Source organism: Amycolatopsis heterodermiae (assembly GCF_034929455.1).
Lineage (GTDB): Bacteria > Actinomycetota > Actinomycetes > Mycobacteriales > Pseudonocardiaceae > Amycolatopsis > Amycolatopsis heterodermiae.
In genome coordinates this window covers 1-57671 of sequence record NZ_JAYFSI010000014.1, presented here as the reverse complement: position 1 = coordinate 57671, position 57671 = coordinate 1, and the positions used below count along the sequence as shown (strand labels likewise).

Annotated in this window: 48 protein-coding genes (1 of these 48 running past the window's edge); 18 read left to right on the top strand and 30 right to left on the bottom strand. The window is 71.3% G+C overall.

Features of this window, described 5'->3' with window-relative positions; all coding sequences use genetic code 11:
* Positions 1-63, top strand: the final stretch of a protein-coding gene (locus tag VA596_RS41105) for an RNA polymerase sigma factor (protein ID WP_323334921.1). It extends 1341 nt beyond the left edge of the window; only the last 63 of its 1404 coding nucleotides appear in the window; the start codon falls outside the window, past its left edge; the stop codon is at positions 61-63.
* 87 nt (positions 64-150) lie between these two features.
* Positions 151-1002 (top strand): LLM class flavin-dependent oxidoreductase, encoded by an 852-nt coding sequence (locus tag VA596_RS41100; RefSeq protein ID WP_323334919.1) that lies wholly within the window; start codon positions 151-153, stop codon positions 1000-1002.
* Positions 1003-1009: 7 nt separating this feature from the next.
* Here the strand turns inward: VA596_RS41100 and VA596_RS41095 are convergent, their stop codons facing one another.
* The 14 genes from VA596_RS41095 to VA596_RS41030 form a co-directional block, all read right to left on the bottom strand.
* Positions 1010-1522: a hypothetical protein gene (locus VA596_RS41095; protein ID WP_323334918.1), complete on the bottom strand. Its 513-nt coding sequence runs from the start codon at positions 1520-1522 to the stop codon at positions 1010-1012.
* Between the two features lie 428 nt (positions 1523-1950).
* Positions 1951-2139, bottom strand: a complete 189-nt coding sequence (locus VA596_RS41090; RefSeq protein ID WP_323334917.1) for a hypothetical protein — start codon at positions 2137-2139, stop codon at positions 1951-1953.
* A 41-nt stretch (positions 2140-2180) separates the two neighbouring features.
* On the bottom strand, positions 2181-2570 hold the full coding sequence (locus tag VA596_RS41085; RefSeq protein ID WP_323334915.1) for a hypothetical protein: 390 nt from the start codon (positions 2568-2570) through the stop codon (positions 2181-2183).
* Positions 2571-2693: 123 nt separating this feature from the next.
* A complete protein-coding gene (glgB, locus tag VA596_RS41080) occupies positions 2694-4904 on the bottom strand; it encodes a 1,4-alpha-glucan branching protein GlgB (protein WP_323334914.1) in 2211 nt (736 codons plus the stop codon).
* A 5-nt stretch (positions 4905-4909) separates the two neighbouring features.
* Entirely contained in the window at positions 4910-6283 is a 1374-nt protein-coding gene (locus VA596_RS41075) for a maltokinase N-terminal cap-like domain-containing protein (RefSeq protein ID WP_323334911.1), read from the bottom strand.
* Positions 6284-6288: 5 nt separating this feature from the next.
* Entirely contained in the window at positions 6289-8097 is a 1809-nt protein-coding gene (gene treS, locus VA596_RS41070; RefSeq protein ID WP_323334910.1) for a maltose alpha-D-glucosyltransferase, read from the bottom strand.
* 37 nt (positions 8098-8134) lie between these two features.
* The gene (locus tag VA596_RS41065; RefSeq protein ID WP_323334907.1) at positions 8135-10117 is read right to left on the bottom strand and encodes an alpha-1,4-glucan--maltose-1-phosphate maltosyltransferase; all 1983 of its coding nucleotides are present in this window, start codon (positions 10115-10117) and stop codon (positions 8135-8137) included.
* 247 nt (positions 10118-10364) lie between these two features.
* Positions 10365-12521, bottom strand: coding sequence for a glycogen debranching protein GlgX (gene glgX, locus VA596_RS41060; protein ID WP_323334906.1), 2157 nt, complete (start codon positions 12519-12521; stop codon positions 10365-10367).
* Positions 12522-12558: 37 nt separating this feature from the next.
* The gene (treZ, locus tag VA596_RS41055; RefSeq protein WP_323334904.1) at positions 12559-14271 is read right to left on the bottom strand and encodes a malto-oligosyltrehalose trehalohydrolase; all 1713 of its coding nucleotides are present in this window, start codon (positions 14269-14271) and stop codon (positions 12559-12561) included.
* Positions 14268-16544: a malto-oligosyltrehalose synthase gene (gene treY, locus VA596_RS41050; protein WP_323334902.1), complete on the bottom strand. Its 2277-nt coding sequence runs from the start codon at positions 16542-16544 to the stop codon at positions 14268-14270. The genes treZ and treY overlap by 4 nt, the downstream gene beginning before the upstream one ends.
* The gene (glgX, locus tag VA596_RS41045) at positions 16541-18661 is read right to left on the bottom strand and encodes a glycogen debranching protein GlgX (RefSeq protein ID WP_323334900.1); all 2121 of its coding nucleotides are present in this window, start codon (positions 18659-18661) and stop codon (positions 16541-16543) included. The genes treY and glgX (VA596_RS41045) overlap by 4 nt, the downstream gene beginning before the upstream one ends.
* Positions 18662-18744: 83 nt before the next feature.
* Entirely contained in the window at positions 18745-20763 is a 2019-nt protein-coding gene (gene malQ, locus VA596_RS41040) for a 4-alpha-glucanotransferase (RefSeq protein WP_410171968.1), read from the bottom strand.
* Positions 20764-20778: 15 nt separating this feature from the next.
* Positions 20779-20979, bottom strand: coding sequence for a hypothetical protein (locus tag VA596_RS41035; RefSeq protein WP_323334899.1), 201 nt, complete (start codon positions 20977-20979; stop codon positions 20779-20781).
* A gap of 678 nt (positions 20980-21657) precedes the next feature.
* Complete coding sequence (locus VA596_RS41030) at positions 21658-22239, bottom strand: hypothetical protein (protein ID WP_323334897.1); 582 nt, start codon at positions 22237-22239, stop codon at positions 21658-21660.
* 109 nt (positions 22240-22348) lie between these two features.
* On the opposite strand from VA596_RS41030, the gene VA596_RS41025 reads away from it, so the two are divergent.
* The 3 genes from VA596_RS41025 (at position 22349) to VA596_RS41015 (ending at position 26043) form a co-directional block, all read left to right on the top strand.
* Positions 22349-23524: a sensor histidine kinase gene (locus tag VA596_RS41025; protein WP_323334896.1), complete on the top strand. Its 1176-nt coding sequence runs from the start codon at positions 22349-22351 to the stop codon at positions 23522-23524.
* 328 nt (positions 23525-23852) lie between these two features.
* Positions 23853-24506 carry a response regulator transcription factor gene (locus VA596_RS41020; protein ID WP_323334894.1) on the top strand — a complete coding sequence of 218 codons (654 nt, stop codon included), beginning with the start codon at positions 23853-23855 and terminating at the stop codon, positions 24504-24506.
* A gap of 70 nt (positions 24507-24576) precedes the next feature.
* Complete coding sequence (locus VA596_RS41015; RefSeq protein ID WP_323335353.1) at positions 24577-26043, top strand: amino acid permease; 1467 nt, start codon at positions 24577-24579, stop codon at positions 26041-26043.
* Here the strand turns inward: VA596_RS41015 and VA596_RS41010 are convergent.
* The 3 genes from VA596_RS41010 to VA596_RS41000 all read right to left on the bottom strand — a co-directional run bounded on the left by VA596_RS41010 (position 26021) and on the right by VA596_RS41000 (position 29179).
* A complete protein-coding gene (locus VA596_RS41010; protein WP_323334892.1) occupies positions 26021-26803 on the bottom strand; it encodes a DUF6885 family protein in 783 nt (260 codons plus the stop codon). The two genes, VA596_RS41015 and VA596_RS41010, sit on opposite strands and share 23 nt — an antisense overlap.
* Positions 26804-26823: 20 nt before the next feature.
* Positions 26824-28176, bottom strand: a complete 1353-nt coding sequence (locus VA596_RS41005) for a type I glutamate--ammonia ligase (RefSeq protein ID WP_323334889.1) — start codon at positions 28174-28176, stop codon at positions 26824-26826.
* Between the two features lie 199 nt (positions 28177-28375).
* Entirely contained in the window at positions 28376-29179 is an 804-nt protein-coding gene (locus tag VA596_RS41000) for an EamA family transporter (RefSeq protein ID WP_323334887.1), read from the bottom strand.
* A gap of 342 nt (positions 29180-29521) precedes the next feature.
* On the opposite strand from VA596_RS41000, the gene VA596_RS40995 reads away from it, so the two are divergent.
* Entirely contained in the window at positions 29522-29698 is a 177-nt protein-coding gene (locus tag VA596_RS40995) for a DUF7455 domain-containing protein (RefSeq protein WP_247011850.1), read from the top strand.
* Positions 29699-29851: 153 nt separating this feature from the next.
* Here VA596_RS40995 and VA596_RS40990 read toward each other — a convergent pair whose 3' ends face one another.
* The 5 genes from VA596_RS40990 to VA596_RS40970 form a co-directional block, all read right to left on the bottom strand.
* A complete protein-coding gene (locus VA596_RS40990) occupies positions 29852-31033 on the bottom strand; it encodes an ROK family transcriptional regulator (protein WP_323334885.1) in 1182 nt (393 codons plus the stop codon).
* A gap of 11 nt (positions 31034-31044) precedes the next feature.
* Positions 31045-32508, bottom strand: a complete 1464-nt coding sequence (locus VA596_RS40985) for a sugar ABC transporter permease (protein WP_323334883.1) — start codon at positions 32506-32508, stop codon at positions 31045-31047.
* A 20-nt stretch (positions 32509-32528) separates the two neighbouring features.
* The gene (locus tag VA596_RS40980) at positions 32529-33302 is read right to left on the bottom strand and encodes an ATP-binding cassette domain-containing protein (protein ID WP_323334881.1); all 774 of its coding nucleotides are present in this window, start codon (positions 33300-33302) and stop codon (positions 32529-32531) included.
* A gap of 141 nt (positions 33303-33443) precedes the next feature.
* Entirely contained in the window at positions 33444-34583 is a 1140-nt protein-coding gene (locus tag VA596_RS40975) for a sugar ABC transporter substrate-binding protein (protein WP_323334879.1), read from the bottom strand.
* Between the two features lie 702 nt (positions 34584-35285).
* Complete coding sequence (locus VA596_RS40970; protein WP_323334878.1) at positions 35286-37025, bottom strand: DEAD/DEAH box helicase; 1740 nt, start codon at positions 37023-37025, stop codon at positions 35286-35288.
* Between the two features lie 210 nt (positions 37026-37235).
* On the opposite strand from VA596_RS40970, the gene VA596_RS40965 reads away from it, so the two are divergent.
* Together VA596_RS40965 and VA596_RS40960 are read left to right on the top strand one after the other, a co-directional pair.
* Positions 37236-38414, top strand: coding sequence for a YihY/virulence factor BrkB family protein (locus tag VA596_RS40965; protein ID WP_323334877.1), 1179 nt, complete (start codon positions 37236-37238; stop codon positions 38412-38414).
* Positions 38415-38502: 88 nt separating this feature from the next.
* On the top strand, positions 38503-41658 hold the full coding sequence (locus VA596_RS40960; RefSeq protein WP_323334875.1) for an efflux RND transporter permease subunit: 3156 nt from the start codon (positions 38503-38505) through the stop codon (positions 41656-41658).
* Positions 41659-41879: 221 nt separating this feature from the next.
* Here the strand turns inward: VA596_RS40960 and VA596_RS40955 are convergent, their stop codons facing one another.
* Together VA596_RS40955 and VA596_RS40950 are read right to left on the bottom strand one after the other, a co-directional pair.
* A complete protein-coding gene (locus VA596_RS40955) occupies positions 41880-42716 on the bottom strand; it encodes a hypothetical protein (RefSeq protein WP_323334873.1) in 837 nt (278 codons plus the stop codon).
* A gap of 166 nt (positions 42717-42882) precedes the next feature.
* Positions 42883-43125, bottom strand: coding sequence for a DUF3039 domain-containing protein (locus tag VA596_RS40950; RefSeq protein ID WP_323334871.1), 243 nt, complete (start codon positions 43123-43125; stop codon positions 42883-42885).
* A gap of 67 nt (positions 43126-43192) precedes the next feature.
* Between VA596_RS40950 and VA596_RS40945 the strand changes: the two genes are divergently transcribed.
* The 4 genes from VA596_RS40945 to VA596_RS40930 are packed head-to-tail and all read left to right on the top strand — an operon-like array spanning position 43193 to position 46385.
* A complete protein-coding gene (locus tag VA596_RS40945; RefSeq protein WP_323334870.1) occupies positions 43193-43981 on the top strand; it encodes a sporulation protein in 789 nt (262 codons plus the stop codon).
* 2 nt (positions 43982-43983) lie between these two features.
* Positions 43984-44601 carry an HD domain-containing protein gene (locus VA596_RS40940; protein WP_323334868.1) on the top strand — a complete coding sequence of 206 codons (618 nt, stop codon included), beginning with the start codon at positions 43984-43986 and terminating at the stop codon, positions 44599-44601.
* A 9-nt stretch (positions 44602-44610) separates the two neighbouring features.
* A complete protein-coding gene (locus VA596_RS40935; protein WP_323334866.1) occupies positions 44611-45516 on the top strand; it encodes a pseudouridine-5'-phosphate glycosidase in 906 nt (301 codons plus the stop codon).
* Positions 45513-46385, top strand: coding sequence for a carbohydrate kinase family protein (locus VA596_RS40930; RefSeq protein WP_323334864.1), 873 nt, complete (start codon positions 45513-45515; stop codon positions 46383-46385). Before VA596_RS40935 ends, VA596_RS40930 begins: the two co-directional genes overlap by 4 nt.
* Here the strand turns inward: VA596_RS40930 and VA596_RS40925 are convergent.
* Positions 46382-46717 (bottom strand): DUF3099 domain-containing protein, encoded by a 336-nt coding sequence (locus tag VA596_RS40925; RefSeq protein WP_323334863.1) that lies wholly within the window; start codon positions 46715-46717, stop codon positions 46382-46384. The two genes, VA596_RS40930 and VA596_RS40925, sit on opposite strands and share 4 nt — an antisense overlap.
* 17 nt (positions 46718-46734) lie before the next feature.
* Entirely contained in the window at positions 46735-48000 is a 1266-nt protein-coding gene (locus tag VA596_RS40920; RefSeq protein ID WP_323335352.1) for an amidohydrolase, read from the bottom strand.
* 28 nt (positions 48001-48028) lie between these two features.
* On the opposite strand from VA596_RS40920, the gene VA596_RS40915 reads away from it, so the two are divergent.
* The 4 genes from VA596_RS40915 to VA596_RS40900 all read left to right on the top strand — a co-directional run bounded on the left by VA596_RS40915 (position 48029) and on the right by VA596_RS40900 (position 53355).
* The gene (locus tag VA596_RS40915; protein ID WP_323334861.1) at positions 48029-49528 is read left to right on the top strand and encodes a DUF7782 domain-containing protein; all 1500 of its coding nucleotides are present in this window, start codon (positions 48029-48031) and stop codon (positions 49526-49528) included.
* Positions 49525-49950 carry a D-aminoacyl-tRNA deacylase gene (gene dtd, locus VA596_RS40910; protein ID WP_323334860.1) on the top strand — a complete coding sequence of 142 codons (426 nt, stop codon included), beginning with the start codon at positions 49525-49527 and terminating at the stop codon, positions 49948-49950. The genes VA596_RS40915 and dtd overlap by 4 nt, the downstream gene beginning before the upstream one ends.
* 275 nt (positions 49951-50225) lie before the next feature.
* Entirely contained in the window at positions 50226-51254 is a 1029-nt protein-coding gene (locus VA596_RS40905) for a sigma-70 family RNA polymerase sigma factor (RefSeq protein ID WP_323334858.1), read from the top strand.
* Between the two features lie 442 nt (positions 51255-51696).
* Positions 51697-53355: a fumarate hydratase gene (locus tag VA596_RS40900; protein WP_323334857.1), complete on the top strand. Its 1659-nt coding sequence runs from the start codon at positions 51697-51699 to the stop codon at positions 53353-53355.
* Between the two features lie 72 nt (positions 53356-53427).
* On the opposite strand, the gene VA596_RS40895 is transcribed toward VA596_RS40900, so the two are convergent.
* From VA596_RS40895 to VA596_RS40880, 4 genes are all read right to left on the bottom strand, one after another.
* Complete coding sequence (locus tag VA596_RS40895; RefSeq protein ID WP_323334855.1) at positions 53428-54126, bottom strand: hypothetical protein; 699 nt, start codon at positions 54124-54126, stop codon at positions 53428-53430.
* A gap of 85 nt (positions 54127-54211) precedes the next feature.
* Complete coding sequence (locus tag VA596_RS40890; RefSeq protein ID WP_323334853.1) at positions 54212-55591, bottom strand: DHA2 family efflux MFS transporter permease subunit; 1380 nt, start codon at positions 55589-55591, stop codon at positions 54212-54214.
* A gap of 129 nt (positions 55592-55720) precedes the next feature.
* On the bottom strand, positions 55721-56158 hold the full coding sequence (locus VA596_RS40885) for an SRPBCC family protein (RefSeq protein ID WP_323334851.1): 438 nt from the start codon (positions 56156-56158) through the stop codon (positions 55721-55723).
* 17 nt (positions 56159-56175) lie between these two features.
* Positions 56176-56679 carry a hypothetical protein gene (locus VA596_RS40880; RefSeq protein WP_323334849.1) on the bottom strand — a complete coding sequence of 168 codons (504 nt, stop codon included), beginning with the start codon at positions 56677-56679 and terminating at the stop codon, positions 56176-56178.
* A gap of 84 nt (positions 56680-56763) precedes the next feature.
* Between VA596_RS40880 and VA596_RS40875 the strand changes: the two genes are divergently transcribed.
* Positions 56764-57306 carry a MarR family winged helix-turn-helix transcriptional regulator gene (locus VA596_RS40875; protein ID WP_323334847.1) on the top strand — a complete coding sequence of 181 codons (543 nt, stop codon included), beginning with the start codon at positions 56764-56766 and terminating at the stop codon, positions 57304-57306.
* Complete coding sequence (locus tag VA596_RS40870) at positions 57303-57662, top strand: nuclear transport factor 2-like protein (RefSeq protein ID WP_323334845.1); 360 nt, start codon at positions 57303-57305, stop codon at positions 57660-57662. The genes VA596_RS40875 and VA596_RS40870 overlap by 4 nt, the downstream gene beginning before the upstream one ends.
* The last annotated feature ends 9 nt before the right edge of the window (positions 57663-57671 follow it).

Below are 57671 nucleotides of genomic sequence, written 5' to 3'. Positions count from 1 at the left end.
CTGCGTCCCCCGTCGCGGTCCCAGGTGCTGCGCGACTCCCTGGACTGTTTTTCGTCGGTATAAAGAAGACCCCCGCCACGATCGTGGCGGGGTTCTTCTTTTTCCGGGAGGGTGAAAGGGAGATCATTTTCCTTTCCTGAGGAGCCTCCATTGCAGATCGGCATCGGATTGCCGAACCAGGTCCGGGACATGCGCCCGGGCCTCCTTCCCGGCTGGGCCGCGCGCGCCGAGGCCGCCGGGTTCTCGACGCTCGGCACGGTCGGCCGGATCGCCTACCCCGGCGTGATGGACACCGTCGCGCTGGCCGCCGCGGCCGGCGCGACGTCGCGGATCGGCTTGCTCAGCAACGTCCTGCTCGGCACCGTGTGGCCGCCCGTGCTGCTGGCGAAGGAGATCGCCGGGATCGACGGCGTCTCCGGCGGCCGCGTCACCCTCGGCATCGGGATCGGCGGCCGGCCGGACGACTTCGTCGCCGACGGGCTCGGCCCGAAGGGGCTCGGCAAGCGGATCGACGCCGACCTCGAGGTCTACCGGGACGTCTGGAACGGCAAGCCGGTCGGCGGCGGCGACAACCCGGCGGTGCCGCCCGGCACCCGCGAGGTGCCGCTGCTGTTCGGCGGGTTCGCGCCGAACGCCCTGGCCCGCATGGCGAAGTGGGGCCAGGGTTACATCGGCGGCTCGATGCCGGCCGCGATGGTCGCCGACGCGTTCGGCAAGGCCCGCGAAGCCTGGCGCGAAGGCGGCCGGGACGGCGAGCCGCGGCTCGTCGCCATCGTCTACTTCGCGCTCGGCGAGCCGGCCACCGGACGCGAGAAGGTCGGCGACTACTACAGCAACATGGGCGAGATGGCCAAGGTCGTCGTCGACAACGTCCGCACGACACCGGAAACCGTGCGGACCGCGGTGCGGGAGTTCGCCGACCTCGGCGCGGACGAGCTGATCTTCAACCCGGCCACCGACGAGATCGACGACGTCGAGCGGCTCGCCGAAATCGTGCTGTGACACGTCTTCAGGGCCGGCCGGTGAGGGCCGTCCACGGGACGTGCACCGTGACGCGTTCGCGCAGCTGCTCGTTGAGCAGCCACAGCTCGCCCGTCGCCGGCCAGTAGGACAGGTTCTGGCTGTTCACCGGCGCCTGCCCGGGCAACCTCGACGTCGAGGCGCCGCCGACCCCGCCGTGCAGGCACGACGGGTGGTCGCCGGCCACCCCGGCGTACTCCGGGCAGACGCCGGTGAGCACGAAATAGCCGCCCCGGGACACCGCGCCCTGCATCCCCCACACCGGTGACGAAAAGCCCTCTTTCGCGTGCACCAAGCCGTCGGCGCCCGTGGCGAGGCGGCCGGTGGTGGCGTCGAACGGCCACCGCAGGATCCGGCCGCCCGCCGCCGTCGGCACGTGCTCGGCGGTGACGAACGTGGAATCACTGTGGTCGAAGGAAAGCGCCGACAGGCACGGGCGCGCGCCGGTCGCCGTCGTGCAGGCGCCGCCGCCGGGGTACCAGTACGCGCCGACCTGCGGCATCGCGTAGTCGTAGTAGGCGGCGTGGTACTTGCCGTCGCTGCCGAGGCCGACGGTCGCCGAGCTGTCGTCGACCTTCCAGAAGTGCGTCGTGTCGAAGCACAGGTTGCCGGCCCAGGTGATGCCTTGCCCCGTGCCCGGCGACGACGGCGAAGTCGGTGTCGGACGTCGGTTCCACGAGCAGGACGTGCTGTAGCGTCCATAAAGACAGACGAGCCATGGTGTCGCCGGTCGTGTAACCCGAAGTCGCGACGACGCGCTTGCCGCCGTCGGTCCCGGTCACCGGGTCGGCGTCGCCAGAGCCGGTGAGGCCCTGCGGAATCCAGACGTTGGTCTTGTCGTCGTCGGCGTCTTCCCAGCTGAAGCCCGCGGGCTTCAGGACCGTTGCGAGGTAGGTGGCGTGGCAGAGCGGCCGGGCCCTGCGGTTGGCGTCACCGAAAGATCGCGGGAAGCCCCTTGGGGCGGAGCTTCTTGTCCAGCGCGGCGATGCGGGCGCCCTGGGTGGCAAAGGTGTCGCCCGCGGTGAACCGGCAGCCGTCGACGGTCGCGGCGTCGAGGCGCGCGAAGTTCGCGGCGACCTGGGCGGCCGTCGTCATCGTGAGGCCGAGCAGGAATCGCATGCCGGGCAGGGTGCCGGGCGGGCGTACACGTCCCGTACAACTCAGGGGACGGCCAGGCCCCGCTCCCGCAGCGACTGCTCGACGCGCAGGCGTTCGATCTCGCGGTCCATGCCCTCGGGCAGCTCGGCGAGCCGGTGCGGGACGCCGATCTGGCGGCAGGCCTGGGTGAGCAGCTCGTCGTAGGCCTGGCGGGTGCCGTAGCGCCGCGCGGCCGGGGTGCCGGACGGGTAGTCGACGAGCAGCCGGTGCACCCGCCGCAGGTCCGCGGCGACCCGCTCGATCGGCGGCCCCTGCGGCTCCGGCTGCCGCTTCTCCCGCAGCCGGCTCACCACGCCGGGCAGGCGCAGCGCGCACCAGAAGAGCACCGTGGGAGCGATGCAGACCACGGCGAACAGGATCAGGTTCCCGAGGACGCCTCCGGCGCCGGCCATGCACTGATGGTAAGCCCGCGACGCGCCGCCGGCGCACCCATTTTCGGACGCCGCGCTCGCTACCGGGGTCGTGAGTGGGAAACAGGGTTAGAACACTGTTTCCCACTCACGACCGGCGAGCGGCTACGGGAGGTCCAGGGCCGCCGGGGGTGTTTCTTCGGTGAGCCAGAGAACTCCGGCGGGCGGGAGCTGGAGGATCGCCGAGGCCGGCTGGCCGTGCCAGGGTGAGTCCGTGGCCTCGACGAGACCCAGGTTGCCGACGCCCGAGCCGCCGTAGCTCTCGGCGTCGGTGTTGACCACCTCGCGCCAGCGGCCCGCGGCCGGCAGGCCGACCCGGTAGTCGTGGTGCGGGACGCCGGCGAAGTTGGCGACGCACGCCAGCCGCGAGCCGTCGGCGCCGATGCGCAGGAAGCTCAGCACGTTGCCGCTGGAGTCGTTGGCGTCGATCCAGGCGAAGCCCTCCGGCGAGGTGTCCTGGCTGAACAGCGCCGGCGTCGACTTGTACACCGAGTTCAGCGCCCGCAGCAGGTCCTGGACGCCGCGGTGCAGCGGCTCGTCCAGCAGGTGCCAGTCGAGCGACCGCTCCTCCGACCACTCGGACGGCTGGCCGAACTCGCCGCCCATGAACAGCAGCTGCTTGCCCGGGTGCGCCCACATGAACGCCAGCAGCGAACGCAGCCCGGCCGCCTTGTTCCAGGCGTCACCCGGCATGCGGCCCCACAGGGATCCCTTGCCGTGCACCACTTCGTCGTGCGAAAGCGGCAGGACGAAGTTCTCGCTCCAGGCGTACACCAGCGAGAACGTCATCTCGTTGTGGTGGTAGGCGCGGTGGATCGGCTCGTGGGACAGGTAGCGGAGCGTGTCGTGCATCCACCCCATGTTCCACTTGAAGCCGAACCCGAGACCGCCCAGGTGCGTCGGGCGCGTGACGCCGGGCCACGCCGTCGACTCCTCGGCCACCATCACGATGCCCGGGTGTCGCTTGTAGACGGTCGCGTTCAGCTCCTGCAGGAACCGCACCGCGTCCAGGTTTTCCCGGCCGCCGTACTGGTTCGGCAGCCACTCCCCTTCCTTGCGGGAGTAGTCGAGGTAGAGCATCGACGCCACCGCGTCGACGCGCAGGCCGTCGAGGTGGAACTCCTCGATCCAGAACAGCGCGTTCGCGACGAGGAAGTTGCGGACCTCGTTGCGGCCGAAGTCGAACACGAGCGTGCCCCAGTCGGGCTGCTCGCCGCGGCGCGGGTCCGCGTGCTCGTACAGCGCGGTGCCGTCGAACTTCGCCAGCGCCCAGATGTCCTTCGGGAAGTGCGCGGGCACCCAGTCGACGAGCACGCCGATCCCCCGCTGGTGCAGGCGGTCGACGAAGTAGCGGAAGTCGTCCGGCGAGCCGAACCGGGACGTCGGCGCGTAGTACGACGTCACCTGGTAGCCCCACGAGCCGCCGAACGGGTGCTCCGACACCGGCAGCAGCTCGACGTGCGTGAAGCCGGTCTCGAGGACGTAGTCGCCGAGCTGGTCGGCCAGCTCGCGGTAGTTCAGCCCGGGACGCCACGAGCCGAGGTGGACCTCGTAGACGCTCATCGGCGCCGCGGCCCACTGGGTCGCCTCGCGCTGCGCGACCCACTCGTCGTCTTCCCAGCGGTAGGCCGAGCGCGTGACGACCGACGCCGTCGCGGGCGGCAGCTCGGTGCCGAACGCCATCGGGTCGGCCTTCTCCTGCCAGTTCCCGTCGGCGCCGAGGATCCGGAACTTGTAGCAGGTGCCGGCCCCGACCCCGGGCACGAACAGCTCCCAGATCCCGGACGAGCCGAGCGAGCGCATGGCGTGCCCGCGCCCGTCCCAGCCGTTGAAGTCGCCGATCACGCGGATGCCGCGGGCGTTCGGCGCCCAGACCGCGAACGACGTGCCCTCGACGACGCCGCCGGGCGTGTCGTAGGAGCGCAGGTGCGCGCCGAGCGCCTCCCAGAGCCGCTCGTGGCGCCCTTCGCCGATCAGGTGCAGGTCCAGCTCGCCGACCGTGGGCAGCCAGCGGTACGGGTCGTCCGCGGTGACGCTGTGGCCGTCGTACTCGACCTCCAACCGGTAGTCGCCGGGGTGCTCCGGGACGGCGACGGCGAACAGCGCGTCGATCACCGGCTCCATCGGGTACCGGTGCTCACCCACGGTCAGCGCGACGGCCTTGGCCCCGGGCAGCAGCGCCCGCGCCGCGAACCCCTTGCCCACTTTGTGCACGCCCAGCACCGAGTGCGGGTCGTGGTGTGACCCGGCCAGCAGCCGGTCGATGTCGGCGGCCGGCGGGGCCGCGTCCGGCAGGTTCTCCGGTACCGCGTTCACGATCCTCACCCATCTCCCCGCATGATCCGGGCGATCGAGGCGAGCGGGACGCCCAGCCAGTCGGGCCGGTTCGCGTGCTCGTAGCTCACTTCGTAGATCGCCTTGTCCAGTTCGAACGCGCGCAGCAGCTCGCGCTGGTCGCGGGGGTCGGCCGCGACCGCGGCGTACCCCTCGCAGAACGCCGTGCGGTTGCGGTCCGACCACTCCTGCGCCCGCTCGACGAGCTCCGGGTCGTCCGGCTGCCCGACCAGCATCTGCTGGGCGGCGTAGTCGAACGACCTCAGCATGCCCGCCACGTCGCGCAACGGCGACCGGAGCGCGTGCCGCTCCTCGACCGGGGCCGCCGGCTCGCCCTCGAAGTCGATGAGCAGCCAGCCGGTGACCGTCCGCAGCACCTGGCCCAGGTGCAGGTCGCCGTGGATGGGCTGCATCGAGACCGAGTCGGCGGGCAGCGCCCGCAGCGTCTCGAACGACGCCCGCAGCGCCGGCGCGTGCTCGGCCAGCTCCGGGACCCGGCCGGCGACGGTGTCCAGCCGCGCGATCATCGCCTTCATCGTGCGGTCCAGCTCGTCGGCGTCGACACCCTCGGTGCCGAGCGCCTCGGCCAGGTCCGCGTGCACCTCGGCGACCGCGCGGCCCAGCCGCTCGGCCTCGCCGGCGAAGTCGCCGCCGACCTCCTCGGCGTGCCGCTCCGGGCCGGCCATCAGGTCGCGGACGCTGGTGGTGGCCATCGCCCAGCCGTCGACGGCGTCCGGGATGAACTGCTGGAGCATGCCGACCGTGGTCGGCTCGCCGTCCAGGTCGCCGGTGATCGAGCCGAGCGGCTGCGCGATGTGCTTGCTGCCGACCTCCTGCAGCGCGCGGTGCAGCACCAGGTCCTTGTTCTGGCCCGGGGTCAGCTTGCGGAACAGCTTGAGGATGTACTGGCCGCCGTAGACCAGCGACGTGTTGCTCTGCTCCGAGGAGATCGGCCGGGCGCGCAGCCCGGTGTCCAGCTCGACGCCGGGCTCGTGCCCGAAGCCGAGCGCGCCGACGCGCCCCTCGCTCGCCATCAGGTCCAGCAGCACGCCGGTCAGGTCCGCGTCCGCGGACGCCTCGTAGGCGTTCAGGTCCCCGCCGGCGATGATCCAGCTGCCCGACGCGATCTCCGGCGGGTGCGTCCGGCGGCCCACCAGCAGCTGGTAGGGCTCGCGCCGGTCGTCCTGGGTCACCTCCACCACCACGTGCAGCAGCTGGGGGTCACCCTCGACCAGCTCGGTCACGCCGAGCGGCCGGACACCGGTCACCGGCCGGTCCTTGCCGGCGAACCAGCGTTGTTCGGGCAGCCATCGGGCCAGATCGCCGGTCAGTGCGTCGACCAGCTTTCTGGTCTCGGACACGGAACTCACCTCGCTTCGCCTTCGTCTCCCGGGGTAGTCAGCTGGAACCAGTAGAAGCCGTGTCCCGGCAGCGTCAGCAGGTAGGACAGCTCCCCGATGCCGGGGAAGCGCACGCCGCCGGTCAGCTCGACCGGGACGCACCCGCGGTGCGCCGACAGGTCCAGCTCCACCGGCTGCGGGAACCGGGAGAGGTTGTTGACGCAGAGCACCACGTCCTCCCCGCCGTCCGGGCGCCGCCACTGGCGCTTGTAGGCCAGCACGCTCGGGTTGGAGCCACCGAGGTCGATGAACTCACCTTGGGCGAAGGCCTGGTGCTGCTTGCGCACCTCGATCATCCGCCGGGTCCAGTTGAGCAGGGAGGACTCGTTGTTGGACTGCGCTTCGACGTTCAGGCCCTGGTAGCCGTAGACCGGGTCCATGATCACCGGGAGGTAGATCCGGCCCGGATCGCAGGAGGAGAACCCGGCGTTGCGGTCCGGGGTCCACTGCATGGGTGTGCGCACCGCGTCGCGGTCCCCGAGCCAGATGTTGTCTCCCATGCCGATCTCGTCACCGTAGTACAGAACGGGCGAACCCGGGAGGGACAGCAGCATCGCCGTGAAGAGCTCCTGCTGGTTCCGGTCGTTGTCCAGCAGCGGAGCCAGCCGGCGGCGGATGCCGATGTTGGCCTTCATCCGCGGGTCCTTGGCGTACTCCGTGTACATGTAGTCGCGCTCTTCGTCGGTGACCATCTCGAGGGTCAGCTCGTCGTGGTTGCGCAGGAAGATGCCCCACTGGGTGCCGGCCGGGATCTCCGGGGTCTGGACGAGGATCTCCGAGATCGGGAACCGCGACTCGCGGCGCACGGCCATGAAGATCCGCGGCATCAGCGGGAAGTGGAACGCCATGTGGCACTCGTCGCCGCCGACCGCCGGGTCGCCGAAGTACTCGACGACGTCGGAGGGCCACTGGTTCGCCTCGGCCAGCAGGATCCGCCCGGGGTACTCGTCGTCGACGACCTTGCGGCAGCGCTTGAGGAACTCGTGCGTGCGCGGCAGGTTCTCGCAGTTGGTGCCCTCCTGCTCGAACAGGTACGGCACGGCGTCGAGGCGGAACCCGTCGATGCCCAGGTCGAGCCAGAAGCGCAGGGTGTCGATCATCGCGTTCTGGACGTCGGGGTTCTCGAAGTTGAGGTCCGGCTGGTGGGAGAAGAACCGGTGCCAGTAGAACTGGCCGCGCACCGGGTCGTACGTCCAGTTGGACGATTCGGTGTCGACGAAGATGATCCGCGCGTCGGCGTAGCGGGAGTCGTCGTCGCTCCACACGTAGTAGTCGCCGTACGGGCCGTCCGGGTCCTGGCGGGACTGCTGGAACCACGGGTGCGCGTCCGAGGTGTGGTTGAGCACCAGGTCGGTGATCACCCGGATGCCGCGCCGGTGCGCCTCGTTCAGCAGGAAGACGAAGTCCTCGACGCTGCCGAACTCCGGCAGCACCGCCCGGAAGTCGCTGATGTCGTACCCGCCGTCGCGCAGCGGCGACGCGTAGAACGGCGGCAGCCACAGGCAGTCGATGCCGAGCCACGCCAGGTAGTCCAGGCGGCCGGCCAGGCCGCGCAGGTCGCCGGTGCCGTCGCCGTTGGAGTCGGCGAACGCGCGCACCAGCACCTCGTAGAACACCGCGCCCTTGAACCACTCCGGGTTGCTGGGCGCCTGCTGCGCCGAGCGGAAGTCCTCGGCCTGGGGTTCGACGAGCATCCCGTCGGCCGTCATCGCCTCACCGGTGTGCGGCACACCCTCGAGCCCGAGTGCCGCGTCGGGGCGGGCTTCCTCCGCCATGTGTTCCACCTCAGTCCCTCGATCCGTTCCTTCCCTGCTACCCGGCCAGCCGCCGCCGGACCGACACCACGTGGGCCACGGCCCGCCACGGTTCGAGCCGGACGAAGTTGGCCTGGCCCCAGTCCCACGTGTCACCGGTGACCTCGTCGTGCGCGATCAGCCGCTCGTGCGCTTCGAAGCCGAGTGCCCCCGTGTCGAGCCACAACGTGCCCTCCTGCGGCCCGTAGGGGTCGAGGGTCACGACGGTGACCACCGTGTCACCGGTGGCCGGGTCCTGTTTGGAGTAGGCCAGCAGCGCGTCGTTGTCGACGTGGTGGAAGTGCAGGGTGCGCATCTGCTGCAGCGCCGGGTGCGCGCGGCGGACGGCGTTCAGCTTCGCGATCCACGGCTCCAGCGACCGGCCTTCGGCAAGCGCGCGGTCGAAGTCGCGCGGGCGCAGCTGGTACTTCTCGGAGTCGAGGTACTCCTCGCTGCCGTCGCGGACCGGGACGTGCTCGAACAGCTCGTAACCCGAATAGACGCCCCACGTCGGCGCGATCGTCGCGGCGAGCGCGGCCCGCAGCGCGAACATGCCGGGGCCGCCGCGCTGCAGCGACTCGTGGAGGATGTCCGGGGTGTTGACGAACAGGTTCGGCCGGCCCTCGTTCCAGTGGTCCCGCAGGTCCACGGCGAAGTCGATCAGCTCCTGCTTGCCGGTCCGCCAGGTGAAGTACGTGTAGCTCTGGGTGAAGCCGAGCCGGGCCAGGCCCCACAGCCGCGCCGGGCGGGTGAAGGCCTCGGCCAGGAACAGGACGTCCGGGTGGGCGTCCTTCACCGACTGGATCAGCCAGGCCCAGAAGTCCGGCGGCTTGGTGTGCGGGTTGTCGACCCGGAAGATCTTGACCCCGTGGTCGACCCAGACGTTGACGACCCGCAGCATCTCCTCGTAGACGGCCTTGGGGTCGTTGTCGAAGTTGATCGGGTAGATGTCCTGGTACTTCTTCGGCGGGTTCTCGGCGTACGCGATCGAGCCGTCCGGCCGGGTGGTGAAGAACTCGGGGTGCTTGAGGACCCACGGGTGGTCGGGCGCGGCCTGCAGCGCGAAGTCGAGCGCCACCTCCATGCCCAGCTCTTCCGAGCGGGCGACGAAGGCGTCGAAGTCGTCAAAGGTGCCGAGGTCGGGGTGGATGGCGTCGTGGCCGCCCTCGTCGGCGCCGATCGCCCACGGCGACCCGACGTCGTCCGGGGTCGCGTCGAGGGTGTTGTTGGGGCCCTTGCGGTTCACCCGGCCGATCGGGTGGATCGGCGGCAGGTAGACGACGTCGAAGCCCATCCCGGCGACCCGGTCGAGCGCGGCCGCGGCGGTGGTGAACGTGCCGTGCACGGCCCTGCCCTCGGCGTCGAGGCCGCCGGTGGAGCGCGGGAACAGCTCGTACCAGGACCCGAAGGCGGCGCGCCTGCGGTCGACCCACAGCTTGAACGGCTTGCCCTTGGTGATCAGCTCGCGCACCGGGAACTCGTGCATCAGCTGGCGGACCTCGGGCGACAGCGCGGGCCCGACGCGCTCGGCGAGGCTCAGCTCTTCGTTGCGCAGCGCGACGACCGCGCCGGTGAGGAGCGCCTTTTCGGCCCGGCGGTCCGGGCGGCGGGAGACGCGCTCCAGCAGCCGGGCGCCGTTCTCGATGTCGTTGGCCAGGTCCTCGGGCCCCTGCCCGGCGGCGACCTTCACCTCGACGGCGTGCTCCCACGTCGCCCAGGGGTCGCTCCACGCGTCGATCCGGTAGGTCCAGAGTCCGGTGGTGTCGGGGACGATCACCGCGGCGAACTCGTCCGGGTGGTCGGGTCCGCGCGGGACCATCCGGGCCTGGCGCGTCAGGCGGTCGCCGGGGCCGCGCCACGCGACGGTGGCCGCGACGGCGTCGTGGCCTTCGCGCCAGACCGTCGCGGTGACGGGAATGTGCTCCCCCGCAACGGCTTTGGCCGGATACCGGCCGCAGCTCACGCTGGGGGAGACGTCGTCGATACCGAGCCGGCCGGTCATGGGCAACGCCCCTCGATCTGTGGGTGTGGACTCAGGCGTCGTCAGTCTGCCCGACTCGATCACGCACGATCGAGGCAGGTCTCCCTTGTCCTGTACCCAGACTCGTTCGAGTGAAACGCTTTCCCGGCAAAGGTTCCCGGCGGATGTCCGGCGGGTTACGACGAGACGCCACCCTAGCCAGGCGGCGGCGCCGCGGCGGGATGGATACCCGAATGGACGATCGCGGCGGCCGCCTTTCGGCTACGCGTCAGTAGCTCTCCGCCGGGGGCTCCGCCGCCAGGCGCGGCGCCCGCAGCAACAGCAGCGAGCGCGATTGCAGTGTCACCCGGCTCTTCGGCTCCAGCGGGCCCGGGTGCGCCGGGCTGCCGTCGCCGGTGCTCGTGTCGAGGGTCGGCTTGAACGTCTCGCCGTACTCGTGGCCGGGCAGCACGACCTCCGCGGTCTCGTCGCCCGCGTGCAGCCACAGCAGCCACGAGTGGTCGGGCACCAGCGCGCCCTCGCGGTTGCGGGCCTGGCTGTTCGAGCCGTCGATCCACATGCCGAGCGTGCGGCGGTCGGCGAACCAGTCGCTCTCGCCGAACTCCTCGCCGTCGGGGCGGAACCAGACCAGGTCCGGCTTGCCGGTGGGCGTGGTCCGGCCTTCGAAGAACTCCGGCTGCCGCAGGGCCGGGCTGCCGGCGCGCAGCCGGACGACCCGGCGGGCGAACGCGAGCATGGCGTCGGCTTCGATGGCCTGGGGCCCCTCGGGGGTCCAATCGAACCAGGACGTCTCGTCGTCGACGCAGTAGGCGTTGTTGTTGCCGTGCTGGGTGCGCCAGAACTCGTCACCCGCGGTGAGCATCGGGGTGCCGGTGGACAGCAGCAGCGTCGCGAACAGGTTGCGCGCCTGCCGGGCCCGCAGGGCGCGGATCTCGGCGTCGCCCGTCTCCCCCTCCGCGCCGTGGTTCCACGAGCGGTTGTCGTTGGTGCCGTCGCGGTTGTCCTCGCCGTTGGCCTCGTTGTGCTTTTCGTTGTAGGACACCAGGTCCCGCAGCGTGAAGCCGTCGTGGGCGGTGATGAAGTTGATCGACTGCCACGGCCGGCGCAGGTTGTGGTCGTACAGGTCCGACGAACCGGACAGCCGGTAGGCCAGGTCGCGGACGCCGGTCGCGCCGCGCCAGAAGTCACGGATCGTGTCGCGGTAGCGGCCGTTCCACTCCGCCCACTGGGCGCCGAAGCCGCCGACGCGGTAGCCCTCGCCGGTCGCGTCCCACGGCTCGGCGATCAGCTTGCAGCGCGAGAGCACCGGGTCGGTGGTGATCGCCGTGAGCAGCGTCGAGGCGGCGTCGAATGCGCCACCGCGCGGCCGCCCGAGGGTGCTGGCCAGGTCGAACCGGAAGCCGTCGACGCCCAGTTCCTGCGTCCAGTAGCGCAGCGAGTCGGTGACCAGCCGGACCACGGTCGGTGAGCCGGCCTCCAGCGTGTTGCCGCAGCCGGTGATGTCGGCCATGTGCCCGCGGTCGGTGTGCAGGTAGTAGACCGGCGCGTTGAGGCCGCGGAAGCTCAGCGTCGGGCCGTCCGGGCCGCCCTCGCAGGTGTGGTTGAACACGACGTCGACGATGACCTCGATGCCGGCCGCGTGCAGCGCCGCCACCATCAGCCGGAACTCCTCGACCTCGTGGCCGGGCTCGCTGGCGTAGGCCGCGTGCGGCGCGAAGAAGCCGAGCGGCGAGTACCCCCAGTAGTTGTGCCGGCCGGCCCGGACCAGGGACGGCTCGTCGAGGAACGAGTGCACCGGCAGGAGCTCCACCGACGTGACGCCGAGCCGGGTCAGGTACTCGATGGCCACCGGGTGGGCCAGGCCGAGGTAGGTGCCGCGCAGCGCCTCGGGGATGAACGGGTGCTGCTGGGTGAACCCCTTGACGTGCAGCTCGTAGATCACCGCCTCTTCGAACGGCACCTCCGGGTGGGCCCCGGTGTCCGGGCCGCCGGGCGAGGCGACGACCGACAGCGGCACGCTGCCGAGTGAGTCCACTGTGGACATCGGGCCGCGGTCCGGGTCGCCGGTGAAGCCCTGGGCGGCGGTCAGGTCGGTGAGCCCGCCGGTGATCTGCCGGGCGTACGGGTCGAGCAGCAGCTTGTGCGGGTTGCAGCGCAGGCCGCGGGCCGGGTCGTAGGGGCCGTGGATGCGGTAGCCGTAGCGCTGCCCGGGGGTCACCCCGGGCACCAGGCCGTGCCAGACGCCGAAGGTGCGCTCGGTGAGCGCGATCCGGCGTTCGGACCCGTCGGCGTCGATCAGGCACAGCTCGACGGCGTCCGCGACGGCCGAGGTGATGGCGAACCGGACCCCGCCCGCCTCCGGGTGGGCGCCGAGCGGGAACGGGCGTCCGGCGAGGACGTGGTCGGCGGAGGGTCGGGTAGCCATTCCTGAATCGTCCCAGATCGAGGTCGGGGCGCGCGCGTCAGTTCGTGCCGGCCAGGACGAACGTCTCCGGCGGCAGGTGCGCGGCCCCGCCGTCCACGGTGGCTTCGCCCCAGGTCAGCAGCGCCTTCGTGGCCCCGAGCGGGAGTGTGACGTCGCCCGGGCCGAAGTTGACCGCCAGCCGCAGCCCGCCGCGGTGCAGCACCAGCCAGGAACTGTCCGGGGCGGCGTCGACGCGCAGGTCCGGGAGCCACGGGCCGGCCAGCTCGGGCCGCTCGCGGCGCAGCCGGATCAGCGTCCGGTACAGCTCGAGCATCTCCCGGTGCCCCGGGCGCTCGACCTCGGCCCAGTCGAGCCTCGAGCGCTCCACCGTCGCCGGGTCCATCGGGTCGGGGACGTCGGACTCGCCCCAGCCGTGCCGGGCGAACTCGCGGCGGCGCCCGGTGCGGACGGCTTCGGCCAGCTCGGGGTCGGGGAAGGAGGCGAAGAACTGCCACGGCGTGCTCGCCGCCCACTCCTCCCCCATGAACACCATCGGCGTGAACGGCGAGCAGAACAGGATCGCCGCGCCGCAGGCCAGCCGGCCCTGGGAGACGGTGGCCGAGAGCCGGTCGCCCGTCGCGCGGTTGCCGATCTGGTCGTGGTCCTGCAGGTAACCGAGGAACCGGTGGCCCGGCACGGTCCGGGTGTCCACCGGGCGGCCGTGGGCCCGCTCCCGGAACGACGACCAGGTCCCGGCGTGGAAGAACACCTCACGCAGGACCTTGGTCAACGCGTCCGGCGCGGCGAAGTCCGCGTAGTAGCCGGAGTCCTCCCCGGTCAGCCGGACGTGCATCGCGTGGTGGAAGTCGTCCGACCACTGGGCGTGTAGGCCGTACCCCCCGCGCTCGCGGGGCGTCACCAGCTTCGGGTCGTTGAGGTCGGACTCGGCGATCAGCGTCAGCAGCCGGTTCAGCCCCGCCGACAGCGTCTCGACCTCGACGGCCAGCTGTTCGAGCAGGTGGGTGGCGCGCCGGTCGAGCAGGGCGTGCACGGCGTCCAGGCGCAGGGCGTCGACGTGGAAGTCGCGGAACCAGGCCAGCGCGTTGTCGACGACGTAGCGGCGGACCTCGTCCGAACCCGGCCCGTCGAGGTTGAGGCCGGGGCCCCAGTCGTTCTGGCCGGCGAAGTACGGCCCGAACCGGTCGAGGTAGGCGCCCGAGGGCCCGAGGTGGTTGTAGACGACGTCGAGCACGACGGCCAGGCCGCGCGCGTGGGCGGCGTCGACGAACCGCTTGAACCCGTCCGGGCCGCCGTAGGGCTCGTGGACCGCGCCCCAGAGGACGCCGTCGTACCCCCAGCCCGCGGTGCCGTCGAAGGAGTTCACCGGCAGCACCTCGACGTGCGTGATCCCCAGCTCCACCAGGTGGTCGAGCCGGTCGATCGCCGCGTCGAAGGTGCCGCCGGGGGTGAACGTGCCGATGTGCAGCTCGTAGACGACGCCGCCGGCGAGCTGCCGCCCGTGCCAGGCGTCGTCGGTCCAGTCGAACTCCGCGTGGTCGTAGACGCGCGATTCCTGGTGCACCCCGTGGGGCTGCCACCGCGACCGCGGGTCCGGCAGCGGCTCGCCGGAGTCGTCGATCAGGAAGGCGTAGTTGACGCCCTCGGCCTCGGCGGACCACCAGCCGCCGTCGCCGCGGGTCATCTCGTGCACGTCGGCGTCGACCCGCACGCGGACGCGCTCAGCCGACGGGGCCCACACGGTGAACGTCATGCGTCTCCTCGCACCAGCAACACGACGGGGTAGCGGTCGAACAGCGTGGCCACGTCCGGGGTGGCGTCGCGGCCGGTCAGGACGTCGGTCCAGACGCCGTCGGGCAGCGGCAGCACGGTGTCGCGCCAGCCGCCGGCCTTGGCGAGGCCGACCGGCAGCCGGGTCACGGCCACGACCAGGCCGGGGCCGCGGTTGTAGGCCAGCACGTGGTCCGCGGCGGCACCTTCGGCGCGCAGCGGGCGGTAGCCGTGGAACAGCGCGGGGTGCTCCTGGCGCAGCTTCAGCGCCTTGTGCGTCACCAGCAGCTTCGCGGCGCCCGAGGCGTCGATCTCCGGCTGCTCGCCCTCGACGACGCGGGCCAGGATCTCGCGGCGGGCCGCGTAGTCGACCGGACGGCGGTTGTCCGGGTCGACCAGCGAGAGGTCCCACAGCTCGGTGCCCTGGTAGACGTCCGGGACGCCGGGCGCGGTCAGCTGCACCAGCTTCTGGCCGAGCGAGTTGCTCCAGCCCGGTCCTTCGATCCGGCTGACGAACTCGGCGATGTCGGCGGCCAGTTCGGCGTCGCCCATGACGTCGTCCGGCCAGGCCGCGACGGCCTTCTCGAACTCCTCGTCGTGGTCGGTCCAGCTGGTGCGGAGCTTGGCTTCCTTGGCCGCCTTGTCGAGGTAGTCCCGCAGCCGGGGCGGCTCGATCGGCCAGGTCGACACCAGCGTCTGCCAGGCCAGGAGGTTGAGCGACGGCTCGTCGATCCCCCGGCTCGCGGTCCACCGGCGGACGGCGTCGGCGAACTCGCCGGGCAGCTCCGCGAGCACCGAGGCCCGGGCCCGGGTGTCCTCGGACCGCTTGGTGTCGTGCGTGGTCAGCGTCGTCATCGCGGCCGGGTATCCGGCGTCGCGGGCGGCCGCCAGCCGGTGGAACTCCTCGACGTCCAGCCCGAACCGGTCCGGGTTGCCGCCGACCTCGTTGAGCGCGGCGAACCGGGTGTAGCGGTAGAAGGTGGTGTCCTCGGTGCCCTTCGCGACGACCATGCCGGACGTCTGCTGGATCCGCGTGGCCAGCTCTCCGCCGGGTTCGGCGCGCACCTGCGCGTCGAGGGCGTCCAGCGCGTCACCCAGATCCGGGCGGGCTTCCCGGGCCGCGGCGATCGCCGTCTCCCAGTGCTGCTCGCCCTCGGGCAGGTAGGAGCGGTAGACCGGGAACGCCACCATGGTCTCGGCAACGGCTTCCCGGGCGGCCTCGGTGTTCTCGTGGTGCAGCAGCGCCGCGATCCGCCGGACCTCGGCGACCAGGATCCGGTCGGTGACCAGGCGCCGGGCCTCGGCCTCAACGTCGTGGTAGCCGGTCCGGACGCCGAGCTCGTCCGCCAGCGCGGTGTACGCGGGCTCGGCGGCCGGGTCGACGAACACGCCGGCGATCTCGCGCAGGGCGTCGTACCCGGTGGTGCCGTCGACCGGCCAGCTCTGCGGCAGCGGCTCACCCGGGTGCAGGATCTTCTCCGCGACGATCCACGCTCCCGGCGCGTTCTCCCGCAGCCGCCGGAAGTACCCGCCCGGGTCGGCGAGGCCGTCCGGGTGGTCGACGCGCAGGCCGGTGACGTCGCCGTCGGCGACCCAGCGCAGCACCTCGCCGTGCGTCTCGGCGAACACCACCGGGTCCTCGACGCGGACCGCGGCCAGGTTCGTGATGTCGAAGAACCGCCGGTAGGTCAGCTCCGCGTTGCCGCGCCGCCAGCCGACCAGCCGGTAGTGCTGACGCTCGTGGACCTCCTGCGGTGTGCCCTCGCCGGTGCCCGGCGCGATCGGGAACCGGTGGTCGTAGTAGACGAGTTCGCCGCCTTCGACGGTCAGTTCGCTCACGGCGTCGTCGTCGCCCAGCACCGGCAGCAGGATCGGGCCGCGGTCCCAGTCGACGTCGTAGAACGCCGCGTGCTCCGAGTCGCGGCCGTGCGTGAGCACGTCCCACCACCAGCGGTTCACCTTCGGCGTCTCGACCGACATGTGGTTGGGCACGATGTCGACGACCAGGCCGAGCCCGGCCTCCTTGAGCTGCTTCGACAGCTCCTGACGGGCGGTTTCGCCACCCAGCTCGGGCCGCGCGCGGGTCGGGTCGACCACGTCGTAGCCGTGGGTCGAGCCCGGCGTCGCGTCCAGCACCGGCGACGCGTAGAGCGCGCCGATGCCCAGGTCACGCAGGTAGCCGGTCAGCCCCGCGGCGTCGGCGAAGGTGAACTCCGGGCGCAGCTGCACCCGGTAGGTCGACTCCGGCACCGTCATTCCGTCTCCGTCCGCTGGAGCACGATCAGCGACCGCGCGGGCAGGGTGAGCTTGCCGCCGCCTTCGATCGGCTCCGCGTCCGCCGGCTCGACCTCGCCGGTCGCGGAGTCGATGACGACCGTCCAGGCCTGGCCGTAGCCGTTGCCCGGCAGCGTGGCGTCGATGTCCTCGTAGTGCGCGTTGAAGGCGAGCAGGAACGAGTCGTCCTCGACCGACATGCCGCGCGGGTCGAGGTCCGGGATCGCCTTGCCGTTGAGGAAGACCACGACGGCCTTGCCGAAGCCGTCGTCCCAGTTCTGCTCGGTCATCTCCTCGCCGGCCGGGGTGAACCAGGCGATGTCGCCGAGCTTGTCGCCCTTGCCGACCGGGCCGCCCTGGAAGAAGCGGCGGCGGCGGAACACCGGGTGGCGGTGGCGGAACGCCGTCAGCCCGCCGGTGAACCGGACCAGGCCGGCGTTCTGCTTGGCCAGCTCCCAGTCCATCCAGGCGATCTCGGAGTCCTGGCAGTAGACGTTGTTGTTGCCCTGCTGGGTGCGGCCGATCTCGTCGCCGTGCAGGATCATCGGCACGCCCTGGGACAGGAGGATCGTGGCGAGCATGTTGCGCTGCTGGCGGATGCGCAGCTCGTTCACCTCCGGGTCGTCGGTCTCGCCCTCGACACCGCAGTTCCACGAGCGGTTGTCGTCGGCGCCGTCCCGGCCGTCCTCGCCGTTGGCCTCGTTGTGCTTTTCGTTGTAGGACACCAGGTCCCGCAGCGTGAAGCCGTCGTGCGCGGTGACGAAGTTGATCGACGCGAACGGGCGGCGGCCGTCGTCCTGGTAGAGGTCCGACGAGCCGGTGATCCGCGACGCGAACTCACCCAGCGTCGAGGGCTCGCCCCGCCAGAAGTCCCGGACGGTGTCGCGGTACTGCCCGTTCCACTCCGTCCACAGGGGAGGGAAGTTGCCGACCTGGTAGCCACCGGGGCCGACGTCCCACGGCTCGGCGATCAGCTTGACCTGGCTCACGATCGGGTCCTGCTGCACCAGGTCGAAGAACGTGGACAGCCGGTCGACGTCGTAGAACTCGCGCGCCAGCGCCGAAGCGAGGTCGAAGCGGAAGCCGTCGACGTGCATCTCGGTCACCCAGTACCGCAGCGAGTCCATGATCAGCTGCAGGGTGTGCGGGTTGCGCACGTTCATCGAGTTCCCGGTACCCGTGTAGTCCATGTAGTACTCGGGCTCCGCTTCCACCAGCCGGTAGTAGGCCTCGTTGTCGATGCCGCGCATCGACAACGTCGGCCCGAGGTGGTTGCCCTCCGCGGTGTGGTTGTAAACCACGTCGAGGATCACTTCGATGCCGGCCTCGTGGAAGGCCTTGACCATGCCCTTGAACTCCTGGACCTGGCCACCCTCGCCGGGCATCGCGGCGTACGCGTCGTGCGGCGCGAAGAACCCGATCGTGTTGTAGCCCCAGTAGTTCGTGAGGCCCTTCTCCTCCAGGCCGTGGTCGGAGACGAACTGGTGCACGGGCAGCAGCTCCACGGCGGTGACGCCGATCTTCTGCAGGTGCTCGACCACGGCGGGGTGCGCCATGCCGGCGTACGTGCCGCGCAGCGCCTCCGGCACGAACGGGTGATTCACCGTCATGCCCTTGACGTGCGCCTCGTAGATGACCGTCTCGTTGTAGGGCCGCCGCGGCTGGCGGTCGTTGCCCCAGTCGAAGTACGGGTTCGCCACGAGCGAATACGGCACGCGGCCCGCGGAGTCGGCGTCGTTGCGCTCCTCCGGGTTGTCGAACTGGTACCCGAACAGCGATTCGTCCCACTTCACGCCGTGGGACACGGCCTTCGCGTACGGGTCGATCAGCAGCTTGTTCGGGTTGCAGCGCAGGCCGCGGCTCGGGTCGTACGGGCCGTGCACGCGGAAGCCGTAGCGCTGGCCGGGGCCGACGTTGAGCAGGTAACCGTGGTGGACGAAGCCGTCGACCTCTTCGAGCGTGTGCCGCGTCTCGTTGCCGTCGCCGTCGAACAGGCACAGTTCGACCCGCTCCGCCACTTCGGAGAAGAGGGCGAAGTTCGTCCCCACTCCGTCGTAGGTGGCGCCGAGCGGGTAGGGCGTTCCGGGCCAGGGCCGCACTGGTCTCTCCTCGAGCTTCGGGTGGTGCCGGGGGCGTCCGCACTCGCGGACACATCAGGGGGTCGTGCGCAGCGGTATACCCGTTACCCGGGCAAAGGACGCGCCGCCGCGAGCGGCGCGACCGCGGCGCGCACCCCCTTCGCGGTGAAGAAGCCGTCGACGCTGACGGGAAGGGGGATCCGCCAGTTAGGGTACTGGTCGATGGTTCCCGGCAGATTCGGCTGCCGTACCTGGCCCGTGACGTCGGCCGGAGAGGTCAGCACCAGCCGGGACGCGGCTTTCGCCAGCAGGGTGTGCAGCGCGACGACCGGGTCGCCGTCCGGGATCCCTTCGCGCGCAACGAGTTCGAACAAAGCTTCACGTTCGTCCGCCGCGGCCTGGCGTTCGGCCTCCACGCCGCGGTCCAGCAGCCCCAGCTCGGCGCGGACCCGGACGTGCTCGGCGGCCAGCCAGCCGGCGACCGTCGGCAGGTCGTGGGTGGAGATGCTGGCCATCGCGTCCGGGTCCCAGCCGGCCGGGTCCGTGAACGGGTGGCCGGGGGTGTCCCAGTCGCGTTCGAACCACAGGACGGCCGAGCTCAACATGCCGCGTTCGTGCATGGTCTCGGTGACGACGTCCTCGACGGTCCCGAGGTCCTCCCCCACGACCACGGCGCCGGCCCGGTGCGCTTCGAGCGCCAGGACGCCGACCATCGCCTCGGCGTCGTAGTGGACGTAGGTGCCGCGGTGCGCGGGCTCGCCCGGCGGGATCCACCAGAGCCGCCAGAGCCCGGCGATGTGGTCGACGCGGATGCCGTCGGCGTAGCGCAGCACGCCCCGGATGACGTCCCGGAACGGCGCGTACCCGGCCTCGGCGAGCTTGTCCGGCCGCCACGGCGGCAGGTTCCAGTCCTGGCCCTGCTGGTTGAAGGCGTCCGGCGGCGCGCCGACCCGCACGTCGGCGGCGAAGACGTCCCGCACGGCCCAGGTGTCGGCCCCGCCGGGGTGCACGCCGACCGGCAGGTCGTGCACGATCCCGACGGTCATCCCGGCCTCGCGGGCCCGGGTCCGCGCCGCGGCCAGCTGGACCCGGCAGAGGTGCTGGAGCCAGACGTAGAAGCCGACGCGGTCTTTGAGCTCTTCGCGCGCCTTTGCGACCTCTTCCCCGGCCGGGTCACGCAGGGGCTCGGGCCAGTCCCGCCAGTCGGCGCCGTGCTGCTCGGCGAGGGCGCAGAAGACGGCGAAGCCGTCGAGGTCGGCGTCGTCGGGCAGCTCTTCCACCCGGTGCGGCCAGAGCAGCTCGAGCGCGGCGCGCTTGGCCGTCCAGACGGCGTCGTAGTCGATCAGCTCGCCGTCGCGGTCCGGGGCCAGCGAGCGGACGGCGTCCTGGGTGGCCTCGCCGGCTTGGCCGAAGGTCTCGGTGGCCGTGACGTTCAGGTAGATCGGGTTGGCGAACCGCCGGCTCGCGGGCGAGTACGGCGAGCGTTCGACGGGGTGGGCGGGGCTGAAGGCCTGGACGGGGTTGACCAGCAGCACCCCGGCGTCGAGCTCGGCGGCAGAGCGGGCGGCGAACGTTGCCAGGTCGGCGTAGTCGCCGATGCCCCAGGAGCCGGCCGAGTGCAGGGCGTAGAGCTGCAGCATCCAGCCCCACGCGGGGTGGACGGCGGGCAGCTTCGCCGGCACGACGGCGAGGGTGACGTCCTGCTCGGCGGTGACCACCCGGTGCCAGCCGAGCGGCAGGTCGGCGGGCAGCGCGCCCTCGATTCGCCGTCGGCTGCCGTCCTCGAGCACGACCTCGGCGTCCGTGCCGAGCACCCGGGTGGCGCCCTCCTGGACGACGATCGTCGGCGGCAGCGCCCCCGCGGGCCGGGCTTCACGCACGGCCGTCAACGCGGCCGCGACGGCGTCGTCGCTGGTCGCGTCGACGCCGAACTGCCGCAGGACGGCGACGACGACGTCGTCGTCCACCTCGACCCACACCTGGTCCGAGTTCTCGTACCGGGTGGCGATGCCGTGGGCGTCGGCCAGCTGGTGCAGGGGGCTGCGGTCTTCGTCGGGCAACTCGTGGCCGGGCGTCTCGTGGGGCACTGGCACAGCATTCCGGTGCCCGGCCGTTCGCGCCATCTGCGCCGGATGACATCACTCGGGACGTTTCCGCCCCCGCCCCGTGACCAGCACCGCGGCTCCCGCAAGCACCATCACCACACTGGCCGCGACGTGCAACGACGACGGCAGCACGTGCAACTGGACGAACCAGCTGGGCGAACTGGCACCGAGCACCCGGTTGAGCAGCCCACCCCCACCCTGGACGACGAGCAGCATCCCAATCAGCTCACCCACGGTGACGCTCCCCACCCAGGCGATGCCAATCCCAGACCCACGCACACCCCCACCCGGGCGGCCGCGCACCACCACATCCGTGACAACCGCCCGGCACCGCTACCCGCGGCCCCGGCGGCTCGGGCTCGCTTGCCTCACCCGCAGGCCTGCGGGTGAGCGACTCTGCTGTGGACGGATGCTCTGTCGCGGCCACCGGGCTCACCTCGCGAGTTCTCGCAACCACACCCGCCGACCCATCCCCAGCCACCTCGCCACGCCTCCGCGACACCACTCCAGGCGGCACCACCGGGCTCACGTCGCAGGTCCGCGCAACCACATCCGACAATCCATCCTCGGTCGCGCCACCGCGCCTTTGCGACACCCCTTCGGCCGGCGCCGCCAAACTCCCGTCGCGAGGTCGCCCAACCACACCCGGCGCCCCATCCTCAGTTACCGCACCACGCCTCCGCGACACCGCTTCGAGCGACGCCACCGGGCTCACATCGCGGGTCCGCGCAACCACACCCGCCGACCCATCCCCAGCCACCTCGCCACGCCTCCGCGACACCACTCCAGACGGCACCACCGAACCCCCGTCGCGAGGTCGCGCAACCACACCCGGCGACCCCGTCGGCCGCCTGCTCTCACCCGCGGCGCCGTGCCGTCGCGGCAATGCCTCCGGCGGATGCGCACCCGCCGTCACCGGACTCCCCTGGCGGGTTCGCGCTTGCCGAACAGCTCCTCCCAGAGCGGACCGGTGACCAGCCAGATCGCCGAGAGCACCCCCAGCCGCGGCAGCCAGCCCCACAGCGGCGCGACCTGCTCCGGCGTGCCGATCGCGAAGATCGCCACCAGCAACGCCACCGCGGCCAGTCCGCAGGCCAGCAGGCACTTGCCGAACTCGCGCCACTCGTGGCGCAGCTTCTCCCGGCCCCACAGCTTCGGCGGCGGGGGCGGGCCGCCGGCGAAGCGGTGCGCGAACCGCGCGTCGGCCCAGCGGACCATGCTCGGCCCGAACACCACGCTGAACCCGAGGTACACGGCCGCGAGCCCGTGCGTGAAGTTCGCCTTCGCGCCGCCGGCCAGGTCGATCACGGTGGCCACCAGCACCACGACGTCGAGCAGCGGCACCATGGCCAGCAGCACCACCGACGCCCGCCGGGCGTGCAGCGCGTACCGCACGGCCAGGCCGCCGATGATGAAAAGCCAGAAGCCGACCTCACCCGCCGCGATGACCGCGGCCATCGGGTTCTCCGCGAAGAACTTCCCTATTTCGTTCACCGGACCAGCGTCGCCCGGGAGCGGGCGCGGGCGCGTCGTCGATCGGAAGGACAGCGGATCATCACTTAGTAGGACGCGGACCGGCCACGCTCTGTGCTGGGATGGTCACGTGCACTTCCCACGCCTGCGCTCGCTCCCGGTGTGGCAGCAGGATGCCCTCATCGCGCTGACCACCTGGGTCCTCGGCCTGCTCGTCTACCTCAGCGGCATCCACGGCCTGCTGTCGGGGATCGACCGCGCGCCGCTGTGGGTCCGGCTCGCGGAGCTGACGGCGCTTTGCGGGCTCGAGCTGGTGCGGCGCTGGGTGCCGGGCGCGTTGCTGCTGGCCACGGTGGTGCTCGCGGTGGACATCGTGCTGAGCCCGTCGTTGCCGGTGGTGATCGTCTTCACGGACTTCCTGTACGCCGCGACGCTGTACGGCTCGCGGCGGACCAGCCGGGTGATGATCGGCGTCGCCGCGGTGTCGGTGGTGGCCGTGCTGGCCGGGGTGCTGGTGCTGGCCCAGCAGTGGCGCACGGCGGTGCTCGCGGGCCTGAGCATGCTGCCGTTCGTGCTCACTCCGGTGTGGTGGGCGGCGAACGTCCGGCAGCAGCGCGACATCGCCGACACCGAGCGCTCGAACGCCGAACAGGTGGCGAAGATCGCGGAGCTGGACAGGCGGGCCGCGGTGGCCGCCGAGCGTGGCCGGATGGCGCGCGACCTGCACGACGTGATCGCCGGGCACCTGTCGGCCATCGCGATCCAGTCGGAGGCGGCACTGTCCCTGCAGGAGGACCCGAAGCTGGCGAAGACGGTGCTGGAGTCGGTGCGGGAGAACAGCGTCAGCGCGCTGGAGGAGATGCGGGCGATGATCGGCCTGCTGAAGGCCGAGAGCGGCGGCCCGGAGACGACCGCGCCGGCCCGGCTGGCCGAACTGTCCAAACTGGTCGAGTCGGCGCGGGCCAGCGGCCTGCTGGTGACGGTCGGGTCCACCGTGGACGAAGAGGTCGCCCTCCCGGCGGCGGTCGACCTGACCGCCTATCGCATCGCGCAGGAAGCCCTGACGAACGCGGTGAAGCACGCCCCGGGCGGCCGGGTGGACGTGGACGTCCGCTACCTCGACGGAGTCCTGGAGGTGGAGGTCCGCAACGACGTGCACCACAAACCGAAGCCGGACAACGGTTCCGGAACAGGGCTGCTGAACATGCGCGAGCGAGCGGGAGCGGTGGGCGGCACCCTGACAGCAGGCCCGGCGGGCGCGGGCTGGCTGGTCCGAGCGGAGCTTCCTGTAGGAGGCCCAGCATGACCCCGGTGAGCGCGGCCCGATTCAGCGAGGGCCTTACTAACCCCAGCGATCACCCCGGCCGAGATGGAGCAACTGCTGTCGGAGCAGGACGGCCGGAGATCGCACCCGCCGGCGCAATTCACCTGGCCGCGGCCGGGACCTCATTCACCGGTGCGAGCCAGCCGAGCCGGGTCAAAGTCGTGCCCAGGCGCACGAACCACCCCAGCCCCACCGAACTCGCGCACGCCGGCGACCTGCCCACCGGCAACTCACCCGCCGGCGTGAGCCGGTCCCACGACACGACCGGCACCCGGCCACTCGGCGCCGCGGTGCCGGTGAGGAGCACTTCATGACCGTCAAGGTCCTCGTGGCCGATGATCACTCGGCTATCCGGACCGGGCTTGCCATTATCCTCGACAACGCCGAAGGCATCGAGGTCGTCGGGGAGGCCGCCGATGGGGCTGCCGCCATCCGGCAGGCTCGGGCGCTGCGGCCGGACGTCACCCTGATGGACGTGCGGATGCCCGGCACCGATGGGATCGCCGCCACCCGGGAGCTGGTCGCCGAGGGCCTCTGCGAAGTCCTCGTCCTCACCACCTTCGACCTCGACGAATACGTGCACGCCGCGCTGCGGGCCGGGGCCGCCGGGTTCCTGCTGAAGTCCGTCGAGGCGCCGCGGCTGATCGAGGCCGTCAAGCTGGTCGCCGCCGGGGAGGGGGTGCTCGCGCCGCAGGTCACCAAACGGCTCATCACCGCCTTCGCCGCCACCAGCCAGACGCCCGTCGCGCTGCCCCGGGGGCTCGGCGATCTCACCGAACGCGAGCGCGAGGTGCTCGGCTGCCTCGGCGCGGGCCTGTCGAACGCCCAGATCAGCGCCCGGCTGTACATCGGCGAGACGACCGTGAAGACCCACGTCTCGCGGGTGCTGACCAAGCTCGACCTGCGCTCCCGCGTCCAGGCCGCGATCCTCGCCCAGGAGAACGGCCTGGCCCTCGACGGGTGATCCCGGCCGTTCTGCGAAACAGCTCGTGACCTTCTAACTTCTCCTCATGGGTGTGCGGAGAACGTTGAACGTGGACGAGGTCCTGAAGCGTCAGGACTCGGGTGAGCTCAAACGGCGGCTTCGCGGACGCGACCTGATCGGGTTCGGCATCGGGATCATCATCGGCACCGGCATCTTCACCCTCGCGGGCGTCGAGGCGAAGACGCACGCCGGGCCGGCGGTGACGCTTTCGTTCGTCCTCGGCGCGGTCGTCGCCGGGCTGGCGGCGCTCTGCTACGCCGAGCTCGCCTCCAGCGTCCCGACGGCGGGAAGCGCTTACACCTACGCCTTCGCCACCCTCGGCGAGATCTTCGCCTGGATCATCGGCTGGGACCTGCTGCTCGAGTTCGCGCTCGGCGCCGCCGTGGTCGCCCGCGGCTGGTCCGGGTACCTGGCGAACCTGCTCGGCCTGTCGCCCGACTGGTTCGGCGAGGACGCGAAGGTCAACGTCGGCGCCGTCTTCATCATCGCCGTGCTGACCGTGGTCGCCGTGCTGGGCATCAAGGAATCCGCCTGGCTGACGAACCTGCTCGTGTGCGTGAAGGTCGCGGTCTGCGTCCTCGTGCTCGCGGTCGGCCTGTTCTTCGTCAAGGGCTCGAACCTGACGCCGTTCATCCCGACGGCCAAGGCCCCCGAGGGCGGGTCGAGCGTGCTGGAGCAGCCGATCGTGCAGGCGGCACTCGGCCTGGAGCAGTCGGTCTACGGCATCGCCGGCATGATCACCGCCGCCGCCGTGGTCTTCTTCGCCTACACCGGCTTCGAAGCGCTCGCGAACCTCGGCGAAGAGACGCTGAACCCGAAGAAGGACCTGCGGGTCGGCATCCTCGGCGCGCTGGCCGTCTGCGCGGTGCTCTACATCGGCGTCTCGATCGTCCTCACCGGGATGATCCCCTTCACCGACATCGACACCGGCGCGCCGCTGGCCGACGCGTTCGACAAGGTCGGCCAGCACTGGGTCGGCGCGCTGATCTCGCTCGGCGCGGTCACCGGCCTGACGTCGGTGATGATGGTCGAACTGGTCACGATCGGCCGGATCGGTTACGCGATGGGCCGCGACGGCCTGCTGCCCAAGAAGCTCGGCACCGCGCACCCGAAGTGGGGCACCCCGCACCGGATGACCATCGGCGGGGCCGCGCTGATCGCCGTGCTGGCCGCGTTCATCCCGATCTCCGAGCTGGCCGACATGGTGAGCATCGGCGCGCTGTCGGCGATGATCATCGTCGCGGTGGCCGTCCCGGTGCTGCGCCGCCGCCGTCCGGACCTGGACCGGCCGTTCACCGTGCCGTTCTCGCCGGTGATCCCGATCGTCGCGGCCGTGGCGTGCTTCTACCTGATGCTCAACCTGAACGTGCTCACGTGGATCCGGTTCGCGGTCTGGCTGGCCCTCGGGCTGGTCATCTACTTCACCTACGGCCGCCGCCACTCGCGGTTCGCGCCCGAAAACGCGGCGAAGGCAGGAGACGGCGAGACCGAGGTCAGTCCCAAAACGACGGAGTGAGGCCGGCGGCCCGGACCGCCTCGCGGGCGACCGCGGCGCGGTCCGTGTCGACGACCACCAGCATCCCCAGCCCGGCCAGCGCCGCCGTGATCCATTCCAGCGGCTGGTCGTGGATCCCGTTGTCCCCCAACGACGCGTAAGTGTCCACAACGGACAGAAGTGTCCCCTCGGCGCCGATCCGGATGCCCGCCAGGAGCACGAAGTGACCACCCGGCGGGCGCCAGCGGGACGTCCACAGTGGCGGGACGCCGGTGTCGAGGTAGTCGAGCAGCGCCCGTTCCGGGGTGTCGTCGGCGCCGAGCTCCGCGCCGTCGATCCGGGCGATCACCGCGACGCGGGGCAGGTCCCACAGCCCGACCAGGAGGTCGAACACCGAGCCGGTGGTCCACTCCCCCACCGCCGGCACCGCGGTGAGGGTGCCACCGGACAACGTCGCAACGGCCGTCGCGAGGGCGGACACGCGCGTACCGGCGGCGACCGGATCCCCGGCGACCGGCAGTGACAGCCGGAAATCGGCCCGCCCCGGCTCGCCCGGTGGGCGGAACACCGGCCCGCGGATGGTGCCCGCGGCCGCCGCGACGGCGTCCTGGTCGAGCACGTCGAGCCCGGCCGCCCGCAGCGCGGCGAGGCCGCAGAACGCCGCGGCCAGCCCGTCCTTCTGCGGCAGCTCCGCCTGGGCCACCGCGGCCAGCCGGGCGCCGCCCGGCAGCCACCGCATCCCGGACAGGTCGAGCTGCCCGCCGTCGATCCCCGAAGACATCAATCCCCTCAACGAACCCCTCAATAACGCCACAAGTGCGCGGCGACGATCTCCTCGGTACTCCGTTCGGCCGCCCACGCCGCGTCGGAGGCCCGGACCGCGCGGAAGGCACCCAGCAGCTCGTCGCCGAGCACGCCGGCGATCCGCGGTGAGGCCAGCAGCGCGGCGTCCTGCGCGGCGGTGTCCGCGGGCAGCCGCCGCACCCCGCGCGTCTCCCGCTCGCCCTCGCTCCAGCCGCCCGGGTCCTCGCCGATCGGCTCGGGCAGCGCGGGCGAGTCCTCGATCCCGGCCATGCCCGCGGCCAGCACCGCGGCGAGCGCGAGGTACGGGTTCGCGGAGGCGTCGGACGTCTTGAGCTCGACGTTCGCGTGGCCGGCGCCCAGCAGTGCCGAACCCGGGACGTACCGCAGCGGCGCCTCCCGGTTCTCGACGCCCCAGAACGCGTACGCGCCGGCGAAGAAGCCGGGACGCAGCCGCAGCGTCGACGGGACGCTCGGCGCGGTGATCGCCGTCAGCGCCGGCAGGTCGCGCAGGAGCCCGGCGAGGTAACCGGCGCCGTCACCGGCCGGGACGCCGTGTCCGGCGAGCAGGTTGCGGCCCTTGCGGCCGACCGAGGTGTGCAGGTGCCAGCCGTTGCCGGCGGCGCCGAGCCCGATCAGCGGCGCGAAGCTGACGACGAGGCCGTGCGCGTGCGCGGCGGCGTGGATGGTCTGGCGGGCCAGCAGCTGGTCGTCGGCGGCGGCGAGCGGGTCGGTGGCGGCCAGCGAGAGCTCGAGCTGCGCGACGCCGTACTCGGCGTGCAGCTGGCCGATCCGCAGGCCGTTGGCGGCGAAGTCGTGCAGGAGGGCCGCGACGAAGCCGTCCAGGCCGACGAGCGCGTGCGGGCTGTAGGCGGGCCCGGGGTGGCCGGGCGCGGACACGACGTCGGCGCTGCCCGCCGGGGCGACGGCGAACTCCAGCTCGTAGCCGGCGCGGAAGTCGAGCCCGCGGCGCGCGCCCTCGGCGACCTGGGCCTCCAGGACGCTGCGCTGGCAGTAGGGCCACGGCGAGCCGTCGGCGGCGACCTGCCGGACCGGCGCCCACGCGAGCGCGGGCTGCCCGGCCAGCCGCCGCAGCCGCTCGATCACGGGCACGAGCCGGACGTCCCCGGACGGCGTGGCGAGGCCGGGGTGACCGTAGGTGATGGCGTCGTGGCTGTCGAAGACGGCGAACAGCGACGTCGCGCCGACGCCGCGGGAGGCCGCGTCGGCCAGGCCGGCGATGGGGACGATGCGCGAGCGCGGGATGCCGTTGTTGTCGGCCCAGGCCAGGTGGACACCGCCCACCCCGGCCGCGGCGAGGTCCTTGGCCGCCGCCGACGCCGCCTTCGTCATGTCACCCGCCTCCTGCCGACGGGCTCAGTATCCCCGGTCCGGCCGGAACGCGGCCAGCACGATCCAGCCCCACCCCAGCCCCCGCCCTCTCCGGGGGACCGGCCCCGCTTCCAGCGTATCGGGGGTGGCCGACGGGAACGCCGAAAACGGGCTGTCGCCGCCCGGTTGTCCACATTGCCGGGTGCCTGTGGACAACCGGCTAGCCCGGCGGCTCCGGGGACGGCCGTGAAGGCGGCTCACGGCGTCGCAGGGCCACGCCTGCGACCACCGCGAGGGTCCCCGCCGCCTCCGGCAGGGTCGGCACCTGGTGCAGGAGCAGGAAGCCCGTCACGCCCGCCGTCACCGGGAGCAGCGCCAGGAGGACCGCGAAGCGGGCCTGGCCGAGGCGGCGCAGGACGACCTGGTCGAGCGCGTACGGCACCACCGTCGACAGCACGCCGACCCCGATGCCGAGCAGGAGCATGCGTGGCGAAGACCACAGTTCGCCCGTGCCGAACGCCAGCGGCGAGAGCACGACCGTCGCCGCGGCGAAGCCGATCGCCAGGCTGTCGATGCCGTCGCCGTCGTCCGCCACGCGCTTGCCGATGAGGATGTAGCCCGCCCACGCGGCCGCCGCGGCCAGCGCGAACAGCACGCCGAGGGCGCTGCCGGACAGCTGGACGTCCGCGATCGCCACCACCCCGGCGGCCACCAGCAGCAGCGCCAGCACGTCCCGCCGGGTGCGGGAGCCGGCGGCGGCCACCACCACCGGCCCGGCGAACTCCATGGCCACCACCGTGCCCAGCGGGAGCCGGGCGATCGCCTCGTAGAAGAGCACGTTCATGCCCGCCGTCACGACGCCGAAGACGCACGCCAGCAGCAGCCGCCGGCCCCGCCAGGCCACGCGGGGCGGCCGCCGCCAGGCCAGCAGCACCACCGCCGCGCCCAGGCAGCGCAGCCAGGCCACCCCCGCGGGCGTCGCGTGGCCGAAAAGATCGACCGCGACGGCCGCTCCGGCGTACATGGAAATTCCGCTGAGAACGAACAACAGCGGGGCGGGTACCGCGGAAACCCTCCGGGACGACGTCAGTGAACTCACGACTCCATGGTGCCTGACCACGGAAAATGTGACTCTCCGGGTAATCGTCTCCTGCATTGCGGGATGCGGCTACGACATCCGGGGTAATTCGGCGTGACTCAGGTCCCACCGGCGCGGGAACACTTGCGGGCCGCGAAACGTCTGGAAGAGTGGAAGCACGAACACCGCGGAGCCGGAGGCGATCGCCGCCACCGGCGTCAGTCCCGAAGTGGGCGTAGCTGGATCGATGGCACCGGGCAACCGGTGCCGGGACGGAGGGAGACCCCCATGACAACGCCGACGCTCACCCGCCCCGAACTGACCGCCGCCGACCGCTGTGACCGGTGCGGGGCCGCAGCTCAGGTACGCGCCGTCCTCAAGGGCGGCGAGCTTCTCTTCTGCGGGCACCACGCCCGCGAGCACGAGGCCAAGCTCAAGGAACTGTCCGCCGACATCCAGCGGTAACAACCTAGACACACGAAGGCGGCCAGTGCGCACAGGCACTGGCCGCTTTCGCATTTCCGGACCTGCCCGGTGTGCAACTTGCAATGAGCGGACTCGATTGTCACGGCGCGGCCGCGGAATGCCGTGATTCCGGACACGAAACCGGACAGGAAATCAGACAGAATCCAGGACGACTTCGAACGCGACTTCGGCGGCGCCCAGCAGCTTCACGTCGGCGCCGAGCGCCGAACTGACGATCCGTGTACCCCCGACGGCCCGGCTCACCAGGCTGCGCCGGCGCACCTCGGTCCCGACGTGCCGCAGGACCGCCTCCGGCAGCACTGTCAGCAGGTCGCCGAGGATCACCAGCTGCGGCCCGAGCAGGTTGACGACGTTGATCAGCCCCAGGGTCAGCCACTCGGCGAACTCCGCGAGCCGCGTCAGCGCCGTCTCGGGGTCACGGCCGAGCTCGCGCAGCTCGAACAGGATCGCCCCGCGCGGGGTGTCCTCCGCCAGGCCCAGCGCGCGGCACAGCGCCGCCTCGCCGACCTCGGTCTCCCAGCAGCCGCTGCTGCCGCAGTAGCAGGCCCGCCCGCCGGGCCGGATCACCATGTGCCCGATCTCGCCGACGTAGCCGGCGCCGCCCCGCAGGGCGGCGCCTTCGGCGATGACACCGCCGCCGACCCCGACGTCCGCCGAGATGTAGACCATGTCGGACGACCCGCGGGCCGCGCCGCGCAGGTGCTCGGCGACCGCGCCGAGCTCGGCGTCGTTGCCGACCAGGATCGGGATCTGCAGCACCGCGCCGAGCCGCTCGCCGAGCGCGACGTCGGTCCAGCGCAGGTTCGGGGCCTCGTGCACGTGCCCGTCCGCGCGCCGGACCACACCCGGCACCGACACCCCGACCGCCACCGGGGTCACGTCGAGGTCGCCGGCCAGCACGGTCGTCGACTCGATGACGTGGGTGATGACCTCTTCGGGACGGTTCATCCGGCCCCGCAGGTTCCAGCTGTTGCGGCCCAGGATCTGGCCGCCCAGCCCCACGAGGGCGATCGCGACGTGCTCGACCTGCAGGTCGACCGCGAGCACGACCGCCGCGTGCGGCTGGGGCAGGACCAGGAGCGAGGGGCGGCCCGCCCCTCGTCCCGGCCTCGGCACCTTCTCCTCGACGACACCGGCTTCCGCCAGCCCGTCGACGAGGGTCTTGATCGTGCTCCGGTTGAGCCCCAGCTCGGCGGCCAGGGTCGCCCGGGTGCTCGGCCCGCCGACGTGCAGCAGGCGGAGCAGGGTCGTGCGGTTGTGCCGACGCACCTCGTCCGGTCGTGCGACGGGTGAGCTGGACACGGGCTTGATCATCCCATGCTGGTTCAGCGCGTCGACGCAGCCGCGCGGCGCCGCGACAGCGCGTCGACCGTGGCGGCGAGCAGGAGGACCAGGCCGGTGACGATGTTGACCACCGCGGCAGGCTGCTTGAGCAGGCCCAGACCGTTGATGACCACGGCGATCACGAGACCACCGACGACGGCGTCGGCCACGCGGCCCTTGCCGCCGAACAGCGACGTGCCGCCGATGACGGCCGCGCCGACCGAGTACAGCAGCGTGTTGAGGCCACCGGACTGCGGGCTGACCGAGCCGACCTTCGACGCGGCGACGATGCCGCCGATGGCGGCGACCGCCGAGCCGATGATGAACACGCTCGCCCGGATCTTCGGCACGTCGATACCGGCACGGCGGGCGGCTTCCTTGTTGCCGCCGACCGCGTAGACGTACCGGCCGTACTTGGTCCGGTTGAGCACGTAGGTCCCGGCCACCAGCAGCACCAGCATGACCGGGATGACGTACGGGACGCCCTCGATCGTCACGACGGCCTTGTTCGGCGAACGGTTGATCGTCAGCAGCCAGGTGCCCAGCGCCGACAGCACGACGAGCGCGCCGACCTTGACCAGCACCAGCGCCGTCGGCTGGACGACCAGGCCACGCTGGAGCCGCCGGAAGTGGCTGAGCAGCGTGATCACCGCGAACCCGCCGGCCGCGACGAGGAAGAAGATCCAGCTGCCGAGGACGTCCAGGTTGCCGTTGGAGATCTTGTACAGGATGTCCGAGTTGGTGATGCCGATCGTGCCGCCCTCACCGATGAACTGCAGCAGGACGCCCTGCCACACGATGAACAGCGCCAGCGTCACGACGAAGGACGGCATGCCGATCTTCGACACCAGGAAGCCGGTGATGCAGCCGATCGCGGTGCCGACGCAGATGGCCAGCAGGATCTCCAGCCAGGCGTTGGCGGGGACGCCGATCGCGACGATCAGCAAGCCGACCAGCGACAGCGCGGCACCGCCCCAGATCCGCTGGTAGGCCGACAGCAGCATGGCCGCGGCGAGGACCGCGATGAACGTGATGAACACGCCGGATCCCATGGAGCCCAGCAGGTTCCCCGCGTGCACGTAGTGCAGGGCCATCACCGACGCGGCGGTGCCGGACGCCACACCGGCGGCGAGGTCGATCTCGCCGAGCAGCAGCACGAAGACGATGCCCATCGCGATGATGATCACGCCCGCGCCCTGCGGGAAGACGTTGGCGATGTTGGCCAGCGTGAAGAAGTTGTCCGACAGCGCGCTGAACAGGATCACCAGCACGAGCAGGCCGAACAGGGACGGCAGCGAGCCGAGCTCGCCGGCTCGGATGCGGGCGAAGTAGTCACGCAGCGCTTCGCCGGTTGACATCGATGTCGTGTCGATGCCGAAGTCGGTGATCGCCGCGGTGGGGTTCTGGGTCTGCGCGAGCGCGTCGGCGGGGCTGCCGACCTCGTGCTTGGCAGGGGTTTCAGTCATTTCCGGTTCTTTCTTCCCGCTCACAGGACCACGGCTTCGGGCCGGGCAAGGCCGAGGTCACCGGAGCGACCCGCGGTGATCAGTTCCACGACCTGGCCGTGGCTGACGTCCTTCGTGTGCACCTCGGCGACGAGGCGGCCGAGGTACAGGACCGAGATGCGGTCGGCGACCTCGAACACGTCGGCCATGTTGTGGCTGATCAGCACGACGCCCAGGCCCTGCTCCGCCAGCCGGCGGACGAGGTCGAGCACCTGCCGGGTCTGCGCGACGCCGAGGGCGGCGGTCGGCTCGTCGAGGACGACGACCTTGCTGTTCCACAGCACCGACTTGGCGATGGCCACGGTCTGGCGCTGGCCACCGGACAGCGAGGAGACCGGGGTGCGCACGGACTTGACGGTCCGGACCGAGAGCGAGGCCAGCGTTTCGCGGGCGGCCTTCTCCATGCTGGCTTCGTCCAGCTTCCACGAGCTGCCGCGCTCGCGGCCGAGGAACATGTTCTGGACGATGTCGAGGTTGTCGGCCAGCGCGAGGTCCTGGTAGACGACCTCGATGCCGAGGTCCGCCGCGTCGCGCGGGCCGCGGATGTGGGTGTCCTTGCCGTTGAACCGCACGGCCCCCGAGTCGTACGGGTGGATGCCGGCGATGCACTTGACGAGGGTCGACTTGCCGGCGCCGTTGTCGCCGACCAGGGCGGTGACCTCGCCCGCACGCACGTCGAAGTCCACGTCGTGGAGGACGTGGACGGGGCCGAAGCTCTTGTTCAGGCCCTTGATCTCGAGGATGGGCTCACTCATGGATGGCATTTCTCCGAATTTCTGCTGCCCTGTGCCGCCGCTCGGGCCAGGCGGTCCTGCAAGCGGGGAGTGGGGACCGGGCCGGGACGCGCCGTCGGGGTGCGCGTCCCGGCCCGGCTGTTCATGGGTACTGCCGGCGGCTCAGGAGATGCCGAGCGTGGCGCACTTGGCGGCGAGGTCGCCACCGCAGATCTCGCTCGCCTTCACGTAGCCCTCGGTGACGACGGTCTTGACGTCCTTCGCGAGGATCGTCTGCGGCGTCAGCAGCACCGACTTGATGTCGCGGTTGCCCTTCGGGTCGTGGAGCGTGCCCGTGGCGATCGCGGCAGCACCGGCGGTGTCACCCTTGGCGAGGGCGGCGGCCAGCTTGGCGGTGGACTCCGCCTCCTGCTTGATCGGCTTGAAGACCGTCATGTACTGGTCGCCGCGCATGACCGCCATCAGGCCGTCGGCGGTGGCGTCCTGGCCGGTGACCGGGACCTTCCCGTTGAGGCCGTTCTTCTTGAGGATGGTGATGACCGCGCCGGCCAGGCCGTCGTTCGCCGCGACGACGCCGTCGACCTTGCCGCCGTTGGAGGTGAAGATCTGCTCGAACGTCGTGCCGCCGAGCTGGTTGTCCCAGTCGTTGATCGGCTGCTTCTGGATCCGCTTGAGCGTGCCCGCCGAGGCCAGCGGGTCGAGGACGGAGTCCTGGCCCTTGGTGAACAGCGTGGCGTTGTTGTCGGTCGGGGCGCCCTCGATCTGGACGAAGCCCGCGCCCGGCTTGCTCTTCAGCGCGTCGGCCATGGCCTGGCCCTGCAGCTGGCCGACCTTCTCGTTGTCGAACGAGACGTAGTAGTCGGCGGACCCGCCGAGGCTCGGGCGGTCGTAGTCGATGACCGGGATGCCCGCGGTCTTCGCCTTGGCCTCGACCGCGGCACCGACGGCCGGGTCACCCGGGGCGATGACCAGGACCTTGACGCCGGAGCTGATGAAGCCGTCCGCCAGGGTGGAGAACTTCTGGTTGTCACCCTGGGCGTTCTGGACGTCGACCTCGAAGCCCTGGGCCGTCAGCGCGGCCGTCAGCATCGGCTTGTCGAAGGCTTCCCAGCGGGCCGAGGTGGCGGTCTCCGGCAGGATGACACCGACCTTGCCGGAGGCACCGCCGGCGGCGGCCGGGGCGGACGAGGAAGCGGAGCTGCTCCCCGTGCCCCCGCTGTCCGAACTGTTTGCACCGCAAGCGGTCAGCACCAGGCCGGTGCTCACCGTGGCGGCGAGGAGGGTAAGGGTTCTGCTGCGCATCCTCGTTCCTTCCGGATCCAAGCATTGTGACGAGTGGCCCTCGACGTCGTCTCGGGCCTTGCGCGGCGGCGATCCGGAGGAGCCCCCGGCGCACCGACGCGCATATGTTGTGGGCGACAACATATGCCGCTGAGCGGCTGCGGGGAAGATAGCTGGATCGATTAAATGACACCAATTGGACACGGTTCGGCAACACGCGCTGAACCTCGCCCGGAAAGAGTAGATCCGCTGACGATGTGATCGCCAGCACTCACCGTGTGTTACATCCAGGTTTCTTGAAGACGCGAAGGTACTCCGGCCGCGGACCCGCCGGGTACCGAGCGTGGGCGGCGCCGGAGTTCGTGGTGATCCCACCGGTCACGCCCGCGCCTGGTCGCCGACTTGCGAAACCTTTCGGAAGGACTGCCCTCCCGGTCCTCCAGGCCCGGGGAAACGGGCAGGACCGAGGTGACAGGCCGGTACGCAGCGTCACAGATCCTGGACGGGTTTCCGCAGGTGGCGCCGGGAGCGGAGGGTGACCACCCGGAGTTCAGCCTCCCGGGCTACATGGCCTCATCCGGTGGGGTCCGCGAGGTGAGCCCGGCGGCGACGCGCCTGGCGCCGATCCGAGCGCCCCAAGGGGGCCCTTCGGTGCGTCTGCCACGCCCAGGGCCGCCTTACCGCCTTGGGGCGTTCGACGGCCCCACGTGGATCCGCCGGGGCTCACCAGGAGCGAAGGGTGACGATCCGCTCTTCGAGCTGCTCCATCGTCGCCATCGCGGTCGGCGGGCCGCCGCACACCCGGCGCAGCTCGTTGTGGATCGCGCCGTGCGGCTTCTTGGTGCGGTGGTGGTACATGCCGACCAGGGCGTTCAGCTCCTTGCGCAGCGCGCCGAGGCGTTCGCTCACCGAGGCCGCGCGGGCCGGGGCCGGCGGGGCCGCTTCTTCCGCCTTGGGCTTGCGGCGCTTCTCGTCGGCGATCTGCTCTTCCTGCCGCTTGCGCAGCAGCGCGCGGACCTGGTCGGGCTCCAGCAGGCCGGGCAGGCCCAGGTACTCCTGCTCCTCGTCCGATCCCGAGAAGACGGCCGTGCCGAAGGAGTTGCCGTCGTAGATCACCTGGTCCAGCTCGGCCGAGGCGCCCAGCGAGGTGAACGCCTTCTCCTCCTCGCCCGGCTCGTCCTCGGTGCGGTTGGCCTGGGCCAGGAGCTCGTCCTCCCAGCCCTCCTGCTCGCGGTGGGGCTTGCCCAGCACGTGGTCGCGCTGCGCCTCCAGCTCGCTGGCCAGCTCCAGCAGCACCGGCACGGACGGCAGGAAGACGCTCGCCGTCTCCCCCTTCTTCCGCGCCCGCACGTAGCGGCCGATCGCCTGGGCGAAGAACAGCGGGGTCGACGCGCTCGTGGCGTACACACCCACGGACAGCCGCGGGACGTCGACGCCTTCGGAGACCATCCGGACGGCCACGATCCAGCGCTCGTTCGTCTCGGAGAACTCCTTGATCCGGCCCGAGGCCTTCGGATCGTCGGAGAGCACCAGCGTCGGCATCTCCCCCGAGAGCCGTTCCAGGATCTTCGCGTACGCGCGCGCCGACTCCTGGTCGGTGGCGATCACCAGGCCGCCCGCGTCCGGCACGCTCTGGCGGACCTGCGACAACCGCGTGTCGGCCGCGTGCAGCACCGCCGGGATCCACTCGCCGGACGGGTCGAGCGCCGTGCGCCACGCCCGGGCGTTCTGCTCCGCCGTCAGCGGCTCGCCCAGCCGGGCGGTGAACTCCTCCCCCGCGCTGGTGCGCCAGGAGGCCTCACCCGAGTAGGCGAGGAAGACGACCGGCCGGACCACGCCGTCGGCCAGCGCGTCGGCGTAGCCGTAGGAGTGGTCGGACTTGCTGCGCTGGAAGCCGCCGGCGTCGGGCTCGTAGGTGACGAACGGGATGGCCGAGTCGTCACTGCGGAACGGCGTCCCGGTCAGGCACAGGCGCCGCACGGCCGGGGTGAAGGCCTCGCGGATCGCGTCACCCCAGGACTTCGCGTCGCCGCCGTGGTGGATCTCGTCGAGGATGACCAGCGTCTTGCGGTTCTCGGTGCGCACCCGGTGCAGCGTCGGGTGGGCCGCGACCTGCGCGTACGTCAGCGCGACGCCGTTGTAGTCCGACGACGTGACGCCGGTGGTGTTGCGGAAGTTCGAGTCGATCTGGATCCCGGCCGCGGCCGCCGACGCCGCCCACTGGTGCTTCAGGTGCTCGGTCGGCGTGACGATGGTGACCGCCTCGATCGTGCGGTCGGACAGCAGTTCCGCGGCGATCCGGAGGCCGAACACGGTCTTGCCGGCGCCGGGCGTCGCCACCGCGAGGAAGTCCTTGGGGCCCGTGGTCAGGTACTTGGTCAGTGCCCGCCGCTGCCACGCCCGCAGCGGGCGCGCGGTCGAGTCCTTCTCCGCGGGAGGCGCCCCGAGCTGCGTCCCCGTCATGCCGGTCCCCCCTCGCTCAAAGTGCCATTCACGTGCTTTGACGTGCGAAAACCCTCACTGTGGTACCGACTTCCGTGTCGGCGACTGCGGTGAGGGCACTCCAGCGAGTCTACCGGCCGGGTCCGACAGTTCCGGGCACCGGCACGGGTGATGTCACCCGACACGCCCGGACGCAGGGGGCGTGACGAGCCAAATCTCCACGGATGGACCATGCTGGACACCGTCATGGGTGAGGTCGTTGCCGTGAACGAAACGGCGAAGGTGGCCCGCAAGGGGCCGTGGCGTCTCGTCACGCGCACGCTCGGCAAGGCGTGGGAGGGCAACATCTTCTCGGAGGCCGCGGAGGCGGCCTTCTGGCAGACGCTCTCGCTGCCGCCGCTGCTGCTCGGGCTGCTGGGCAGCCTGGGCTTCGTCGGCGAGTGGTTCGGCCAGGACGTCGTGGCCCAGGTGCACGACCGGATCATCGGCTTCTGCCGGACGGTCTTCAGCGCCAACGCCGTCCAGGACATCATCGAACCGACCGTGAACAGCATCCTCACCGTGGGCAAGGGCGAGATCGTCTCGGTCGGCTTCCTGATCTCGCTGTGGGCCGGCTCGTCGGCGATGTCGTCGTTCGTGGACGCGATCACCGTCGCGCACGACCAGTACGGCGTCCGCAACGACGTCTGGCAGCGGATCTTCGCCCTGCTGCTGTACCTCTGCGGCCTGGTGATCCTGGTGGTCGGGCTGCCGCTGCTGGCGATCGGCCCGGACCTGCTGCCCGAGTTCTTCCCCGGCGACTGGCGCCCGACCGTGTCGGCGTGGGTGGGCGCGCTCTACTTCCCGACGCTCGGTGTGGTGATCACCCTCGCGCTGACCACGCTGTACAAGCTCGCGCTGCCGCGGAAGCTGCCGTGGCACCGCGGGCTGCCGGGCGCGGTGCTGGCCATGGTCGTGTTCCTGCTCTCCTCGGTCGGCCTGCGCGTCTACCTCAACTGGATCACCAAGACCGGCTACACCTACGGCGCGCTGGCCGCGCCGATCGCGTTCCTGCTGCTGATGTTCTTCATCGGGCTGGCCGTGGTCGGCGGCGCCTACTTCAACAGCGCGATCCAGGAGCTGTGGCCGGCGAAGGCGACCCGGCGGCAGCGCCGCAAGTGGCGCCGGCTGGAGATGGAACGCGCCTCCGAGCGGCTGCGTTCGGAGGAGGGGCGCAAGCTCTGGGAGCGGTCGACGACGCCGCTGCGCCGTCCCCGCCCCGAGGACGCCAACGGCGCCGCGGAGCCCGGCGGCGAGGCACCGTCCGATGAGGACGGACCGTCGTCACCCAGCGCACCGGAACCGGCACCCAGCGCTGCTCAGGGTGGAGCGTCATCCGAAGGGACCACCCGGAATCCACCCACAGACTGAGTCGCTCCTCAGTTCGGACATGGGAGGCTCTGCGGGTCGTGCGCGCAGGCATCGGCCGCCGCGTCGTTCCCTAGGGGGTTCCCAAGTCATGTCCGTGCTGGCCAGATTGAGCCTGCGCAACCGAAGCCTGATCGGCCTGCTCGCGCTCGTCGTCGTCGGCTTCGGCGCCTTCGCGCTGCCGCAGATCAAGCAGCAGCTGTTCCCGTCGCTGCAGTTCCCGCAGGCGCAGATCGTCACGGCGTACGCGGGCGCGTCGCCGGACGCGGTCGACAAGCAGGTCACCGAGCCCCTCGAAGGCGGTCTCCAGGGCCTGAAGGGCCTGGAGCAGCTCAACTCGACGTCGTCCGACGGGGTGTCGCGGATCGTCGCGCAGTTCGCGTTCGGGACCGACATCGACGCCGCCGTCTCGCAGATCCAGCAGGTGGTGAACCAGGTCCAGCCGCGGCTGCCGCAGAACTCCGCGCCGTCGGTGTCCGCGGGCAGCACCGACGACCTGCCGGTCGTCCTGGTCGCCGCCGGCACCGCCGGCGACCCGCAGAAGCTGGCCCCCGCGCTGACCGACCAGGTCGCGCCGGAGCTGCGGAAGATCGACGGCGTCCGCACGGTCACCGTCACCGGCGTGCAGCAGCCGCGCGTCACCATCACCCTCGACTACGCGAAGCTGGCCGCCGCCGGGGTCGACCCGGCGTCGATCGCCACGACGCTGCAGACGGCGGGCGCCGCGGTCCCGGCCGGCACGCTGACCGAGGGCGACAAGACGCTGTCGGTCCAGGTCGGCGGCGGGCAGACCACTGTGGACACGATCCGCAACCTGTACCTCACGCCCAGCGCGGCTTCCGGCGCGTCCCGCCAGGGCACGCCGGCGCGCGGGCCGGTGAAGCTGGGTGACGTCGCCGACGTCCAGACCGGCTTCGCGCCGGCGACGTCGATCACGCGCACCAACGGCAAGCCGAGCCTCGGCCTGTCGATCACCATGGTGGACAACGGGAACGCCGTCGCGATCTCCCAGGCGGTGCGCGACAAGCTGCCCGACCTGGCGAAGAAGACCGGCTCCGAGATGAGCGTCGTGTTCGACCAGGGCACGCCGGTGAAGGACGCGATCAGCGGCCTGACCACCGAAGGCCTGCTGGGCCTGGCGTTCGCGGTGATCGTGATCCTGCTGTTCCTGCTGTCGGTGCGCTCGACGCTGGTGACCGCGGTGTCGATCCCGCTGTCGGTGGTCGTCGCGCTGCTCGCGCTGTGGACCGGCGACCTGTCGCTGAACCTGCTCACCCTCGGCGCGCTGACCATCGCGATCGGCCGGGTGGTCGACGACTCGATCGTCGTGCTGGAGAACATCAAACGCCACCTCGCGTACGGCGAACAGATGCAGCGGGCGGTGCTCGACGGCGTCCGCGAGGTGGCCGGCGCGGTGACGTCGTCCACGCTGACGACCGTCGCGGTGTTCCTGCCGATCGCGTTCGTCGGCGGGTTCGTCGGGGAGCTGTTCTCGCCGTTCGCCATCACGGTGACGGTGGCGCTGCTGGCCTCGCTGCTCGTGTCGCTGACCGTGGTCCCGGTGCTCGCGTACTGGTTCCTCAAGCAGCCCGCGATCCCGGCGGACGCCATCGAAGCCGAGCGGGCGCGCGAAGCCGCCGTCGAGAAGGAACGCCGCGGCCTCCTGCAGCGCGCCTACCTGCCGGTGATCCGGTTCGCCACCAAGCGGCGGCTGACCGTCGTCCTGCTGGCGCTGCTGATCTTCGCCGGCACGGTCGGCCTCGCGACCCGGCTGAACACCAACTTCCTCGACCAGTCCGGCGGCACCACGCTGAACATGACGCAGAAGCTGCCCGCCGGCACCAGCGTCGAGGCCAAGGAGAAGGCCGCCACGGCGGTCGAGCAGGCCCTGGCCGCCGAGCCCGCGGTGCAGACCTACCAGGTCAGCGTCGGCGGTGGCGGCGGGTTCGGCGGCTTCGGGGGCGGCGGCACGTCGACCAGCATCTCCGTCACCGTCGCGAAGGACACCGACCTCGACGCGCTGTCGAGCCGGCTGCGCGACAAGCTGACGTCGCGGCCCGAGCTGGGTGAGATCAAGATCGGCGCGGACGCCTCCGGGTTCAACTCCGACCAGGTCTCGGTCACCGTGACCGCGCCGTCGGAGGCCGCGCTGAAGCCCGCGTCCGACCAGGTGCAGCAGGCGCTGCAAGGGGTTTCCGGGCTGACCGAGGTGACCAGCGACCTGTCCGTCGGCTCGCCGCGGGTGCAGGTCGAGGTGGACGCCGCCGCGGCCGCCGCGCACGGGCTGTCGGCGAGCACCATCGGCCAGATCGCCAACCAGGCGATCGCCGGGCGCACGGTGACGCAGCTCCCGGTCGACGGGCAGCGCACGGACGTCGTGCTGCGCGCCGGCACCGCGCCGGTGACCGTGGACCAGGTGAAGGGCCTGCCGATCCCCGGCCCGGCCGGCGTCGTCCGGCTCGACGAGGTGGCCAAGGTGTCCACTGTGGACGGACCGGCGTCGGTGCACCGCACCGGCGGCGACCTCAGCACCACCGTCACGGCGAAGAACACCGGTGACAACCTGAGCAAGACGACCGCGGACATCCAGTCCAAACTGGACGGTCTCACCTTCACCGGCGGCGCGGCGTACTCGCTCGGCGGCGTGAGCCAGGACCAGCAGGAGGCGTTCTCGAACCTCTTCCTGGCGCTGCTCGCGGCCATCGCGATCGTGTTCCTGATCATGGTGGCGACGTTCCGCAGCCTGATCCAGCCGCTGATCCTGCTCGTGTCGATCCCGTTCGCGGCGACCGGCGCGATCGGGCTGCTGCTGGCCACCGGCACCGCGCTCGGCCTGCCGTCGCTGATCGGCATGCTGATGCTGGTCGGGATCGTCGTCACCAACGCGATCGTGCTGATCGACCTGATCAACCAGTACCGCGCCGAGGGGATGAGCGTCGCCGACGCCGTCACCGAGGGCGGCCGGCGCCGGCTGCGGCCGATCCTGATGACCGCGGCGGCGACGATCTTTGCGCTGATCCCGATGGCGCTGGGCATCACCGGCCAGGGCGGGTTCATCGGCCAGCCGCTGGCCATCGTGGTGATCGGCGGCCTGGTCAGCTCGACGCTGCTGACGCTGGTGCTGGTCCCGACCCTCTACACGATGGTCGAGACCCGCAAGGAACGCCGGAAGGCCCGGCGCGAGGCTCGCCGGACGCCGGCGAAGGCGCCGGAGTCGGAGTCCCTGGACCCCGCCCCCACCGCCTGACCGGACGACACGCGTACCTGCGCGGACGACACGCGTACACCGATGGACGACACGCCGCACCCGAGCCGGGTGCGGCGTGTCGTCCGTCCAGGTACGCGTGTTCGCCGTCTAGGTACGCGTGTTCGCCGTCTGGGTACGCGTGTCGTCCGTGATCAGAACGCCGACTCGCGTGATCCGGGAGTCGGCACGCGTGATTGAAGCGACGACACACCGAGGCGCGGCTACTGCTTGAAGCGGTAGGTCATGCTGTCGAAGAGGATGCAGATGCTCGGCGACATCACGATCACCCGCAGGGTGTTGTCGCGTTCGTCGAAGTCGATGCCCTCGACCTCGAACGTGCCCGAGCAGCCACTGCGCAGCGGCAGCTGGCCGAGCGAGGTGACGTGGCCGGTGACGTCGGAGCCGTTGAGCCCGCCGGCGAGGTCGACCTGCAGCAGCGGCTTGGTCGTGCCGAAGAGGCTGCCGTCCGGGTCGTCGGACGAGCACAGCAGCCGGGTCGCGGTCTGGAAGTCGCAGCCCTGGACGTCACGCACCGGGTGGTCGAGCCGGATCGCCGACGCGTACGGCAGGTTCTGCGCCGGGTCGGTGGCCACCACGCCGGGCATCGGGTGGACCAGGAGGCGGTCCATGGTGCCGTACTCGCCCGCGACCAGCCAGCGCGCGTCCGGCGAGACCGCGGCGAACGAGTTGTTGTTCGCTTCCCACGACTCGAGGTTGTGCTTGTAGTTCGCCCAGGTGCCGTCCGGGGCCTGGACGCGGAAGAGCTTCGCGCCCCGGTCGTCGCGCTGGTAGGGCTCGACGTACCAGCCCTGCGCGGAGCCGGGGTCGCCGACGTGGTTCCAGCCCTGCGAGCTGAGGTCGGCCGGGATGGTGCTGATCCCGGTGTAGCGGATGGTGGTGCCCGACGGGCGGACGATCGTGGCGAGGCCCTGGCTCTCGTCGAGGGCGCGGGCCTGGTCCTTGCCGACCTCCGACCAGCCCGTGACGGCCTGCGCGAGCGCGGGCGCGAACACGGTGAGCAGGGCGGCTACGGCGACGACGATCCCGGTTCTGCGCATGACGCCTCCGGTGGGAGTGGGAAAACCTGGCGAGCAGGATTTACCAGCACTCCCGGGCGTCGCACACCCGACGAATGAATGATTTTCACGTTTATTCGGCGATCTGTCCCGTTCTGGACACACCGCCGCCCGGCGGACGCGCGTCCGCCGGGGTCACGGGAGGAGGTCAGTCGCCCTTGCGCAGGCCGTCGAAGATCTCCTTGCAGGCCGGGCAGACCGGCGAACCGGGCTTCGGCGACTTCGTCACCGGGAAGACCTCGCCGCAGAGCGCCACCACGTGGTTGCCCATGACCGCGCTTTCGGCGATCTTGGCCTTCTTCACGTAGTGGAACATCTTCGGGGTGTCGTCGTCGGTGGTGTCCGTGCCCTCGGGCGTGGTTTCCGGCTTCGTCAGCGTCTCGGTGCTCACCCGGCCATTGTGCCCCAGTCCCCCGGAAGCGCGTACGAAAGCCCCTCGACCTGGCAGGATCGGCGGCATGTTCCAGAAGGTGCTCGCGACGTTCGGCTCGGGCGGCGCGAAGATCGACGCCCGCCTGCTCGACCGCACGGCCGCCCCCGGCCGCCCGCTGCACGGCGAGGTCCTGCTGCTCGGCGGCGAGGTCGACCAGGAGATCAACGGCCTGGACGTGACGCTGCTGGCCCGCGTCCAGGTCCCCGGCGAGGACAAGACCGAAGACCTCCCCTTCGGCTCCCAGCACCTCGTCGGCCACGAGACGATCCGCGCCGGCCAGCAGGTGCGGGTGCCGTTCGAGATCCCGCTGCCCTGGGAGACGCCGGTCACCAGCGTCTTCGGCAAGCCGCTGACCGGAACGGCGGTCGGCGTGCGGGCCGAGCTGGATCTGGCGGCCGCCGTCTCCGACCCGTTCGACGCCGACGCCGTCGCGATCGAGCCGATCCCGGCGCAGAAGCGGGTCCTCGACGCGCTGAGCCGCACCGGGTTCGTCTTCCGCGAGGCGATCCTCGAGCAGGGCCGGATCAACGGCGCGAACCAGCAGCTCGCCTTCTTCCAGGAGATCCGCTTCGCGCCTTCGCCGCGCTTCGCGAGCATCTTTTCCCAGGTCGCGGTCACGTTCCTGACGTCGCCGGAACGCACCGACGTCGTCCTGGAGGTCACCAAGCGCGTCCGGGTGAGCAAGACCGGCGGCTTCGGCGGCCGTGGCCAGGACTTCCTCGGCCTGTTCACGATGAAGCCGGACGTGAACTGGGAGAAGCAGCTCGAAGACTGGTTCGACCAGGTGGCCCGGCCGCGCGGGATCTTCGACTAGCCGTGGACTGGCCCGCAGCGATCGCCACGCTGGGCGGCACCTCCGACGCCTGGCCCCGGCTCGAAGCCCGCTACGGCGAGCCCCATCGCCGCTACCACACGCTGGCGCACGCGACGGCCGTCGCGCGGGACTCCGCCTGGCTGGCCGAAGGTCTCGGCGAAACCGATCGGGCCGTCGTCGCCGTCGCGGCCTGGACGCACGACGTCGTCTACGACGCGAAGCCCGGTGAAGACGAACGCGCCAGTGCCGCGTGGGCCCGCGAAGCGCTGGAAGGCGTCCGGGAAGAGCACATAGAGCGCGTCGAAGGCCTGATCCTCGCCACGATCAAGCACGACGCACCGGCCGGCGACCACCTCGCCACCGCGTTGCTCGACGCCGACCTCGCGATCCTCGGCGCGTCCGAAGCGCAGTACGCGGTCTACGCCGAGGCCGTGCGCCAGGAGTACGCGAAGTACCCCGACGACGTCTGGCGCGAGGGACGCATCGCCGTCCTCGAAGGCATGCTCTCGCGGACGCTCTACCGCAGCGAAGCCGCGCGGGCACGCTGGGCGAGGGCCGCGGAAATGAACCTGACCGCCGAGCTGACCCGCTGGCGCCGCGGGCGACCCGATCACCGATGATGGTTCCTCGTGACCACCCCACTCAACCTGCACGAAGAAGTCGCTTCCGCGCTGCGTGACGGGCACCCCGTCGTCGCGCTGGAGAGCACCATCCTGTCCCACGGCCTGCCGCCGGGCCGCAACCTCGACGTCGGCCGCCGCCTCGAGCGCGTGGTGCGCGACGGCGGTGCCGTCCCGGCCACCATCGCGGTGCTCGACGGCCGGGTCGTCGTCGGCCTCTCCCCCGCCGAGCTGGAACGCATCTGCGCGCCGGACGCCGGGCTGGACAAGCTGTCGCTGCGCGACATCGGCCCGGCCGTCGGCCTCGGCCGCTCGGGCGCGACAACCGTGGCGAGCACGTCGGCGCTGGCCGCTGCGGCCGGGATCGGGGTGTTCGGCACCGGCGGCCTCGGCGGGGTGCACGTCGGTGCGTCGCAGAGCTGGGACGTCTCGGCGGACCTCGGCGTGCTCGCGAAGGCGCCGACCGTCGTGGTCTGCTCCGGCGTGAAGTCGGTGCTCGACATCCCGGCGACCCTCGAAGTCCTCGAAACGAACTCGGTGCCGGTGCTGGGCTACCGCACCGACGACTTCCCGGCGTTCTACCTCCGCTCGTCCGGGCACGCCGTGGGCCAGCGGGTCGACGACCCGGCGCAGGTCGCCGCCGTGGTCACCGCGCACCGCGCGTACGCGGATTCCGGTGTCCTGCTGGCGAACCCGATCCCCGAAGTGTCCGAAATGGACAAAGAGCTGCACGACCGGCTGCTCGCCGGGGGCCTGGCGCTGGTGGCCGAGCGGGGCGTGCACGGCTCCGACGTCACACCGGTGCTGCTGGAGCACTTCCACACCGCGAGCGGCGGGGTGAGCATCGACGCGAACGAGGCGCTGGTGCTGAACAACGTGAAGCTGGCGGCCGAGGTCGCGGTGGCGCTGGCATGACCGGCATCGTGGTGGTCGGCGACGCGGCGCTCGACGTGATCGCGCGGCACGACAAGCCGTTGCCGCACGGCGGCGACGCCCGCGCGAAGATCCGGTTCACCGGCGGCGGCTCGGGCGCCAACACGGCGCTGTGGCTGCGTTCGCTGGGCGCGGACACGACGTTGCTCGCGCGCATCGGCGACGACCCGGGCGGCCGGCTGATCAAGGCCGAGCTGGAGGCCGCGGGCGTGCGCTGCGCGTTCGCCGTCGACCCCGAGGCGCCGACGTGCTGCGTCGTGGTGATGGTCGACGCCACCGGGCAGCGCAGCATGCTCGCCGACCGCGGCGCGAACCAGCGCTTCGCGCCCGAGGACGTCACTCCGGAGTCGCTGGGCGGGGCGGGCCACCTGCACCTGTCCGGGTACGTGCTGCTCGACCCGCCGTCGCGCGCCGCCGGTCTCGCCGCGCTGGCGCTCGCCCGCGAGCTGGGCCTGACGACGTCGGTCGACCCGCAGGCGGCCGCGCACATCACCGACCCGGCGGCGTTCCTCGAAGACGTCCGCGGGGTCGACCTGCTGATGCCGAACACCGAGGAACTGGTCGCGCTGACCGGTTCGGCGGACCCGGCTTCAGCGAAGGAGCTGCTCACCGCGGTCGGCGCGGTGGTGGTCACGGCCGGCCTGAACGGCGCGAGCTGGGTCGACGGCGGCGGCGTCACGAGCGTGCCCGCGATCGAGGCCGACTGCGTCGACTCGACGGGCGCGGGCGACGCGTTCGACGCGGGCGTGCTCACCGGCTGGCTGGCCGGTGAGTCCACTGTGGACGTCCTGCGCCACGGCACCCGGCTGGGCGCGCTGGCCGTCGGGAAGGTGGGCCCGCAGCCCGGCTAGCCGTCGATGACGCGGTGGGTGGTGTGCTCGATCGCGGTCGGCTCGGCCTGGTAGCGGTTGACCTTCTCGGTCTTGCGCGGCGGGCTGTCGTTCGCGATCAGCACCGCGATCCACGGCAGCGGCACCGAGATCGCGAGGAAGCCGAGCGCCAGCCACCACGTGTGGTAGGTCAGCCCGGCGAGGATCAGGCACGGGATGCGGCAGGCCATCATGATCACGTACTTGCGCTTGCGCGCTTTGAACTGCTCTTCGTACGACGGGGCCGCCCCGGTGATCAGCACCGGGTCCGAGTCGTTGGCGGGCATGGTCACTGCACCACCTCCGCCGTCCATGGTCGCACTCCGGCGGCTCAGGCGACACCGGGGTGGGCCAAGCGGCTCAACGCGGCCGCGACGAGCGTCTCGATTCCCGTGCGCAGGGTCGGGTGCAGCACCGGGGCGAACCGCGGCGAGTGGTTGGACGGGATGTCGCGCTCGAAGCGTCCCTCGGTCATCGCGGTGATCACCGTCTCCGGGTCGAAGCCGCCGACCAGCCAGAACACCGACGGCGCGCCGGCCGCGCGGCCGAACTCGCTGAAGTCCTCACTGCCGGTGATCAGCGGCGCCGGCATCGTGACCTCGGGCCCGAAGTGGGCCAGGAAGACCTCGGCGAGGGCGTTGTTGGCGGCTTCGTCGTTCTCCGTGATCGGGTAGGAACCGGACCGGACGATCTCGGGTGCCTTGGGCGCGCCGGCCGTCGCGGCCTCGCCGTTGACGATCCGCTCGACGGCGGCCAGCACGCGCTCGCGGACGGCCTGGTCGAACGACCGGATGTTGACCTCCAGCACGGCGTCGTCGGCGATCACGTTGCTCGCGGTGCCGACGTGCAGCGAGCCGACGGTGACGACGGCCGAGTCGGTCGCGGCGATCTCCCGCGAGACGATCGTCTGCAGCTTGAGCACCACGGACGCGGCCAGCACGGCCGGGTCGACGGTGGTCTCCGGGCGGGAGCCGTGGCCGCCGCGGCCGTACAGGGTGATCCGCAGCGTGTCGGTGGCCGCCATGATCACGCCGGGCCGGGTGAGCACCCAGCCCGCCGGACCCGGCACGAGGTGCTGGCCGAACACGACGTCGGGCGTCCCGGCGATGTCGAACAGGCCGTCGCGGACCATCGCCGACGCGCCGCCCGCGCTCTCCTCGCCGGGCTGGAACACCACCAGCAGCGTGCCGGACCACGTGTCGCGGCCCTTCGCGAGCAGCGCGGCGGCGCCGGAGAGCCAGGTGGCGTGCATGTCGTGCCCACAGGCGTGCATGACCGGGACGTCGGTGCCGTGCTCGTCGGTGCCGCGCTCGGTGCTCGCGTACGACAGCCCGGTCTTCTCCTCGACCGGCAGCCCGTCGATGTCGGCACGCAGCTGGACCGTCGGGCCCTCGCCGTTGCGCAGCACGCCCAGTACCCCGGTGCCGGCGATGCCGGTGTGCACCTCGTAGCCGTCGCGCTCCAGCCGCCGGGCCAGCTCGGCCGCCGTCCGCGTCTCGGCGAAGGAGAGCTCGGGGTGGCGGTGGAGGTCGATGTACAGCGCTTCGAGCTCGGGCAGCGCCGCGTCGAGCGGGGTGAGGACGTCGTCGAGGGTCACAGGGGCCATCGTGGCAGCATTACCCACCGTGAGCACGCGAAGCGTACTGCCCGACCTGAACGACGACGTCTGCGCGCGGCTGCGCGAGGCCTTCCGGCGCACCGCCTACGACGCCGACGGCGTGGTGGCCGCCCTCGGCGGCGCCGCCCACGCGGCGCTCGGCCGCGGCGAGCCCGAGCCGGCGGACCGGGCCAGCCGGGACGCCGGTGAGCTGGGCACGCTGATCCGGCTGTTCCTGCTGGGCGGGACCGAACCGGAGACCGCGGTCAAGGCCGCGTTCGCGCCGCTGACCCCCGAAGACGCCGTGGCCGCGGGCCTGCTGGACGCCGTCGCCGGCGGCTACCGGGCCGCCCTCGACGTCCGCCCGCACGGTGACGAGGAGGGCTCCTGGTGGGTCGTGTCCGACCTCGACGCCGACGTCCTCGGCGCGACCGTGCCCGAGGACCACGTGCTCGGCGTCGGCCACGCGTCGCTGTCGCTGATCCGCGCGACCACCCGCCGCCCGGTCGGCACCCTGCTCGACCTCGGCACCGGCAACGGCGTCCAGGCCCTGCACGCGACCCGGCACGCGCAGCGCGTCACCGCCACCGACGTCTCCACGCGGGCGCTGGCCCTGGCCGCGGCGACGTTCCGGCTCAACGAGCTGGACGTCGAGCTCGTGCGCGGCGAGTGGTTCGCGCCGGTCGCGCGGCGGAAGTTCGACCAGGTCGTCTGCAATCCGCCGTTCGTGGTCGGGCCGGCGCGGGTCGACTACACCTACCGCGACTCCGGGCTGGCCGGCGACGACGCGAGCGCGCTGGTCGTGCGGCAGCTGCCCGGGTTCCTCAACGACGACGGCGTCGGCCAGCTGCTGGCTTCCTGGCTGCACACCGGCGAGGAGGACTGGGCCGACCGGGTGAGCCGCTGGCTGCCCGCCGAGACCGACGCCTGGTTCGTCCAGCGCGACGTCGCCGACCCGGCGCTGTACGTCGGCACCTGGCTGCGGGACGCGGGCCTCGACCCGCGCTCCCCCGAAGGCCGGGCGAAGGCGGCGGCGTGGCTCGACTGGTTCGCCGCCCACGACGTCCGGGGCATCGGCTTCGGTTTCGTGACGCTGCGGCGCGCGGCCGGGCGCACGCCGACCGTGGTGTGCGAGGACCTCCGGCAGGCCTACGACGACCCGCTGGGCCCGGAGGCGGGCGGCTGGCTGGACCGCGTCGAATGGCTGCGCAATTCCGGTTCGCTACTCGATGTCCGTTTTGTCGTGCCCGACACGGTTTTACTGGAAAGCGTCGAAGAGCCCGGCGACGAAGGCTGGACGACGACGATCCGGCGGCTGCACCGCACCGACGGCCCCGGCTGGCAGCACGAGGTCGACGACCTGGCCGCGCGGCTGCTCGCGGGCTGCCGCGGCGCCCTGCCCCTGGAGGACCTCATCGAGCTCCTCGCGGCTGCTCAGGGCCTCGAAGCGGACGAGCTGGCGGCCGCCGCGCTGCCCGTCGTCCGGGAGCTCGTCCGGCACGGGATGCTCGTCCCGGCGGGCCGGTGAGGGCGGTCGCGGCCCGGGTCTCCCGGGCCGACGTCACGGTCGACGGCGCGGTGACCGGCGCCATCACCGAACCCGGTTTGCTTGTGCTGCTGGGAATCCACGTGGACGACGACGCGGCGAAGGCCGCCACGATGGCGCGCAAATTGCACGAGTTGCGCATCCTGCGTGACGAGGAATCATGCGCCACGGTGAATGCGCCGTTGCTCGTGGTGAGCCAGTTCACGCTCTACGGCGACACGAAGAAAGGGCGGCGGCCGTCGTGGACGCAGGCCGCCCGGCCGGAGGTCGCGGAGCCGTTGGTGGACGCCGTGGTCGCCGGCCTGCGCGAGCGCGGCGCGCACGTCGAAACGGGGCGTTTCGGGGCGATGATGGCGGTATCGAGCGTGAACGACGGTCCGTTCACCGTTCTCGTAGAGGTCTAGACCACTCCGGGACGGTTCACTTCCTGACCGAATTCTCAAGGTCTTCTCAGGTTTCCCCTTCTCAGCAAAAGCTCAGCATTGGTGGAGCAACCGCAGGGCTTCGGCAGCCGTCTCCTTTTCAGCGAGCCGGGAACGTTTCGGGAACCCGGAGCGTTGCACCAGATGTCCAGCCAAGCCGGCCGGACCGGCGTACCGGGTTCCACAGGCCTCGGTCCGCGGGTACGCACCCGGCGTGACCCACCGCAGCACGTTCAGCCCGTGACCGGGGAGGCAGAATGTCAGTCCAGACTCTCGAACGCGAGTCGCGCGGGATTCGCGAACGTATTCCGAGCCAGTTCTCCGAGGAGTCGCCGAGCGTGGGGGCGCTCACCGACGCCGACCTCGACGCCCAGAGCCCGGCCGCCGACCTGGTCCGCGTCTACCTCAACGGCATCGGCAAGACGGCGCTGCTGTCCGCCGCCGACGAGGTCGAGCTGGCCAAGCGCATCGAAGCCGGCGTCTTCGCCCAGCACATGCTGGACACCGGGGAGAACCTCACCTCCAAGCGCCGCACCGAGCTGTCCGCCCTGGTTCGTGACGGGCACGTGGCGAAGAACCACCTGCTCGAGGCGAACCTGCGGCTGGTCGTGTCGCTGGCCAAGCGTTACACCGGCCGGGGGATGCCGCTGCTGGACCTGATCCAGGAGGGGAACCTGGGCCTGATCCGCGCGGTGGAGAAGTTCGACTACTCCAAGGGGTTCAAGTTCTCGACCTACGCCACCTGGTGGATCCGGCAGGCCATCACCCGGGGCATGGCCGACCAGGGCCGCACCATCCGGCTGCCCGTCCACCTGGTGGAACAGGTCAACAAGCTGGCCCGCATCAAGCGCGACCTGCACCAGCAGCTCGGGCGCGACGCCACGCACGAGGAGCTGGCCGCCGAATCGGGCATCCCGGCGCACAAGATCTCCGACCTGCTCGACCACTCGCGTGACCCGGTAAGCCTGGACATGCCGGTGGGCACCGAGGAGGACGCCCCGCTCGGCGACTTCATCGAGGACTCCGAGGCGACCGACGCCGAGAGCGCCGTGATCTCGAGCCTGCTCCAGGACGACCTGCGCCGCGTGCTCGCGACGCTGGACGACCGCGAGCAGCACGTGATCCGGCTGCGCTACGGCCTGGACGACGGCCAGCCCCGCACGCTCGACCAGATCGGCAAGCACTTCGGGCTCTCCCGGGAGCGCGTCCGCCAGATCGAGCGCGAGGTCATGTCGAAGCTCCGCCAGGGCGAGCGCGCGGACCGGCTACGGGCCTACGCCAGCTGATCACTCGAACAAGAGCCACCTCGAACGGGGCGGGTCCGCACACGGTGCGTGCCCGCCCCGTTTTCGTGTCCGGCTTCGGTGTCGTTCCCGCAGTTCAGGGGCTTGATCGGAAAATAAGCCACGAAACCCGGGTTTGGGCCCACCATGACGCGGGTAGCAACCCTCGGCAACACCCGTTCGGCAGCGTTGACTTATGACCTACGTCACGACACTGTCGAGTCAAGGCCGATGGGGTCCGGCGTCAAGCCTCGCGACTGGATGTGCACGCATCCGGGCGCTTTCCCCGGGAGGTCGGGTCCGTCGGGGTGGACCCGGCCTCCCGACCCAAACCCGGCGGAGTGGGTGGACGTGGGGTGGCACACAGTGGCCGGACGCCTCTGGGGCGTGGTGGCCCCGCCTGCGTAGGGTGGACCGATCCCGGAGCTGGCAAAGGAGCCTGGCAGTGCCGTCCACCACTTTTCAGCACACCGAAGTCCTCCCGCTGGGCAAGGACACCACCACCGAGTACCGGCTGGTCACCGACGAGGGCGTCGAGGCGTTCGAAGCCGCCGGGCGGAAGTTCCTGAAGATCGACCCCGCGGCGCTGACCACCCTCGCGCGCACGGCCATCACCGACATCCAGCACCTGTTGCGCACGTCACACCTGACGCAGCTGCGCGCGATCGTCGACGACCCCGAGGCGAGCGGCAACGACCGGTTCGTCGCGATGGACCTGCTCCGCAACGCCGCCATCTCGGCCGGTGGGGTGCTCCCGATGTGCCAGGACACCGGCACCGCGATCGTCATCGGCAAGCGCGGCGAGGGCGTTCTCACCGGCGGTGACGACGAGCGTGCGCTGTCGCGGGGCATCTTCGACGCCTACCAGCAGCTCAACCTGCGGTACTCGCAGATGGCGCCGGTCAACTTCTGGGACGAGCGCAACACCGGGACCAATCTCCCGGCCCAGGTCGAGCTGTACCACAAGGACGGTCAGGACGACCCGGCCTACGAGTTCCTCTTCATGGCCAAGGGCGGCGGCAGCGCCAACAAGACGTTCCTGTACCAGGAAACGAAAGCCGTCCTGAACCCGAAGCGGCTCGCCCGGTTCCTCGACGAGAAGCTGCGCAGCCTCGGCACCGCGGCCTGCCCGCCGTACCACCTCGCGATCGTCGTCGGCGGGATGTCGGCCGAGTTCAACTTGAAGGTCGCAAAACTCGCTTCGGCGCGCTACCTCGACAACTTGCCGCAGGAGGGTTCCGAGCTGGGCCACGCCTTCCGCGACCCGAGCCTCGAGCAGCAGGTGCTGGAGATGACGCGCCAGTTCGGCATCGGCGCGCAGTTCGGCGGCAAGTACTTCTGCCACGACGTCCGCGTCATCCGGCTCCCCCGCCACGGCGCCTCGTGCCCGGTCGGCATCGCCGTGTCCTGCTCGGCCGACCGCCAGGCCAAGGCCAAGATCACCGCGGACGGCGTGTTCATCGAGCAGCTCGAGCGCGACCCGGCGCGGTTCCTGCCCGAGGTCACCGAAGAGGACCTCTCGGACGACGTCGTGTCCGTCGACCTCAACCGGCCGATGGCCGAGATCCGCGCGCAGCTCTCGCAGCTGCCGGTGAAGACGCGGCTTTCGCTGACCGGGCCGCTGGTCGTCGCCCGCGACATCGCGCACGCGAAGATCGCCGAGCGCCTCGACGCCGGCGAGGAGATGCCGGAGTACCTCAAGAACCACCCGGTGTACTACGCGGGCCCGGCGAAGACACCGGAGGGCTACGCGTCCGGTTCGTTCGGGCCGACCACGGCCGGGCGGATGGACTCCTACGTCGCGCAGTTTCAGGCCGCCGGCGGCTCACTTGTCATGCTGGCCAAGGGAAACCGCTCGAAGCAGGTGACGTCCGCGTGCGAGGCGCACGGCGGTTTCTACCTCGGTTCGATCGGCGGCCCGGCCGCGCGGCTCGCGCAGGACTGCATCAAGAAGGTCGACGTCCTCGAGTACGCCGAGCTCGGCATGGAAGCCGTCTGGAAGATCGAGGTCGAGGACTTCCCCGCGTTCATCGTCATCGACGACAAGGGCAACGACTTCTTCGCTAGCACCGGCGATCCGGTGCTGCAGATCAGCTTCCGCTGATCGGGAAGAGCAGACAGGGAAAGGGAAGGGAGCACCAGCCCGCCGCCAGTGCTCCCCTCCTTCCCTGCTCCCTCAGCCGACGCGCTCGATCCGCGCGCGCCGGATGAGGAACTTTCCGGGTTCCCGAACCTGTTCGAAGGCCGCGTTGTTGAGCAGCGCGCAGCTGCCCGACACCGACGTCACCGTCACGGTGGTGGACTTCGAGTTGTCGAGGTTCGTCACCTTCAGCTTGGTCCCCGCGGGGAACTGGTTGCTCGACGCCGCCGGCGCGCCGGCCTCGCCCGAGAGCGTCACGGTCGAGCCGGGGCACACGACATTGCCCGTCGCGGCACCGTTCTGGTTCTGTTGTGCCGGCGCCTGTTGCGCGGGCGCCTGCTGGGCCGGAGCCTGTTGTGCCGGGGCCTGCTGTGCGGGCGCCTGTTGCGCCGGAGCCTGCTGGGCCGGCGCCGCCGCCTGGCCGTTGTTCGCGACGACGTTCGCGGTGCACCCCGCGACCACCCGCCGCTGCTGGATCAGGTCCACCACCGCCTGGCGGTTGGCGATCCTCGCGGCCGACTGCGCGTCCGGGTTCGCCTGCTGGCCGGCGATGAAGTTCAGGTTGTTCTGCAGCGCGGTGTCGAGTCCCCCGCAGTTCTCCTTGGGCGCCTCGGCCGCGTTGCTCGCGGGGCTGCTCAGCGCGATCGCGGCCGCGGTGACGCCGGAAACGCCCAGCAGCGCGGCCAGTCCGATGGTCGCTCGCTTGCGGTGCCGACCACTACTCAACCGGGGCATGTTCCGTTCCTCTCTGATCACCACCTCATCCGGGAATACGGCCCGGTAACGAAGGTGGTTCACCGAGATTCAGGACTTTTTCGGCCTAGGTGCCCGAAGCCGAGGTCACGGGCTCACCGAGGTGGTCCGGACCACTGACGCGCGCGGCGGTCGCCAGGGCCCACCGGCCGGTGGTGACGATCCCCAGCACGAACACCAGCACGCCGCAGCCGGCGATGATCAGCCAGCCGGTGCGGCCGGTCCCCGGCGGCAGCCCGTCGCTCGCGGCGACGACCACGCCGATCACCGCCACCCCGAGGGAGATCCCGATCTGGCGGCTGGTCGAGGCGACGGCCGCGGCGAGCCCGGCGCGCTCACGCGGCATGCCGGACACCGCGGCGTTCGTGATCGGCGCGTTGAGCATGCCGAACCCGGCGCCGAAGCACACATAACCCAGCATCAGCACGGGAATCGAGGTCGTCGGGTTGATCCCGGAGAGCACGATCCCGGACGCCGCGATCCCCGCCCCGGCGATGACCAGCGGCAGCCGCGGCCCGCGCGCGCCGACGAGCCGGCCGGACAGCGGCGCGAACACGGCCGTCACCGCCGCCATCGGCAGTGTCAGCAGGCCCGCGTCCAGCGCGGACAGCCCGCGCGCGTCCTGCAGGTAGAGCGAGTTGAGGAACAGGAACCCGGACAGCGCCGCGAGCCCCGTGACGGCGGTCAGCGTCGCGCCGGAGAACGGCACGCTGCGGAAGAACTTCAGGTCCAGCAACGGATCCCGGCGACGGCGTTCGTAGGGCAGCAGCACGGCCAGCGCCACCGCGGCGATCACGAAGCAGCCGATGATCTCCGGCGAACCCCAGCCGGCGCCGCGTCCTTCGATGATCCCGTAGGTGACCGACGCCAGCAGGGCGATGACGAGCAGCTGCCCCACCGGGTCGAGCCGGCGCGGGTGCGGGGACCGCGACTCCGGCACGAACACCGCGGTGAGCACGATCGCGGCTACGCCGACCGGGACGTTGATCCAGAAGATCGAGCGCCAGCCCGCCCAGTCGACGAGCGCGCCGCCGAGCACCGGCCCGACGGCCATGCTCAGCCCGACGACCCCGGCCCAGACGCCGATCGCGCGGGCGCGTTCGCGGGGTTCGGTGAAGATGTTGGTGACGATGGACAGCGCGACCGGGTTGAGCATCGAGCCGCCGATCGCCTGCAGCGCGCGGAACGCGACGAGCGACCCGATGTTCGGCGCGATCCCGCACAGCAGCGAGCCGAGGCTGAACAGGGCCAGCCCGGTCTGGAACGTCCGGCGCCGGCCGATGCGGTCGGCCGTCGAGCCCGACAGCATGAGCAGGCTGGCCAGCACGAGGGTGTAGGCGTCGATCGTCCACTGCAGACTCGAGACGGACGCGCCCAGGTCGCGCCGGATCGACGGCAGCGCGAGGTTCACGATCGTGTTGTCGAGCCCGACGATGAACAGGCTCATGCAGCAGACGGCCAGGACCACCCGCCGCCGGACCGGCTGAGGCACTACGCCCCCAAACTAGTTGCAAGCGGCAATATTAAGCACTGTACAACTAATTGCCGTCCGGTCCGGGTGACCCGGACCACGCCGTCAGCCCGGGAAGAGCTCCGTCAGGCGGGCCAGGGTCTTCTCGATGCCCTGGGTGTTCTTGCGCGGGAACGGGCTGAGGCTGATCGCGAGCGGGAACTTCGCCGTCGACCAGTCGAACGTCTCGGTGACCTCGGTGCGGCCGCCGTCGAGGGGCTCGAGGCGCCAGCGCCAGCGGTGGCCGTTGAAGTGGCGCCACGCGATCAGGCGGCCCTCTTCGTACTCGACCACGGTGTTGAGGACCTTGTAGGACGCGCCGATCTTCATGTCCATGCCGAACTTGGCGCCGAGCGTGAGCCGGTCCGGGCCCCCCGGCTGAGGGGCCCGGACCGTGCCGGATCCGTCGATGAGCGGGTGCTGGGCGGGATCGGCCAAGAGCCCGAAGATCTTCTCCGGGGTCGTGGCGACGATCGCGGTGCGTGAGACCTGGCGGCTTCCCATCACCCGAGCCTAGATGATCACTTCGTGGTCTTCAGGATGACCGTGCGCTGGTCCAGCGGCGCGGCCAGGGCGACCGAGATCACCGGGTACCGGATGTCCATCGTGCACATCTGGCCGGTCTGCGCCTTCGTCTCGCTCAGGTTGACGACGACGTGGTCACCGGCCTGCTCGGCCGCCTCGCCGAGGGCGTGGCCGCAGCCGCCCTCCTGGGCGCGGATGTTGAGGATCGTGCCGCCGTTGGCCGTCCACACCTCGTGCGGGTAGTTGGCCGGCAGTGCCGCCGCGTCCACCTTGTCCGGGGGCACGGGAGTACTGCCCTCGGGCACGGTGAGCCGGGGTTTGCCCGGCGGGTTCGCCGAGGGCGACGTCGGCAGCACCGACTCGCTCGGCGACGTCGAAACGCTGCCGGAGGGTGCGGCGGAGTCGCCGGCGGGCTGGCTGATGGGCATGTCCTGGCCGGCGCAGGCCGTGGCCATCAAGAGGATCGCGCCTGTTCCGACCACCTTCGCTAAGTACCTCATGCGTCCAGGACGGAACGGGCCCGGCGCGGGGTTGCACGAAGATCGTGACAACTACGGAAGCACGTACTAATGTACGGCTTCATCATGAAGGACGTATATTTCACTCCCGGCCCGGACGGCCGGCTGTTCGACCCCGGGGTCCGGGCCGCCCTCGGCGACTTCGCCGTCGACGACGACATCGGCCCGCTGGAAGCGGCCGCGGCGATCCGGACGGCCTCGCGGGGCCTCGATTCCCTGCGCGCGCACGGGACGGACAGCCGCGGGCTGAGCCCGGGCGCGCTCGACGTCCTGATCCGGCTCAGCGGGAGCGAGGACGGGATCAGCATCAAGGACCTGGCCGCTTCCGCCGGAGTGAGTTCGAGGAACGTGACCGGCCTGGTCGACACGCTCGAGCGGGGCGAACTCGCCGTGCGCGTGCCCGCGCCGGCGGACCGGCGTTCCGTGCTCGCCCGGATCACCCCGGCCGGGCGGACGTGGCTCGAGGAGTTCCGCCGCCCGTCCCAGGCGGCCATGGCGGCCGTCTTCCGCGGGTTCGCGCACGGGGAAATCGCACTGCTGCGGCACTTGTGCCTGCGTGTCGTGGAAAACCAGCACCACCTGACCCGCTACCTGGAGGACCGATCATGACGACCCGCGAGACCGTTCAGGCCTACCACCGGGCGAGGTTCGACGGCGACGTGCCCGCCGCGGCCGCGCAGCTCGCCGGCACGTTCACCTTCCAGAGCCCGCTGCTCAGCTCGGACGCCGACGGCCACCTGGCCGGGCTCGCCGGGTTCCTGCAGGTGGTCTCCGGCGTGGAGATGATCAGCGAGCTGTACGGCGAATCGGAGGCCACGCTCGTCTACGACGTCCACACCGCGACGCCGGCGGGGACCCAGCGCACGGCCGAGCACTTCCGCCTGCGGGACGGCCGGATCGAGGCGATCACCCTGATCTTCGACGCCACCCGCTGGCACCCGATCATGGCCGCCGCCACTCGCTGAAGCCCTAGC

Excerpts from the sequence above, each read along its gene's own strand:
- VA596_RS40985 (WP_323334883.1), bottom strand. The coding sequence starts at position 32,508 with ATGACTGAAACCCCTGCCAAGCACGAGGTCGGCAGCCCCGCCGACGCG.
- VA596_RS40930 (WP_323334864.1), top strand. The coding sequence starts at position 45,513 with ATGACCGGCATCGTGGTGGTCGGCGACGCGGCGCTCGACGTGATCGCG.
- VA596_RS41010 (WP_323334892.1), bottom strand. The coding sequence starts at position 26,803 with ATGTCTTCGGGGATCGACGGCGGGCAGCTCGACCTGTCCGGGATGCGG.
- VA596_RS40990 (WP_323334885.1), bottom strand. The coding sequence starts at position 31,033 with ATGATCAAGCCCGTGTCCAGCTCACCCGTCGCACGACCGGACGAGGTG.
- VA596_RS41065 (WP_323334907.1), bottom strand. The coding sequence starts at position 10,117 with ATGACCGGCCGGCTCGGTATCGACGACGTCTCCCCCAGCGTGAGCTGC.
- VA596_RS40925 (WP_323334863.1), bottom strand. The coding sequence starts at position 46,717 with ATGGACGGCGGAGGTGGTGCAGTGACCATGCCCGCCAACGACTCGGAC.
- VA596_RS40995 (WP_247011850.1), top strand. The coding sequence starts at position 29,522 with ATGACAACGCCGACGCTCACCCGCCCCGAACTGACCGCCGCCGACCGC.
- malQ (WP_410171968.1), bottom strand. The coding sequence starts at position 20,763 with ATGGCGCGAACGGCCGGGCACCGGAATGCTGTGCCAGTGCCCCACGAG.
- VA596_RS41000 (WP_323334887.1), bottom strand. The coding sequence starts at position 29,179 with ATGTACGCCGGAGCGGCCGTCGCGGTCGATCTTTTCGGCCACGCGACG.
- VA596_RS40965 (WP_323334877.1), top strand. The coding sequence starts at position 37,236 with ATGCTGGACACCGTCATGGGTGAGGTCGTTGCCGTGAACGAAACGGCG.
- VA596_RS40890 (WP_323334853.1), bottom strand. The coding sequence starts at position 55,591 with ATGAGCCTGTTCATCGTCGGGCTCGACAACACGATCGTGAACCTCGCG.
- VA596_RS40945 (WP_323334870.1), top strand. The coding sequence starts at position 43,193 with ATGTTCCAGAAGGTGCTCGCGACGTTCGGCTCGGGCGGCGCGAAGATC.
- treS (WP_323334910.1), bottom strand. The coding sequence starts at position 8,097 with ATGGCGGAGGAAGCCCGCCCCGACGCGGCACTCGGGCTCGAGGGTGTG.
- VA596_RS41005 (WP_323334889.1), bottom strand. The coding sequence starts at position 28,176 with ATGACGAAGGCGGCGTCGGCGGCGGCCAAGGACCTCGCCGCGGCCGGG.
- VA596_RS40875 (WP_323334847.1), top strand. The coding sequence starts at position 56,764 with ATGAAGGACGTATATTTCACTCCCGGCCCGGACGGCCGGCTGTTCGAC.
- glgX (WP_323334906.1), bottom strand. The coding sequence starts at position 12,521 with ATGGCTACCCGACCCTCCGCCGACCACGTCCTCGCCGGACGCCCGTTC.
- treY (WP_323334902.1), bottom strand. The coding sequence starts at position 16,544 with ATGACGGTGCCGGAGTCGACCTACCGGGTGCAGCTGCGCCCGGAGTTC.
- VA596_RS40905 (WP_323334858.1), top strand. The coding sequence starts at position 50,226 with ATGTCAGTCCAGACTCTCGAACGCGAGTCGCGCGGGATTCGCGAACGT.
- VA596_RS41090 (WP_323334917.1), bottom strand. The coding sequence starts at position 2,139 with ATGCGATTCCTGCTCGGCCTCACGATGACGACGGCCGCCCAGGTCGCC.
- treZ (WP_323334904.1), bottom strand. The coding sequence starts at position 14,271 with ATGACGTTCACCGTGTGGGCCCCGTCGGCTGAGCGCGTCCGCGTGCGG.
- VA596_RS40970 (WP_323334878.1), bottom strand. The coding sequence starts at position 37,025 with ATGACGGGGACGCAGCTCGGGGCGCCTCCCGCGGAGAAGGACTCGACC.
- VA596_RS40895 (WP_323334855.1), bottom strand. The coding sequence starts at position 54,126 with ATGCCCCGGTTGAGTAGTGGTCGGCACCGCAAGCGAGCGACCATCGGA.
- VA596_RS40880 (WP_323334849.1), bottom strand. The coding sequence starts at position 56,679 with ATGAGGTACTTAGCGAAGGTGGTCGGAACAGGCGCGATCCTCTTGATG.
- VA596_RS40975 (WP_323334879.1), bottom strand. The coding sequence starts at position 34,583 with ATGCGCAGCAGAACCCTTACCCTCCTCGCCGCCACGGTGAGCACCGGC.
- VA596_RS40955 (WP_323334873.1), bottom strand. The coding sequence starts at position 42,716 with ATGCGCAGAACCGGGATCGTCGTCGCCGTAGCCGCCCTGCTCACCGTG.
- VA596_RS41085 (WP_323334915.1), bottom strand. The coding sequence starts at position 2,570 with ATGGCCGGCGCCGGAGGCGTCCTCGGGAACCTGATCCTGTTCGCCGTG.
- VA596_RS41095 (WP_323334918.1), bottom strand. The coding sequence starts at position 1,522 with ATGCCGCAGGTCGGCGCGTACTGGTACCCCGGCGGCGGCGCCTGCACG.
- VA596_RS40980 (WP_323334881.1), bottom strand. The coding sequence starts at position 33,302 with ATGAGTGAGCCCATCCTCGAGATCAAGGGCCTGAACAAGAGCTTCGGC.
- VA596_RS40885 (WP_323334851.1), bottom strand. The coding sequence starts at position 56,158 with ATGGGAAGCCGCCAGGTCTCACGCACCGCGATCGTCGCCACGACCCCG.
- VA596_RS40870 (WP_323334845.1), top strand. The coding sequence starts at position 57,303 with ATGACGACCCGCGAGACCGTTCAGGCCTACCACCGGGCGAGGTTCGAC.
- VA596_RS40960 (WP_323334875.1), top strand. The coding sequence starts at position 38,503 with ATGTCCGTGCTGGCCAGATTGAGCCTGCGCAACCGAAGCCTGATCGGC.
- VA596_RS41020 (WP_323334894.1), top strand. The coding sequence starts at position 23,853 with ATGACCGTCAAGGTCCTCGTGGCCGATGATCACTCGGCTATCCGGACC.